The following is a 57,671-nucleotide window of genomic DNA, read 5'->3' on the forward strand; positions in this document are numbered from 1 at the left end:
GCGCTGATATGCCCCGCGTGGCCATGGCGGTAGCGTGGGGTGATGCCTGGACTAACCTGATTCAACCATTCTGGGCTTTACCGGTACTAGCTATCGCAGGTTTAAAAGCCAAAGACATTATGGGTTTTTGTTTAGTCCAGTTAATTATAACTGGCGTGTTTATATCGTTTATGCTGAGTTTTTATCCTTAAATAAAGTGGAATAAAGCGCAGCCTGTAGTTGCGCTTTGCAAGTTAAATTGCCCTAAATTAACTTGATAAAATCTTCATCGGTAAGCTTAATATTGGATTTTCTGAATCTGCAAAGTGCATCATTACTGCAACATGGCCGGCTACAACCAATGCATACATAGCTGCAGAGAAACCTTGGCCGTATTTATCCAGCGGCACAAGATGTGAGTAGTGGCGTCCACGCCATTCAAACATTATTTCCAACGCACCAATAAATAAGAAAAATACTAAAAGCATGAGACCAAACGTGTAACTTACCCACAATCCAAATAACACACCTAAAATACAAATACTTAAGCCAACCCATGAACGCATTGAAAAGCTGATGCTTTTTAGTACATGCCCGCCATCAAGCGGTAAAATAGGCAGTAAGTTAAATAAGTTAAGTAAAGCACTGAGTACTGCAACACCTGCAAATATTTCCATCTCTGTGGCGTAATAAAGCACCACGCCAAGTACGGAAGTGATTAGACCAAACGCAGGCCCCATTAAAGAGATCACCACATCTTGCCAGCGGGTGGTAATCTTTTCATCTGATACTGCAAGACCACCCACAAAAGGAATTAAGTAAATCCCTTTGGTTTTTATACCAAAGTACTGCATGGCACGAACATGTCCGTATTCGTGAATGACTAAACACGCAATGAGCATCAAGGCAAATTCAAAGGTAAATAACCATGCATAACCAGCTACTGAGGCCCCAGCTAGTGCAACTTTGACTACTTTAGCACTTTTAAATACTTTAAAGCCTAAGGCAAATAAACCTAACAGTCCTTGCTTAGGCTTGGTTTTTTGTACCTCAGGGATCGGGAGCTTTTGTACCAGGTGGTCATTAATATACAGTAGTAGCATTTGCTCATGCACTTCGCTGGTATCTATACCAACTCGATTCCCCTCTAACTCAAATTCGACGTAGTGCGTTCGTGGGTTATCAAAACTAATTGCTTGATCAGATTGAAAAATTTGTACAATTTTTTGCTCTGCAAGCATTAACCTAAATGCCTGCTCTGCAAGGGTTAATTGTATTTGAATCATATTACTTAAAGCCTAAAAAAGAGTGGCGTTAGTATACCTATTTTTCGGTTTTAATTTGTGAAATTATTTTATCCTTAATGCTGACTTTTTCTTGGTTTGCAACTACTTTTATACTATTAGATGCTTTTAATTCAGGGAGTGAAGATGACCAAATTAGCCAAAAATATTCTCGTAGTTGATGATTCCAAAGCTATTTTAGTTGTGATGGAAGCTATTTTAAACGAACTTGAAATCCCCAATATTACAACATGCTTAAGCGCGCAAGAGGCATTGTATAAAGTAAAAAACGCCTCATTAAAATATGACGCAGTTTTTACTGATCTTAATATGCCTGATATGGATGGAATGGAGCTTATTAGGCACTTAGGCGATATGAATTATCCAGGTGCAATTGTTATTATTTCTGAAATGGACCATAAAGTCATTGATTTAGCCGCTGACTTAGCTAAGAGAAGTAATGCCCACTTAATTGGTAACATAGTAAAACCCGTGCAGCTCACTCAAGTGCACACGTTACTTAAAAAACTAGACCATTTAGCTTCGCACATCGAAAAGCCTATTGAATCTATTGATGAATCACAGTTATTACATGCCATTAGCCACAATGAAATAACCCCCTTTTATCAACCAAAGGTCAACCGCTACAAAAATAAAATCACCAGTGTCGAAGTGCTCGCGCGTATTGTCACTGCAAAAGGGCAGCAGTTATTACCCGATCACTTTATTAGTGTTGCTGAAGATCTTGATTTAATTAATTTGATCACGTTCCAGCTGTTTGAAAAAGCCACAACAGATTTTATCGCGTTAAAAGAATGCTTGGGTTATAAGTTTAAGTTAGCTTTCAATTTGTCGCCTTGCCAGTTGGAAGATTTAAGCTGCCCCGATAAGCTAGCACTCATCCTAAAGCTTAATGATTTAACTCCTAGCGAAATAATTTTAGAAATAACAGAACAACACGCGCTCTGTAGCAGCGTCCAATTAGAAACCTTAAATCGATTAAGAATTCGCGGTTTTGATATTTCTTTAGATGACTACGGCATCGGTTTCACTAATGTAAATCAACTTAAAACCCTGCCCTTTAGTGAAGTAAAAATTGATCGGACATTAATTAGCCATATTGAAACCGATCAATTCTCTCAAGTCATTACCAGTAGCTTAGTTAATATTGCCATACAAGAAGGGATTACGATTGTTGCTGAAGGCATCGAGCGCATAGAAGAGCTCGAATACTTAGACCGCTTCAAAGAGTTTATCTTGATGCAGGGCTTTTTAATTTGCAAGCCTAAATCAAGATCCGAATTCACTGTATGGGCAAAATCATGGTTACAAATGGTTAAGGACGCTAATTAACACTGACTTTATTGTTTATCGTCATTTTCGTCTTCACTAAGTAATTTGTCAGTACTGGCTAAACGCTGTCGCCAGCGTTGCTTAGCGACCATTTGCATATCCGCAGATTGATCACGTTCATCCATAATATTAAGCCCCATTAATGACTCAATCATGTCTTCGAGGGTTACAATCCCCTGCACATCACCATATTCGTCGATCACCAAACAAATATGCGTTCGTTGTGCCAGTAAAGTGTGCAGTAATGTAGGCACATAAAGCGTCTCTGGGACGGTATATAAAGGTTTAACTAACTTACTTATTTTGTAGTCTTCACCCAGTCGGTGATATGCCAGCATAATGTCGTTTTTATGCACAAAACCAATAATATCATCGCCATCTTTATCGTAAACCAACACACGTGAAAACGACGAAGACCCATGTTCAGCCAAGTATTGATGCACTGTAATATCTTTATGTACTTTAAATAATACAGTGCGCGGCGTCATTATTGAATCAAGCGTTGCATGCCTAAAGTGCAGCAAACTGCGAATAATTTCAGACTCTTCCTGATGTAGCGCGCCCGACTCAGTGCCAATATCAGCCATTGCTTCAATTTCTTGTCGGATATAAAACGCTTCATCATAGTTACGTCCCATCAGATTCGTTAGCTTTTCAGCAAACCATACAAAAGGTTTTAATAGAATGACTAAATACACCAGCCCTCGTGCTACCACTGGGGTCAACGCACGCCAATAATTAGCACCGAGTGTTTTGGGAATTATTTCTGATAATACCAATACAAGTAGTGTCATTATGGCTGATGCAATACCTACTGCGGCATCAGAGAAAACAACAGCAGCTTGCGCTCCCACACCAGCAGCACCTGCGGTATGTGCAACTGTGTTTAAAGTTAAGATAGCTGCTAATGGTTGATCTACATTCTTCTTTAGTTTTTCAACACATTTAGCTAGCTTTGGATTTTGTTTACGCAGCAGAGCAACATAGCTTGGGGTGATGCTTAATAACACAGCTTCCATAATTGAACATAGGAATGAAATTAGAATAGCAACACACATGTAAACAATTAATAACGTCATTGAATCACTCTCATCGTTGGACTAATGAGCATCCTACCAATACATGATATATTTATCCAAATTATCGTTCTAAGGCTTAGCAATGACTTTAAATTTGTCTGCAAAAATATCAAATAAACGTGTGTTAAACGCACTCAGTGCACTGGCTTTATATTCTGTTGCGAGCTCTGTTGGAGCTGCTGTGTTGGATAAGGATAACATCGCTTTTGTTGGCCCTTTGGCTGAACAAATGCAAGTAAAGCCTTACCAAACTCCCCATCATGATGCGGCTATTAAAAACCTGCTCCCGAGTTTACAAGCTAATAGCTCTCACATTTCAGTCTTTGGTGAGCAACATAAATGGCAAGCATTGAGTAGTGTTAATGCGCTTACCCTCGGTGGAATACAAGCATTAAAATTTACCATGCACACAAAACGTTTTAGTGAAGGTGCACTTAAACTTAGTGGAATTGAAAAAGCCACGTTATTTATCGATGGCGTAGAGCTATCTGCCACAGATGATACTTACCAACTGGCATTAAGTAATGGCGAGCATCAGGTTCTTATCATTGCAGAGCAAGTCGCAAATTGGAATGAAGTGTCACTGGATTTTGAGCCTAAGGCAGAACATGACAAAATCACCATAAGTCAGCACGCGAGTAAAACTCTCTCTGCGAAGCAATTGTTTGATGCGCCGACGATAAGTATGTTGTCAATGTCACCAGATGCAGAACACTATATAGCCAGCACTCGTTCTTACAATGATGCCGCAGGCAATCAAGCACAAATAACAACTGTGCTTAAAGATCAAGACAACACAGTGCTTTATCGCTTTGAATCAGGCCAACCAAGTAATGTAATTTGGAGCCCTGATAACAAGTATGTTGTGTACTTAATTGACGGTAAACTAAAGCAATTAAATCGCAAAAACTTAGCGCTTAATGTTATAGCTGAGAACTTAGAGGGCGCGAGTGGCTTTGCGTTTTATAACAACGATAGTTTAATTTTTACTTGGTCTAAGTACCCTGAAACCGACACCAGTTTAACCAAGCACTATAGAGGCCTGCAAGATCGTTGGTCATATGCTCGTACTACTTCACAAGCTTACCTTCTTGATATCAATTCAGGTTTGAGTAAAGCAATCACTGAAGGTCCTTTAAGCCACAGCATAGAAGACTTCAACAGCGAACAAGGCACAGTTTTGCTAAGCCGAAGTGCTCACGCTATGGAAGCGTCGACTCACCCTATCACAGAGCTAGTTGAAACAACCCTTTCAACAGCAAAGCAAAGTGTTTTAGGTCAATTTAAAACCTTTAATCAAGCTAAATACACCGATGAAGGTATCTATGTTATTGCAGGGCCTGACTTTAAAAATGGTTTAGGCCGTAACATTCCAAAAGATATGCTTGCCAATAACTATGATGGACAGCTGTACTTACTTGACTCTAATGGTAAAAAAGCAAAAGCATTGAGCAAAAACTTTGACCCAGCTATAGGTCAAATAAATGTACTTAACAACGGTGATGCGGTTGTAAAAGTCACAGAGCAAGATACCCAACAACTGTATTTATTTGATTTAAGTAAAAACCGATTTAACAAACTAAACACTAAATTAGACGTTGTAGAGCAATTTAGTGTTTCTAAAAACCGCTCACCAGCGATTTTATTAAGTGGTACAACAGCCTCTTCACCACAGCAATTAAAATATTTAAGGATCAGCAAAAATAGAGCAAGCACACTGTGGGATTCTAAACCTTTAGCCTATGCAAATACGCAAATTCCAACGCTTGAAGAGTTTAACTTCACCAATAAACAGGGCGTTGAAATAAAAGGCCGCGTTTATTTACCAACCAATCTGGATAAATCTAAAAAGCATCCAGCTTTGATCTATTATTATGGTGGTACATCTCCGGTTTCGCGTGGCTTTACTGGTCGATACCCATTTAACTTTTGGGCAGCTAATGGCTACGTTGTTTATGTTGTTCAACCAACTGGAGCAACAGGGTTTGGTCAAGAATTCTCAGCTAAACACGTCAATGCATGGGGTGAGCATACAGCTGAGGACATTATGCAGGGCACTCAGGCATTACTTGAACAGTACTCATTTATTGATAAAAATCGTTTAGGTAATTTAGGCGCATCCTACGGTGGCTTTATGACCATGTTATTAGCGACTAAAACCGATATGTTTAGCGCGTCTATTGCCCATGCAGGTATTTCTAATATTACCTCGTATTGGGGTCAAGGTTGGTGGGGCTATTTATATTCTGGTGAAGCATCTAAAGGTAGCTTCCCATGGAATAACAGTGAACTTTATAGCCAACGAAGCCCTGTTTTTCATGCCGATAAAGTAACAACACCATTACTTTTACTGCATGGAGACTCCGACACCAACGTGCCAGTTGGCGAAAGTCATAACATGTATACTGCACTAAAACTTCTTGGTAAAGATGTTGATCTAATTGAATATAAAGGTGCTGATCATCAAATTTTTGCTCGCGATAAACGCTTTGACTGGTGGAGCACAATGCTTGCCTATTTTGATAAGCATTTAAAAGATGAACCACAATGGTGGCAATACTTATACCCTGAAAAATAATAAGATATGGAAGAAAGGAAACAAACCTTTGCTTTCTTCCTATTATTTGAGTTTATGCAAAGAAACTATCATAAACAGTACTTCAGTTGTTCTCTCCTTGCGCTAATGAGTGCTAATATGGAGATATCAATACAGGTAATTAAGATACTATGACTATTAATGTTTTACTGGTTGAAGATGATGAGCTATTGGTTAAACGCATCATAAAACACTTTGCCCAGACTGAATTTCACATTGAAAATGATGCAACAGGTGCTCAAGCGCTTGAAATTGTTAGATCACGTGAACATAACAATAGTGCCATTTCACTTGCCATTGTTGATATTGTTTTACCTATGCGTGATGGACTTCATCTGGCTAAGGAGCTTAATACCTTAACTGATATCGGTGTTATTATGCTCTCAAGCCGCGATTCACAAGCCGATAGAATTGCAGGCCTTGCCCAAGGCGCTGATGATTATATTTGCAAGCCAGTTGATCTGTTAGAACTAGAGTTACGCATGCGTGCCCTACACAAAAGATTAAAAGGCAATAATGATAATGACGAAAGTGAAGAGTTTATTGAATACGCAGACTTTAAACTTCACCCAGATAATCGCACACTCATTACAGTAAATGGCATTGAATCGCGTTTAACTGAGGCAGAACATAAAGTCCTTATATGCTTAATTTCGAATGCAGGTAAAGCGACCCCTAGAGAAAAAATATCAGAAGAAATCGGCCAGCCTGATTGGAGCCCCAACGATCGTACTGTAGATGTTCTCGTTGGCCGTTTACGCAAAAAACTGAGTGATGAGAAAGACCAAAAACGCATCGTAACTGTGCGCGGTAAAGGGTATATGCTATCAATTTAAGCAGGATAGCCAGTCGCTAATATTGAGTTAAATGCGAGATCAAACGCTCAAAGGCGCGATAATTAAGCGCCTCCTTCAGTTCTGCCAATCCTATATTTTCATTGCCTTTTAAATCACTAATTGTACGCGCCACCTTAATTACACGATGATAAGAGCGTGGTGACAGTGACAGTTTTTCACTGGCTTTTGCTAAAAACTGTAACTCCGCAGGTGCTAATTCGCAGAATTTACTCATTTCTTTGTTATTAAGCCGTGCATTTACTTTACCTTGTCTATTCAACTGGATGTCATAAGCGACTTCAACCCGCGCCCTTACCTGTGCACTACTTTCTTCGGGCTCAGTACTTTGTAACTGATTGCTACTCAACCGAGGTAGTTCTATTTGTAAATCAATCCGATCGATAAAAGGGCCTGACACTCGTGATAAGTAGCGCATAACTTGATCTGGGGTTGCCCGCTTATCATTATGGCACCCTGTGGGACTTGGGTTTAAAGCAGCAATAAGCTGAAACTGTGCCGGAAACTCCATTTGCCGTGCAGCCCTTGAAATAGTCACCGTGCCGGTTTCCATTGGCTCACGCAGAGAGTCCAATACTTTTCGTTCAAATTCAGGTAGCTCATCTAAAAATAGTACACCATTATGAGCCAGAGATATCTCACCCGGTTTAGGATTTGAAGAACCCCCAACTAAGGCTACAGCTGAACAGGTATGATGAGGACTACGAAACGGCCTTTTCCGCCAATTAGTTAAGTCGATTGATTGACCAATGATTGAATACAACGCGGCACTAGAGAGGGCCTCTTCATCAGACATACTTGGCATAATTGTGGGCATACGCTGTGCAAGCATTGACTTACCCGTACCAGGGGGTCCTAAAAAAAGTAAATTATGGCCACCAGCAGCAGCTATCTCTAGTACTCTTTTAGCCCCCGGCTGACCTTTAACATCACTTAAATCATGAATAAAGTGAGCACTGTGAACACGCTCTTCATACTCAATGTTCAATGGCAATGGTTGCTGATTCAACAAATCATTCCACACATCTTGTATTGAGTTGACCGCTTTACGTGACACACCACTCACTAAGCTGGCTAAACTGTCATTTACAGCAGGCAGAAAACAACAACGCCCTTGCTCCTTAGCAGCCAATACCGACGGTAAAATAGCGTTAACACCTCTTACTTCGCCATTTAACGCAAGCTCACCATAAAACTCATAGCGCTCTAATTCATTACAAACCACTTGTCCTGAGGCTACCAAAATACCCACAGCTATAGCTAAATCAAAGCGACCTCCATCTTTTGGTAAATCTGCAGGCGCAAGGTTAACGGTAATTCTTTGATCTGGAAAACCAAATTGGGAGTTTTCGAGCGCACTTCTTACTCTGTCTTTTGATTCTTTAACTGAAGCTTCTGGCAAACCGACAATATGAAATGCCGGCAAACCATTACCTAAGTGAACTTCAACCATCACCTCTGGCGCTTGAATTCCCACCTGCGCACGAGAATAAATACGAGCTAACGACACATCCATTGTCCCTGTAATGTACTTTTTATTACAGTCTAGTCAGGATATTTAAAAATATGTAGTGTAAGTTGCCATTTCATTGCTGCAAGACGTAATAATAAGGTTGTTAGCATTGCCAAAACCATCGCAATTTCAGTCATCGCATTCAATGAAATACTTTGAGTGTAAACTAACCCACCAGCAATACACGTAATGGCGTAAAGCTCACCTTTTAACAACATCGGGATATTGCCTGCTAATACATCCCGTATCATGCCGCCAAAACAACCTGTAATAATTCCCATAATAATCGCAGTGGTCGCAGGCATGCCAGCTAACAACGCTTTTTGCGTCCCCATCACAGCGAAAAATGCTAACCCAAATGCATCTGCAATTTGCAGATGGTAAAGCGGAATCGATTTTTGCTTGTTGATCAATCTAGCAGTAATAAATACCGCGGCAAAAATAGCAATAAAATAACTTTGATCGTGCAGCCAAAATACAGGCACATCCAAGATCAAATCACGCACTGTTCCCCCACCAATAGCCGTTACCGTGGCGAGTACAAAAACACCAAAGCCATCCATTTTCTTATCATACGCAATCAACGTGCCTGATACTGCAAATACGGCAACGCCAATTAAATCAAACCAGTGGTAAAGTTCAGTCATAGTTGTCGCTAAAAAGTAAACTAGGCGATTGTTTTAACACAATCACCTGCCACTTTTAAGCAATCTTAATAATTAATCTGCTTTTGCCGTCAATTCGATAAACTCAAGGCTTTGCGTCATGATATTTTCAGCCAATGTGCCATCAGAAAAAATTGATTCTTTATCAACTGCTGAGTCAGGGTTTGCAACCAGTTTTTGATAATCACTTTCAAGCTCAGCCCACAAGCTTCGTTGTTGTGCATTTAGTGAGGAAGTTTGCTTTCTTACCTTATTTGCCTCTGAATAAGCTTCCTGTGCTTTTTCATATGCATTGACGATATCCTCTTCACTGCCCGAACTGGAAAAAATATTATCGCTAAACGCGCTGACATCCTGCTGTACAGATTCAACCGTTTCACAGCCTGTCAGTACGACCAAAAACATAACTAATAAGATTTTATACATTTTCTTGATCCTTAAAATAAAACGGAGCCGCTTGGCCCCGTTAAATGTTATTGCTTTATCAAACTACCCATTACACTAGTATGCAGGCTTGGATCCTCCTTATCAGGATGATTACCCGGCACTGTGACGCTAAAGGCTGCGACACTATACCCACTTTCTAATAATGATTTAGGAGTAATTATCATACCAAAGGTCGTATCTTGCGTTGCCGACTCAGGGCTGATTAACTTTAAACTCCCTAATTCAAGTGACCACTCTCCCTCTCGAACTGTACCATCTAAATCAAAGCTAGCGGTTCCATCGCTGCGAACTTCAATCGCACGTTCAGTAGGTGTTCCTTGACTCATAAAACTAAATATATAATCACCAATAATATCTGCTTCGCTAAATTCGATTGACTCTACAACGTTCGTTACTCGCTGGTCCACACCAAAACCATTACCATCAAGCCATATTAAGCGATTGCCTTCTCCTTTTAAAACAACATAAGGGTCAACTTCATCGTTACCCATCTGATTAAGGTAGTAATCCAATGTAACACTCAACAATTCAGGGTCGCCAGATGGATCTGGTGTGGTAGTGTAGGTACCCGCGCTGATTGCTGGCGACATTCCTGTCTCATGCTCCATCCCAATAAAATAACCATCACCTTTAAATACCGCAAAGTAAAAGTCATTATCCGCAATTGAACCATTAAAGTAGGCACCTACTAATGGATTATTTGAATCATAAACACGTTGTAATAAGAAATCTCCTTCACCGTTAAATGTAAGAGTGAGGGTATCGTCTACAACATTTGCCGCAACTGCCTCCTCTTCGTCAAAGCCAAATGTTCCATTGGTGTCTTCGGTCAAGGTAACTGCAAACTCGCCAGTTTCTTCATTCCAAGTAAAGTCACCAATCTCATAGCCAGCAAACGCATCATCTACACCGGCATCAGCTTCGCTTTGAACATGCAGCCACTTACCATCACGAAGGATAACGACTACATCTGGTTCATCTGCTATCTGCCAAGCGCCATCAAGTGGATGAGCTGGTTGAGGGCGAGCAGCCTGCATATTATCTGCAGCCATAGCCTCATCAAAGTACCAAGCTTGTGTACTTGCTTCATTACAGACTCCGCCCTGAGCATAAATACACACAGTGAGGAAGTTGCGATCAAAGTCCTTTATTTCGATTTGCTGATCACTAAATAAAAGTTTCCCAGAAGCTAAACTATAATCATACGACTCTGAAACACCTGCGTTAGTAAAGCTAATTGTGTAACTTGGCTCGCTCTCCTCGTTATAACTTGTCGCAATAGTTATTGTTTCTACCCCTTTACTATTGGGCGTATACAGTTCGATATAATTTACATTTGTTGGATATCCGTTTTCGTCAAAGCCTGGGTTCTCTTGAATCCAATAAGGCGCAAAACGTGTAACACCATACTCACCACCTGCAACTGAGAAATTACGAAGGTGTGAAGAATAATCTTGCGTTCTCTCTGAACCATCAAAATTAAAGAACCGGTATTTACGATAGGTAAAGTTTTGGCCATTGGCTGTTGCCAATAAACGCTGCGAAAACTCGCTATATACTTGGCAAGTTTGGCTTTCAGGGCACACTGGTTGAACACCGTTATCAGTGAAGTAGTTATAACGTAAAAATTCCCCCTCACTGCTAACTTGCCACGAACGATAATTTTGATTCAAATTAAAGTTCATTAAGCCATCAGCATAAACATCATAATGTAAATCAGTTTGCTCTGAGTTGTAGCCAAGGTATATTGTCCATTTACCCAGCAACTCATTTTGAGTAAATGCTAATTGGTTATCTTTAACCATCAAGCCAGATGATGTACGTGTTGATTCATCTGCTTTGGCATTTAATGATGAGATAAATTGATAACCAATTTGTACATCCTTAATGAACCAAAATTCATAATCAAACATCGCGTCGTCATTGGTGTTGGTAATCACTAAGCGATTATCAATTATCTGCCAAGTGACACTGGCAGGTTCTTTGTCGTTATCTCTGAGCGTTCCTACACCGTCAGCAAGTAAATCAAATGATACGGCATTTCTTAGGCCTTGAAATTCACTTACGCTATCGACAACCCACGTACCTATTAGTTCATCAGCCGTAACGGCTAACGCTTGTTGTTTCTCGATTAAACTAAAGTTACTAGTAACTTCATATGAATCACGAACATTACCTGTATTACTCCAACGACTTTCAAACTGCCTTTGCAGTTCAACTGATTTATTCGCTTCATTCTCAAGGAGTATGGTCAGACTTAAATCAACAAGGTAATTGCACGTCTCTTGTTGCTCATTGTTTTCATTCATCATAAATGAACAGCTCACTGAAGCGGGCTCGTCCAAAGTCATATCCACATTTGGCCCCGTTTGTTGCCAGGTAAAGGTTGCATCTAAATCTGAGAAGCTAATAGACCCCTTGCTTTCACTTGAAAAATGCAACTGTGCCGATACTGAGCGGTAGTATTGTGGCATTGTTAAAATGAATTCACCTGTTATATCACCAATGGTTTTGTCAATCAGGTCATCATCGTCTTTAATCGCTTTTTTAGTGGCCTCGATTAAGTCAGGGTCTTGACTCTCAACAGTGTTCACGAAGTTGTCAATATCGTTTGCGTTAGATACTAACGCCAATGTTGAATCCACTCCTTCAGGGAGGGTATAGTTTTCGTCATCAACAATGATTTTTATAAGCGATGCTAGTAATAGCTTTTCATCGGCATCAACAGCTAACAACGCATCTGAAAGTGAAGCTTCGTCTTGTACATCGCCATTATCGCGTTTAACCAAAGCATATTCAGCTGTACTCACATTGGTGATGTTCACGCCGAAGTTTTCATTTTTTGTCAAGGTTGCATCATCACCCGCTTGTGTAATTAAGGTTGCAACTGACTTTAACTGCGATACAAATTCAACTTCTGGGTTAATTGCGTTATTCCCCAGTGCCACTAACCTTACAAGCTTATTAGCAAACGAGTCGTCTACTTCAATTTCAACACTGTATTTACCATCGTTACCAGCAGTGACTTCAAAAAGGTCATCGCCTACCTGCACAGCAACATTTGGAGAATCAATAGGCTTATCGGTCACAATACCTGTAATAGTTACGCTGAGTACTTCACGTTTTATGTTAATCGTGATTTGAGCACTTTTAGTCGCGCCTTCATTATCTGTCACTGTCACTTCAAGTACTAATTCAGCATCTTCTTCAATATCAGGTGCTGTAAAGCTAACATTTTCACTATCACTACCTGCTAACGTGACTGTAGGCCCTGAAATAGCTTGCCATGAGTAACTTGCGATACTGCCATCACTGTCGCTGCCAACAGCGGTTAAAGAGAGTTCTTTTCCCTCGCTAACTTCTGCGTCACCCGAAATACTGACAGTTGGGCTGTTATTGCTTGTTGGTGGGGGTGTGGAATCGCTACTATCGCTGCCTCCACCGCCACAACCTGTGACAATGAGAGCACTCGTCAATAGTGCCAAAACACCTGTTCGATGAAGCCTATTTGATAAACTCATTTTGTTTCCTTATTTCCTTGTTAATGGCCTTATAAAAAGCAATAAACTGATTACACGGCACAGATAAGCCATATAAATAAATCAATAAAAGAGAATAGAAAAAACGTGATACGCACTTAGCAAAATCAATTTGCAAGGCTACTGATTACATTAAGCCGTAACTCCATTTCTCAGGTATCAATTTTTGAAGCATATTTTTATACAAACTTTACTGATTTGAGCGTAGTTTAATTTATTTACACACGGGGGATGTATATCCGACCAAATTGTACTCATTCCCGACAAGTTTATAATTTTCAATATGATAGAAGGTGTAAAGTGATTATAATAAGCAATCTTACAATCAGGTTTTAGCAAAGCAATAAAAGAAAAATAGCAGAGGCTAGCCTACTCTCCAGCCTCCACCTAAGGAGAGAAAATCGATGATTTTTACATATTTACTATATGTAAACGCCTGACCCATTAAAGCGAAGGGAGTTGCATGCTAAAAAGGATAAACAAAGCATACCGCAAGGCGCAAAAAAAACAGCGTCCATATCCGACCAATTTGTCTCCTCACACGACAAAAACATACATTTCAACTAATTAGATAACTGAAATTCCTTTGCTGTCACTCCATATTTAGCTTTAAAGGCTTTAGAAAAATAAGAACGCGAGGTAAAACCTACATCTTCTATTACTAAATTTATCTGCCGACCTTGCATTAATAACTCTGCAGCCTTAGTAAGGCGAAAATCTCGGATGAATTCAGTCGGGGAAAGGTTAATAAGAACTTTTAATTTTCGCTGAAACTGGCGCTCACTGAGAGCTAACTCTTTTGCACAACGCGGCACCGTCAGCTGCATATCCGAATAATGTACATCTAGAAATGCATTTAAATTGGCTAATAATTGTGTGTCTTTTGGATCTCGGTTCAACACACCACGCTTTGCTGGTTCAGCTTGATTCTCTTGTGGGGTATATTGATGGTATGTATTTATCCATGCAATCCAGTTATCTACCTTAAGCAATAACTCGTCACGATCAAAAGGCTTAGTTATGACATCGAGCGCAAAATGGTTAAGCCCTTTTAACCGGCTTTCATGATCGCCTTTCGCGGTTAAAATAATAGTTGGAATATGGCAAGTAATACGGCAGTTATGTGCTTCTTTTAATAGAGCAAACCCGTCCATTTTTGGCATCATTAAATCTGTAATTAATAAATCAGGCACATGCTTTTGCATTAATTCCATCGCAACTTTGCCATTATCGGCCATCAGCACCTGGTATTTAGCCGCTAACTCATTGTGAAGATAATGCCTTAATTCATCATTGTCTTCAGCAATTAACACGGTTGCCAAATCTTCCTCATTAATATGTCGCTCAGTCTTGATTTGATTATTGTGTTGAGTTTGCAATTGCTTGGGGCTACTTACCAGTGCAAATTTGACACTAAATTGAGTGCCTTTAAGTAGCGTACTTTGTAGCTCTATTTGTCCGGCGTATTTATCTACAAGCTTTTTAACAATGGATAAGCCAACACCGCTGCCTTCTACATTTGTATTGCCTGCTGTACGGTAGAACAAATCATATACTTTACTTGCTTCTACCTCAGCAATACCACGTCCAGTATCTTTAAATTCTATTACTGCCTGTTGCTGCGAAGCATAAACGTTTAACTCAACCCTACCTTGTGTAGTAAATTTAAATGCATTACTGAGCAGGTTATTAAATATTGTGATTAACCCTTCTCTGCTAGCGTGGATGTAAAGAGCTTCTTCAATATCATATTCGAATGAAGTATCTTGCTCACCTAACACACTAAACTGCTCAGCAACCTCTCTAGCTATTGCCGACAAGGAGATAGTTTTTAGTTCTTCATCATTGCTTTGATCGAAGCGCGTTAACGTGAGCAATTTATCTACTAGCCCCTCTAAGCGTCTTGAATTACGCAAAATCAAATCTAAATTAGCTCTTTTATTAGGGTTACTCTCACCGGTTAATAATGCCTGTGTTGGTGCAACAAGTAAGCTAAGTGGGGTTCGTAGTTCATGGGATGCATGAGTAAAAAAGCGAACTTTGCTTTCTAATGTGTGCCCAAGCGCAACAGCTTGCTTTTCAATCACGGACTTTTGCGATTCAATCTCTTGGGTCCTCAACGCCACACAACGCTCTAGCTCACTCTTTTGATTACGTAACCGCTGTGTCCATAAACTAATACATAGCCAAATAAATACTGCAAACAAGAGGCTATAAATAAAATAGGCCAGTAGGCTTTGCCACCAAGGAGTAACTACATGGAAGTTTAACATTAACGGAGCTAATGCTTTTCCCCCTAAGCGTGAATTTGCTTCAACGACAAGCTGGTAATTGCCTGCTGGTAAATTCGTATAATCAACCGAAAGACTTGCCCCTTTTGCTGAACGCCATTGTTGTTCAAAACCAATTAATCTATAGCGATACACATTGGTTTTCGGTTCTGAGAAGTGCAAAAGGTTAACTGCAAGCGAAATACGCTTTACTGAGTGGGGGATCTCCAACTGACGGTTTTTCTCAACCTCGTAATGCATTCCTAACTGACTACCCACACTGTTACGTAAAGGCTGGTCATCAAACTTTAGCTTGGTCAATGCTAGTTTGCCAGGTAGTTGAGCTTGATATTCATCGGACGAAAAAACGGTTAGGCCTTGTGTACCACCAAAAATAATTTTCCCTTCCCGCGTTTTAAAATATGCCCCCGCATTAAACTCATTTCCTTGAATGCCATCTTTTGCTTTAAAGTGCCTAATAAAGCCAGTCGAGCTATTAACTTTAGCAAGGCCATTGTTAGTACTAAGCCACACAGATTCCTCACCTTGTGCAACCAAACCATATACAACTTGGTTAGGTAAGCCATCATCCAGTCCGATGTGTGTGATTTGCTCCGTGCCTGCTTTTATAATATTGACCCCATTAGAGGTTGCCAGCCACATATCTCCATTAGCACGTAATAAGAATGCTCGCACTGTATTGTGGCTTAACCCTTCACCTTTAGGGCGCTTTGTAAAATGGGTGAGAGAATCTAACTCGGTATTATACTTATAAGCACCAAAGCCATCTGTCGCTATCCAAAGCTCATTATTTTGCCCATGATAAAGACTGGTCACTCTTGGGGCATCAATGAGCAGAGTTGTATTGGGTTGCGGCTTACTGTAGCTAATAAATTTTTGCAATTGAACGTCAAATTTGAATAAGCCACCACCATTCGTTCCCACCCAAACATTATTATTACTATCGGCTAATAAGCTATAAATGCTATTTTCATGCAGCCCATGCCCGCCCTCCTCTGCATGGTATGCGATCAATTCACCTTGTTTTGTGATAACATTAATGCCGCGCTCCCACGTTCCAATCCACGTATTACCCAGCTCATCTTGAGTAATGATTTTTATTGCATTGCTTGATAGCGCTAAAGGGGATGAATTTTTATCTAGGTGGTCAACACGGTTAAAGTTTTTATCAAGGATATCAATACCAGCTCCCCAATTCCCATACCACAGCCGCTGTTTAGAGTCTTCGTAAAGCGCCCATGCATCATTGCTTGATAAAGGGGCTGGTTTGCGTAATTTAGTAAAGCTCAATGAAGCTGGATCTAACTTGCTAATACCGTTGGCTGTACCAAACCACATAATACCTGATTGATCTTTAAATACGCTGTACACGCGATTATGCGCCAAGCTGTAGCGATCAAAAGGGTCATGTTTTAAATGAGTAAAGCGCTGTGTTTGCTGGTTATAAATACTGACACCACCCCCACGCGTTGCAAACCAAATTCGGCCTTGTTCATCGAATTCAATATCACGAATTTGGTTACTTGAAATGGTTTCAAAATCTTGTTCATCATGACGCCAATTGGTATATACCCGTCGTGTTAAATCGATTTTATAAGCGCCACCACCCTGGGTTGCAATCCATACATGCGCATCTGTATCTTGCTTAATAGCATAAACGCTTGGATAAATGGATTCACTCTCAAAGATGTCTTCTAACATAGTTGGCACTAATGTGTTGGTTTGTAAGTCATAGTGGGTTAAACCGCTACCATTACTACCAATCCATAGAATATTATCTATTTTTTCAAGTGCATAAACTGGTTTTTTTAGATTATCAACGAGCGTATCAATTTTTGATGAGCCACGGTTTATACGATACACAACACCGTCAAACGTACCAACAAAAAGCCAATGTTTAAAAGGAAGGAGTGAGGTAATGCGCTTTTTATTTAATAGAGGAGTAGAAAAACCGTAATTAAATAAGTTTAGCTGATTAACTCCTCCATATCGCGTACCAATAAATAATTGATTTTGATTATCTAAAGATAAAGGGTAAATATAATTGTTTGCCAACGAATTACTATTCTTATCCGAAGCCTTAAACACTTCGAAGCGTTCACCATCAAAACGATTTAAACCATCTTGTGTTGCAAACCACATAAAACCAAGTTCGTCTTGCTCTATGCTAAACACCACACTTTGAGACAAGCCATCTTCTATTGTGTAATGCTCAAATGCGGCTAAGGCATTATTAAATTTAAGTAAAATTAATAGACCTAGCAAAAACCCTAGCTTCAACCGCATCAAAAACCTTTTACACTACCCATTCCATATGAGTAAAGCTTAGCTGAAACCTTTTGTTTACACACGTAATTTAACGTAATTATAGCAAAGTTACCCGTATTGAGTACTTAATGGAGTAAGCGCCCTGCTTTTTGTAGCTGCCTATAACGTATAATTAATGTAATACCTCTTAAGAGCATAAAGCAGGTCATTGCTAGCCATAAACCATGGTTTTGCCAAGAGTGAAAAACAAAAAACACGCCCGCAAAGCCCACACTTGCTGACAGTAACATACTGTTGCGCATGTCTTTTGCCCGAGTTAACCCAACAAATATGCCATCAAATAAAAAACAACTCATTGCTGCTACGGGCAACACAATAAGCCAAGGCAAGTACAGTGTGGCCGTAGCTATAACCTCAGGTACATCAGTTAGTAAGGCGATAATCTGCTTCCCTAATAAGGCAAAAAATACACTATAGGCCAAAGCAAAAATTGCTCCCCAAAATAAACTGACTCGAACCCACAAATGTATTTTACGCTCACTATTTTGACCCTTAGCCTGACCGACCTTTGCTTCGCTTGCATAAGCAACTCCGTCAAGAGCAAAACTAACCAGCATTAAAAAGTTAAGCAATACAGCATTTGCAGCCAAGGTTATATCGCCTATACGTGCCGCATAAAAGGTCATAAAGCTAAAACACAACTGTAAAATAAGAGAGCGAATAAAAATATCACGGTTCAAGCTCAGCAAGTCCAGCATTTTGGCAACACTAAACCAATCGCCAAGAAATAATGGTACAGATTTTTTAGCTGCTATTTTTAAAACCAAAAAAGTAGCAAATATAAACGCGGTATAATCTGCAATTACAGAAGCCCATGCCGCGCCAGCTACTTGCCAATCTAAGTAAACAACAAAATATATATCGAGCACAATATTGGTAATATTAGTTGCTAACAATAAATAAAAAGGACCTCGACCATAATGCACGCCTAACATCCATGCCAATAAAACCAAATTACATAACGCCGCAGGCGCGCTAAAAATACGAATATCAAAATAAATATACGCCTGCTCTAGTACGACATCACTGGACCCAGATAAATACGCTATTAAATCTTTTATCCATGGTGATAAAGCAAGTAAAGTAAACGCAACAACAAGGGCTAACAATAGGCTGCGCTTTAACAAGCTGGCCAGCAGTGCTTTATCTTCTTTACCATACGCTTGAGCAACCAAGCCTGTGGTACTCATCCTTAAAAAACCTGCCAGCCAAAACAATAATGAAATTACCGTCGCACCCAGTGCTATACCAGCAAGATAATGCGCACTCCCTAAGTGCCCAATGACAGCCGTATCAACTATTCCTAACAGTGGCACGGTTATATTTGATAAGATCATCGGACCCGCTAATAACAACAAGCTTTTATGGTGTGCTTTATGAACTTTAAGAAATTGTTTCACTGTGTTTTATCTATCCTTTTTTACCTATCGTTTTCTGTAAAAAGCGCGATTATTTTACAGTATCATCATGTTAGCGAAACGCTGCCCGCAGTTACTAGCATCAGTGCTAAAAACTTTGAAGCGCATTTAAGCTACCTTAAACAAAATGACTTTAATGTGATCCCATTAAATGAATTAGTAAACTCTTTACAACAAGGCCAAAGTTTACCTGATAAAACGGTCGCAATTACTTTTGATGATGGTTACAACAACAATTATGACCAAGCCGCCCCTATACTTGAAGCATTTAATTACCCTTATACCATTTTTGTAAACCCGAGATTAATTGATGAAGGCAAAGGGTATGTTATGGGCTGGGACAAACTTAGAGAACTTGCCAAAAAAGGGGCGCTGATCAGCAACCACAGCTCACAACACGATTACCTTCACCAACGCCAAAATGGTGAAAGCGACGCACAATGGAAAACCCGAATAAAAGACGATATTTTATTTTCGCAAAAGCGCATTAAAGAGGAAATTGGCCATGATTTTAAATATTTAGCTTATCCTTATGGTGAGTTCAATAACCAGCTTCAAGAATTGGTAAAAAGCCTTGGTTTCATTGGCATTGGCCAACACTCAGGTGCCATTGGCATAAACTCTGATTTTACCCGTCTACCACGCTTTCCAGCATCGGGGTTTTATAGCAAATTGGATACTCTCAAAACCAAGCTTAACTCTCGCCCATTTACAATTAAAACCCTTACATACTCTGATAGCGTGACTAACGAAAACCCACCTATCATCAGTGTTCAATTTGAAATGGGTGACTTTCATAAAAGCCAATTAGCCTGTTACGTTTCTGGTGTCGGACAAGCTAAGCTAGATTGGGTTACAGAAGATACGGTAACAGTAAACTCTCCTAAAAAGTTAAATTTAGGTCGCTCTCGGTTTAACTGCACAGCTCCTTCAAAGACTCACAAAGGGAGTTATTACTGGTTTTCTCAACCATGGGTGCTCACACAGTAACAAATATGATTTAACTTGAGCTTAGAGCATAAAGCTCAAGTTACTTATTTAACCTGAACTCTGGTTAAGAGATGTAATAATATATTGATATTAAATAACAAATTCCCCCTTAGTCTCCAGCCGGAGACTTTTAGCGATAACAAGGCGAATTTACGCGTCAATAGCTGGCCTATTGCAAGTAAATTCAACGCAGTTAGCGTTAAAAGTACCCGTGGGAGATAGATTTATTATCCAGAGTTTAGGTTATTTAATCTGTTTTTGCGCTTTTTTCAATAGATGCTCTGCCACCTTTTCTAGTGGCAGGACATCATTAGCAGCCCCTAATTCAATAGCCGCTTTTGGCATACCCCACACCACCGATGTAAGCTCATCTTGTGCTATTGTATAGGCCCCACTCTCCTTAAGTGCTAACAAGCCTTTAGCGCCATCATTGCCCATGCCAGTAAGTAATGCCGCCATCGTATTTTTAGGATGTATGTTAACAAGCGAGTTAAACAACACATCGACAGCAGGACGATGGCGATTAATTGCGGCCGACTCATCTAGATGACAGATTAAGTGGCTGCCTCGCTTAATAACACTGAGATGCTTATCACCTGGGGCTATGAATGCCCAACCTGGTGCCAACTTATCTCCATGTTCAGCTTCTTTAACATTAATTGTGCATGTTCTGTCCATTCTTAGTGCAAACGAGCTGCTAAATACCGGCGGAATATGTTGTGTGATTACAATTGGAGGGCAATTTTTAGGCATTCTGATCAACACCTCTTTAATCGCTTCCGTTCCCCCTGTAGATGCACCAATGGCCAAAATAGCAGAAACATTAAAGTTTGCCATTAAGCTTGGCTCTATAACCTTATTGGTTGAAGCCTTACAGGGACGCACTCTTGCACTTGCCGCCGTACGCACTTTTTGTTGCAGCACCGCCGCATATTGGTTAAATTGCTCCGATAAATTGACAGTGGGTTTAGCAATAAAATCAACAGCACCAACCTCTAATGCCTCTAAAGTAACTGGGGAGCCTTTTTGAGTTAGTGTTGAGATCATGACTACAGGCATTGGACGTAATCGCATTAAGTTCTTTAAAAAGCTGATGCCGTCCATCTTAGGCATCTCAACATCCAGCGTTAATACATCAGGCTGTAACTGCTTAATCATTTCTCGCGCTTGATAGGGATCTGCTGCGCACCCAACGACTTCCATATCGTCTGGCTCACATAAAATATCTGTTAATATTCTCCTTATCAAAGGTGAATCATCAACCACTAAAACTTTGATCATGACGAACTCCTAAAACAGCTCGATATCTGTATTCGAGTCTTGTTTTTCAATATCATGCAAGTAGCGCACTTCACGCTTTTCTAATGCATCGCTGTGCATTTCTCGTAATTTTTTAACCTGCGCCTTGCCAGTCTGGGGGTTAAAGTTGACCTTTCTAGGCCAAGGCCCTCCCACATCATGCGAAACAAGGTCAAGACCCTCTTCCTGCACATAAGAATAGGCAAAACGAATATTACCTAAGCCTATATCTGTCATAGAGCGTATAATCTTTCCACCACCAAACAATTTAATTTTTAAGTTACTGCGAGATGCTCCATTTTTAAGCACTTCATTAATTAAAAATTCCATAGCCCAATTACCATAACGGCAGTTTAAACTGTGCGCATTTGCTTGCTCAACGCCCTTCTCTGCAGGTAGCATAAAATGATTCATACCACCAATACCCAACTTTTCATCGTAGACACATGCAGCAATACATGAACCTAATACAGTGCTAATTAATTCGTCATTTTTGGATACATAAAACTCACCCGGTAAGACCTTAGCAACTACACGTTGTTGTCCAGCATCCCAGAACCGCTTTACGTGCTCAAAACCAGGCAGCACAGCTTTAAATTGATTACTCATTAGCCACCTTTTGATACATTGTTTTACCTAGGTTTCTAAATTCACTGTGCTCTTTGCCCATACTTTCTGAGTGACCTAAAAATAAATGACCTCGAGGGGCTAAAATGTCACAGTAGCGTTTAAACAGCTGATCTTTCGTTTCTTTATCAAAATAAATAACCACATTGCGACAAAAAATCACATCAAATGAGCCTTTCATAGGCCACTGTTGCAATAAATTAAGCCGCTTAAAATGCACTTTTTGTTGTAACTCAGGCTTCACTTTAAACGTTTCGCCATCTTTACTTTTCAAAAACCAACGCTTTAAGTGGTGTGACTCAAGGCCATTTACATTCGCCGCGGTATAGCTACCCAATTGTGCCTTATTCAATACATTTGAGTCTAAATCGGTCGCTAAAATTTTAACATCCCAATCGCGAGGAAATACGCCATCTAAGGTCATTGCTAATGTGTAAGGCTCCTCTCCAGTTGAACAGCCAGCAGACCAAACTCTTACTCGTTTTGTTGACCTATTAGATAGTAATAACTTAGGGATAATATCTGACTTTAAATAGTCGAAATGATGTGATTCGCGAAAAAATGAAGTGAGGTTAGTCGTTATCGCATTAATAAAATCGCTGAATTCTTGCTCTTCATGTGCCTCTAAATAGGCTAAATACTGCTTAAAATTATTTAGCTTTAAAGTGCGAATACGTCGTGCTAAGCGTGAATAAACCATTTCTCGCTTATGATCACCGAGCACAATACCGCATGCATCATAGACTAGTTTGGCAATAGTCTTAAAATCATTATCTGTCAGCAAAAACTCTTTCATTGAACATTCCCGCACTTTAGAAAACTAAATTAGTGTCAAAATCCATTTATACCAATTCGCTTAATTAAGTGATCTCTTTTGAGGGTAGAAAAACGTGTTGATAGCAAGACAAAAAATTCGCTATTTAGTTGTTCTAAATGAGAATTTTTTAACGCAGGTAGCGACACGTTTTGCCCCGCAAAATGATTAAGTATTATTGCGGATTGGTATTATATACAAGGTAGCTGCAAATTAACGAGGCAGAACCACCTAAGCACGGCATAAATAAGCCTCGCCCTAAATAGTTAACATGCTTAAGCAGGGCACAAAGCTTCATAAAAGGAATGAGGGTCACAATATATGAAACCCTCTTTAAATTAATACTCGCGCAGCTTTACTAAGTAACTAGCGCATAACCTATTTAAAACTCCTCCCACTCATCAGATGAATCAGCAAAGTCATTACCTCTAGGGGCACTTCGTACTTTACTGGTATGCGATGTTGGTATTGATTCAACTACAGGTGGCTCTATTTTACGTGGTGCCTCTTGCTGACCCAGAGAAAAGAACGTGAGTAAACGGCGCATATCGTTTGCCTGTTCTGACATCGACTCTCCCGCTGCTGATGCTTCTTCAACTAATGCCGCATTTTGCTGCGTCATTTCATCCATCTGCGAAATCGCTTTATTAACTTGCTCTATGCCGGAACTCTGTTCAACTGACGCCTCTGCAATATCAGAAATCATTTCCGTTACTTTTTGCACTGAGCTGACGATATCTTGCAGCGTTGCACCTGACTCATTCACTAACAATGTACCGTCTTCTACTTTACCGACACTGTCTCTAATTAGCTCTTTGATCTCTTTCGCTGCACCCGCTGAGCGTTGCGCTAGATTTCGCACCTCACCAGCTACAACCGCAAAGCCACGCCCTTGTTCACCCGCTCGAGCCGCTTCTACCGCCGCATTCAGTGCGAGTAAGTTAGTTTGAAAGGCTATTTCGTCGATAACACTAATAATATCTGCAATCTTTTTACTCGATTCATTGATTGCGGACATACTCGCTACAGCTCGGTTGACAACCTCACCGCCTTCTATTGCTTTGTCGCGGGTTTCTTCGGCCAATCCATTAGCAATTTTTGCATTGTCAGCGTTTTGGCGCACAGTACTTGTCATCTCTTCCATACTTGAAGCGGTTTCTTCTAGTGAAGATGCTTGCTCTTCTGTGCGCTGACTTAAATCAGTGTTGCCCTGTGAAATTTCCTCGGCACCACTTGCAACCAAGGTCGCCGATGAGTTTATCCGATGCATAACCTCTGTGAGCTTATCAGCAGTTGCATTTGCATCTTTTTTCAGCTTATCAAAAGAACCTTGATAATCCTGCTCAATACGTTTTGATAAATCCCCAGTAGCCATTGCACTGAGCATCAGAGCCGTATCTGAAACTGCATCGTCTACGATACTAACTAAGCTATTTAAACCAACGGCTAAACGCTTAAAGAAACCATCTTTATCTTGCTCACTAATACGTTGGTCTAAATCACCCCGTCCTGCTGCCTTTACAAGATCATTAATTTCTTTCTCTATGGCAACCTCACCGGTTCTATCCTCCCATTCAACAACAGTGCCTATTCTTTCATTTTCTGGTGTGAATATAGGATTTGCAACCAAACCAAATGTTCTTCCCCCCACCAAAATTTCCGCGCTATAAGTATCCGCTAAGGTATTTAATAACCCCCTCTGATGCGATGGATTTTTATGGAATACATCTATATTTTGGCCTAATAAATCATTACAGTTAAAGTTCGGTAAATCTTTACGTAAATCTGATTCTGCAATACGCATCATATTCTTAACAGCTTCGTTGAGGTATATAATATTATTGCCCGTATCAGCAATCATTGTATTTGTAGCTACTCGATCTAAAGCGCGACGAACACGTAAATTCTCTTGCGCATTCTTTTTCTCTTCTTGCGCTTTTTGCTCGCTCTGCGTTATATCTTGCCACTCAACAATTGTACCTAACCGTTTTCCATCATCATTTATCCATGGCGTCGCAATCAGCTCAAAAATAAGTCCTGCTAATGTTAAACGAGCATGATGAGGTTGCTTTAAATCTTTTAAAAGCTGACGCTGATGGGATGCTTGCTTGTGAAAGTCATCAACACAAGTACCAATTAAATCACCTACAGAGAAACTAGGTAGCACAGTCTTTAATTGTGCTTCTCTAGCACTGAGCATTTTTTTAACTTCTTCATTCACAAAAATAATTTTAAGGTCATTATCTGCAATCATTACATTGGCTTGGCACACTTTTAATGCGCTTGCTAAATCAGCACTAATACGCGCTTTTTCAGATATTTCTTTTTGCTCAGAAATGTCGCTCGCATACTTAATCACTTTAACTGGGTTGCCATTTTGGTCAAAAATTGGATTGTATGACGCTTGGATCCAGACTTTTTTCCCTCCTTTGCCTAAACGCAAATACTCACCTGAATCAAAATGCCCATTACCCAGTTTCTGCCAAAATTTCTGATACTCTTCTGTTTTAGCGTAATTAGGATCAACAAACAGACTGTGATGCTTGCCTTGTATTTCAGATAAGCTATAGCCGACGGTTGCTAAAAAATTATCATTAGCCGTAATAATGATGCCATCTAAGTTGAATTCGATAACCGCTTGAGACCTATTAATGGCTTGTACTTTACTTGTGGCGTCCACAGCCTCTTTTTTAAGAGCAGTAATATTTGATGCGAGTTGAATTATTTTAATAATATTTCCCTGCTCATCTATAACAGGGCTATAATTTGCCTGAAGCCAAACTATCTTTTCATCATTGGCTAAAAAGCTAAATTCACCGTTAATTGGCTCACCGCTTTTCACTCGCTGCCAAATCGCTTCACTTTGATTTTCTTGTGTTTCATTAGCAATAAATACACTGTGATTTCGGCCTTGTAGCTCTTCTAGGCGATAACCCATCATATCTAAAAAGTTATTATTTGCTGTTATCACTGTGCCGTTTGGCTCGAACTCAATAACAGCCAATGATTTTTTTAATGCAGCTATTACTAAATCATTTTCTGATTTTGGCTGCTTTGAATTACTAAACCACCCCATGCCCATCACCTTTTATTACTTCATTAACTAAAATGAACAGTTAAATATCCATCGTTTTTTTCAGATCTAATAACGCAACCATCTTTTCTCCAACATTAACCAGTCCTGCAACAAATTCTGAATTATCTGAATCTGTAAATGTTGGAACCATTTTGGCGTTCTTTTCAATAATGCTATAAACATCAGATACCGCATCAACAACCATACCCATTATTTTTGTTTTCTGTCCTAAATCGACCTTTATCACGATCACCACTGTGAGTGCGCCATAATCGATTCTTGGCAAACCAAATCGCAATCGCAAATCTAAAATTGGTACTATGGTGCCTCGAATATTAATGACACCTTGGACATAATCTGGAGCATTAGGAATAACGGTTATCTCTTCCCAACTCCGGATTTCTTTTACCGTTAAAATATCAACCCCATACTCTTCTTCAGCCATAATGAAGGTTAAAAACTGCCTAACCCCTTGCTCTTCTTCAAGGGTCAAATTACTGTTTAACTCATTCATTAAAGCGCTCATGACGCCTCCAAGTTAGCTTGCGATTCAATAATTAACTCTTGGCTACCAGGCTTTCTAAGCCCTGACATTTTAATTAATCCACTGATATCAACGATCAGTGACACTCTGCCATCGCCTAAAATTGTAGCGCCTGATACACCATCAACTTTCTGATAATTGGCTTCTAAGCTTTTGATGACCACTTGCTGCTGTGATAATAAATCATCTACCAACAGTCCAATTTTTTGATTGTCACTCTCCACTACGACTAATAGCGTTTTATCTAATGTTTCAATCGCCCCTTGATGTTTAAAAATGTTGTACAACCGTAAAATAGGTATGTACTCATCACGCAGTCTTAATACATCAAGGTCTTTGCCTACTCGGCTTACTTTTGTTACATCAATCTGTAACGACTCTACAATCGAAATAAGCGGAATAATATAAGTATGCTTTGCAACTTTAACGAGTTGTCCATCCAAAATGGCAAGTGTTAATGGCAAGCGAATGGTAAACGTTGAGCCAACACCAGGCGCTGATGCCACTTCTACAGACCCGTTAAGAGACTCTATATTGCGCCTCACAACATCCATACCTACTCCTCGGCCTGATAAATCACTCACCGCGTCGGCAGTAGAAAACCCTGCTACAAAAATAAGCTCGTTTATTTCTTTATCTGATAATTCATCAGCCTCAGAGATCACACCATTAGAAATCGCTTTTTCTTTTATTTTTTGCGTATTAAGCCCTTGTCCGTCATCCATAATTTCAATAACAATGTTGCCACCTTGGTGAAATGCATTTAGTGTTACAACACCAACAGGGTCTTTTCCTGCGGCTATTCTTTGATCAACAGTTTCTAAACCATGGTCTAGGGAGTTTCTAACTAAGTGCACCATTGGATCTGATATTTTTTCCATTACAGTTTTATCAAGCTCAGTCTGCTCACCCAGTAATTTCAATTCAACTTGCTTATTTAATTTTTGCGAGATGTCTCTAACCAACCGAGGAAATCGACTGAATACAAAACTGATTGGCAACATTCGAATGCCCATTACACTCTCTTGGAGATCTCGTGTGTTGTGAGCTAATTGCGCTAACCCTTCTTGTAAGGAGGCAAACGTTGCTTCTGTAACTTCTTGTTCCCCCAGCTGACTTAACATTGCTTGTGTGATGACAAGCTCCCCTACCATATTGATTAACGAATCAACTTTATCGATACCCACACGAATAGAGGTAGACTCTGAAGATGATGCCCCTGAACTTTGAACTTTTGCAGAAGTACTCGTTTTAGCTTTAGTTACCGCTTTAGGTGGAGTATCAGCTGGTTGAGCTTCTTTTTTATCTTCACTTTCAACAGGGTTATCGTCTAAATCTTCAAATAAACCTCCGCATAGACTTATCGTAATGTCTGCATCATCCTCCACCCACTCAAATACTTCTTTTATTGCAGCTTCAGGTTTTTCAGTATTTAGGAAAAAGCGCCAAGATAAGTAGCAGTCATCCGGTGCAAGTTCTTTAATGTCAGGTACTTCGTTATGAAAAACGACTACATCTAAATCACCGATCTCAGCTAATTCACTCACCATATAAAGTGGTTCATTGCCTGTTTTAAATAAGTGGTGATGTGGCTTAAAGTCAATTTGAAATGTATTTAACTCTGCGTGCGATTCAGAACTATTTGTTGATTCATCATTTGAACTTTCATCCAATTCAAGAATGTGTTCAAACTTTTTACGCAGTTCTATAGATTCACTAAGGTCAGGTTCCTGCTCTGCTTGCAAGGCACTCAATAAAGCTCGCAAACAATCGATAGACTTAAGTAATAAATTAACATGCTCGGCGGTAAGAGGGCGAGATCCATCACGAATTTGATCCAGCAACGTTTCTAATACATGTGTAAAATCTGCTACCGAGTTAAAACCAAATGTACCACTGCCTCCTTTAATTGAATGCGCAGCACGAAATATTGTGTTTATTGCTTCTGAATCTTCTTCGCCGGGAACTAAATTTAGTAATTCTGCTTCCATGGCATCCAAGCCTTCGAAGCTTTCTTCAAAAAAAACTTCAAAAAATTGACTTAAATCTATACTCATGCCCCGCTCCCTAGATTAGCGAATCACTTTTTTTAATACTGCTAATAATTGCTCTGGGTTAAAAGGTTTGACTATCCAACCCGTTGCTCCTGCAGCTTTGCCTTCTACTTTTTTATCCATTCCAGACTCTGTAGTAAGCATCAATAATGGGGTAAATTTATAATTCGGGAGAGTACGTAATTCTCGTATTAAAGTAATACCGTCCATTACGGGCATATTTACATCCGAAATAACGGCATCAAAACCTTGCTGCTTGGCAATACTTAAAGCTTCGCTTCCATCTTTCGCTTCCGTCACATCAAACCCTGCTTTTTTTAATGTAAAGCCAACCATTTGACGCATCGACGCAGAGTCATCCACAGCTAAAATTCTTTTCATATAAACCTCTTAATCTGCATTATCGAGTACTAAATATTCACTTAAACCCAACTGGGTAATAACACCTTTTAGTGCATCACTTTGGCCAACCCAAATAATTTTATGCTGCACTGATAGTAAATGTTTTTGTAAAGAACAAAGTAATTGAACTGACGCTGTATCAGCACGAGTAACATCGCTTATATCTAAACAAACATCATCATTGCCGCTTAATTCATTTAATAAATCTTGATGTAAGATTTCAACTTGGTTAATCGCTAATTCCGCTGGAAGTTTAATCATATACTTTGTGCTTTGCGTGTTTTACCAATTCATTACAAAAGCTTAGACGGACTTACCGAAAATGCCATAAATGCATCAAAAAAAGAGTAAATTTGTTTTTCTAATAGCGTAAATGCAAAAAAGGAGCTGTTCGCTCCTTTTATATTTTTTATTAAACGTTATGGAATGTTTACTCGTAATAATCCGCAATTATTTTAAATTCACTGATCATTTTTTTGGTGTTTATCAGTGGCACACTTCCTTGCTTAAACTCAGGTTTAAATATTGCCCTTACAGCCCCTGTTGAATCAACCAATGCAACTGATGCGCTATGATCTACTGCGTATTCTTGCTCTGTACTATCGCTAATGGCATAAATAAGGCCAAGCTCTCGTACAAACGGAAATAACGCTTTATGCTGCCCTGATACGGCTAAAAAGTCAGGATTAAAATAGTCTATATAGGCTTTTCTCTTCTTGGCAGTATCACGTTTTGGGTCAACCGATAAAAACCATATTTGCAATGCGTATTTATCACTCAGTGATTTATGGACTGCGTTTAACTTTGCTAACGTGAGTGGGCATATATCTGGGCAGCTAGTATATCCCAAAAATACAAGGTTCCATTGCCCCTCAAAATTAGCTTTTGTCACTTCACTATTGTGTTGATCATTTAATGCAAATTCACTCAGCGGTTTTGCATTTTCATACACTAATGCGTCTACATCTGGCTTGGTCTTATCACTACAACCTGCTAATAAAAAAATACTTAAAACCATTGTTATTGGTAGACCAAATCTCAATACCCATACTTTCATATAACTAGCCATTTATCAGCAAATAAGGCTATGAAGAGTAACATTAAATGGATAATTGAAAAACGAAATAGATCCATCGCAGTTCCCTCTTCAGGCGCTACTTTTAATTTAATTGCTTTATAAATGAAGGCTGCGTTTAATAAACTCGAAGCGATTAAGTAAATTTCACCAGACATGCCTATTAAATAGGGTAATACACACACTAAAGCTAATAAAATAGAATAAGCGATAACACATGTTTTACTAAATTCAATGCCATGTGTAACAGGAAGCATAGGGATTTTAGCACGTTCATAATCACTTTTTCGTGCAATGGCTAATGCCCAAAAATGAGGCGGCGTCCACGTAAATATAATCATCACTAATAACCAAGGTGCTGCTGCCATTTGACCCGTTTCAGACACCCAACCTAATAAAGGCGGCATTGCACCAGCAAGCCCGCCAATAACTATATTTTGTGGTGTAGCTCGCTTTAAAAACGACGTATAAATAAAGGCATAACCCACCAGCGCAAAAAGTGTTAACACAGCTGTAAGCGTATTTGCCCATATAACCAGCATGACAAAACCGCTCACCCCAATGACTGCTGCAAAAGTAAGTGCGTGTCGCTTCGATAAACGACCTTTCGCCACTGGTCGATGACGCGTACGAGCCATTTTACTATCAATTTCACTATCAACTACATGGTTTATTACCGCAGCGGCAGCTGATAAAAGGCCTATAGCCAATAAGCTAATAAACTGTACAACAACCCCTCGGCCCACATCAGGGGCAAGCGCCAGGCCCACCCAAGCAGTTAAAACCAGCATTGCCACTACTTTGAATTTACTAATTGCCAAATAATCTTTTAATAAATCGGACAGTCGATGAGGTGTGACTTTTGTTATTGTTAATGATTGTGCCATAACAGCCTCCTAGCTACGTGATTTTAAATAGAAACATAAACGAATAAGCGTAATTAACAGTATGGCAGCCATTAAATTATGTGCCAGCGCTACCCCCAATGGAAAATGCCAATGCACCACAGCCAGCCCTAAACTTATTTGACACACTAGTGCAATAAGCACAGTGACCGTGCAATGTTTAATTTTTGCTGATAAGGCATGGCTATAAATTCGCCACATTATTAGCGCAAGCACAACACAGGTAACTAAAGCCCAAATTCGGTGTAACAAATGAATCGACATCCTTGCTTGTTGTGACAGCACACCATATTCATACGTGCTGTGCTCTAACGGAAGTTGAAACACACTACTCAAAGAAAAGGGTTGCCCATAACTACATAGTGGTAATCCGTTGCAGTGTGGTGCAGCATAATTTGCTGCCAGCCAGCCTCCCAATGCAATTTGAATAATCAATACAACCAATGCAACTAGGCTCAAATTAAAATGACGCCGTGCAGGGGCGTCGCCCCCTTCTATCGGCTTTGCAGTTAGCCTTAAATACAACAAAGCGACTAACGACAAAATACTAAAGCCGCCTAATAAATGGCCCATTACAATAAGGGGCTGCAGATTCATCGTGACAGTCCACATGCCTAACGCTGCTTGAAATACAACTAACACTAATAAAAAAAACGGTAATTTAACGGGGAATTGTGAATGCTTACGTTGAATGAACGCGAAAATAAACAGCGCTAAAATTAATAACCCCAAACTACCAGCAAAGTAGCGATGGATCATTTCTTTCCAAGCTTTTGCTGTTTCGAACATCATATCGGGGTAAGTTTGTTCAACATGCGCTAAATCGGCTTCATGTTTTGGCACTGTTAAAAAGCCATAACAGCCTGGCCAATCAGGGCACCCCAATCCTGCATCACTTAAGCGCGTATAAGCGCCTAATCCTACAACCACGATAGATAAAAAGAAGGTTGCTAGCACTAAGTTTTTATAATTTTTATACATCATCAGCCCCTTTTAATGGCATTAGCTTGAGCGCGAATAATTGAGTAACTTTTTTAAGTCTTTTAATAGCCCCTTTTGGGTTAAACGGTTTTGTTGTGGTTCTTGTTTATATGGGTAGTGCAAAACAACTAACCCCATGTGATCAATTAGGTATAAACTTGCAGGCTCCAGCTGATCCGTTTCAGCCAGTTGTCGCCATGGTGTTGCAGTTTCTTTTGGTTCTCCTAAAATCACCATGTCTACTTTGCCTTGGTTTTTACCCAGTGCGACATATAAGTTATCCAGTGCATTTAATTGCTCAGTGCATGCTTGCGAGCACTGCTGTGGGTGATTAAGTGCAATTGTCCATTGCTTATGCTCTGATTCTTGCCACTCTTTTAGCTTTATTTCAGTTGTTAAAAACTCACCATTGTTACTGATAGCGGGAGTGATCCACTCAAACTTCAGTGATAAATACGCCATGATTAAAGGCACCAAACAGCACCCTAAAAATATGATCATCGGTTTATTTTTCATTTTAAATCCTTCTTTTTACTTGCAAATATAGCAACCCCAATACAGGCTAAACCAATTAACAGCCATTGCACCGCATAGCCATAATGTTTTTGCGGGCTCATTACAACAGCTTGGTAATGCGGTATACCTAGCTCATCTCCTGCGCCTTGCCGATAGCCAATAAAATCGGTCATTAATGTTCCTGCTTGTTTAGAAAAAACTTCTAAATCAATATTTTGAATTCGCTTAGGCCAATCATCTGACTGAACCGCATCACTATTTTCTAAGGTAAAACCTGAGAGTTGTCCTTGTTTTAATTGTACTGTCATTTCTATAGGCTGCTTTGGCAGATTAACAGACGGGAGCTGTTGACGTGTGAGAGGCGCTTTTACCCACCCTAAGTTAACAACAATGGGGATTTTACTGCCTGTTGGTGTAAATAAAGTAAGCACATCGTAGCCTACTTGCCCTTGGTATATTTGATTATCCAACAACCAATAATACTGACTTGCGAGTCGACCAGTAAAAGTGACTTTTATGCCAGTTTTATTCCAAGTAACTGGTAATGCCTGTATTTGAGACCATTGCATAACACCCTGATCTTGAACACTCTCAATATGTGCAAGCTGCAACGCTTTTGCCTCTGCTCGCTGTATTTGCCAATAACTCAAACGCAAACAAACGAATACCACAACTAACACCACGCAAACGATGAAAATTGAGCTAAGCTTTTGTTTACGCCATAAAACTAACTGCATAAAGGTGAACCCAGTGATTATAAAAATTATTATTGTACTGTTGTTATTGTTTATACTTTTTAACTTATTTCGTGCGCTATTTATAATGGTCTCTGGTCGTGATAAAGGACGGCCTATGTCTCATTATTTAGGCCGTCGCGTGCTATTTTCTGTCGTTGTACTTGTTGTTGTCATTGCCGCGTTTAAACTTGGCTATATCAACCCGAATGTAAATCCTACAACACATATACAAACACAAATAAACACAACCAAACCACATCAACAAAATGCCAGTACCAAGCAGCAGCTTGAAAAGCAAAATGCTTTTTGGGGCTAAAATGGCCTTTTAATATTCTAAAGAATACAACGAGTAAAATAATTGTACCCAATGTCACATGCATGCCATGAAAACCGGTCAACAAGAAGAATGTATTGCCATAAACACCCGAGTCTAAGGTTAACCCTAGATCTTGATAAGCATGGATATACTCTTCAACCTGTAAGCCTAAAAACACAACCCCAAGTAAAATAGTGGCACCCAAAAAAACTTTTAACGGACCTCGTTTATTGTTTTCTATTGCCACATGGGCAAAATGCAGCGTCACAGATGAGATGAGCAGTATTACTGTATTTATTAAAGGTAGTCCAAGCCACCCCATTGCTTGTGTTGTATCACCGGCTGGCGTAGTCACTAATGGCCATACAGCTTCAAATGTTGGCCATAGCACTTCATTTGTCATCGCATTGTTACCTGCGCCCCCTAACCAAGGAACAGATATCATTCGGGCATAAAATAATGCACCAAAAAAAGCCATGAAAAACATTACCTCAGAGAAAATAAACCAGCTCATGCCTTGGCGAAATGATCGGTCCATCTGGGCGGAATACAAACCTTGATGCGATTCTTCAATCACATTTTTAAACCAGCTAAATAACATATAGAGTAAAATAGCAATGCCGCCATACAATATGTAATGTCCATTACCGCCCTCTTCACTTGCTTGCATGACAGTTAGCGCAGCACCTACAGCGATTAAGAACATCGCAACAGCACCCACAATTGGCCAAGGGCTTTGATCAGGTACATAGTATTTTTCGTAATTTTGATTCATCTTACTTGCTCCTAATTACTAGCCAAAAATTGACTACTAATATCAAATACGGTGTACGACAGAGTTAACTCTTCAACATCACTTGGTAGCTCAGTATCAACATAAAAAAGGAGTTTAAACTCAACTTCTTCTCCCGCTTTTAGCGGCTGTTGGTCAAAACAAAAACACGCCATTTTATGAAGATACTTAGCAGCTTTACCCGGTGACACTGAGGGAACTGCCTGCATAACTTTGTCTTGGTTGCTAAGGTTTTTTGCCTTAAACAATACTTCTCGCATTGCACCAGGTTTTACCACCACACTATATTCATGTGATTTCACTTCAAATGGCGCGCCACTTTGAGCATGTGTTGTAAAGCTCACATCGACTTCGCGATTATCAGTAATGGCGTTACTTTGCTGCGCTTGCTCTAGAGATGGCTTCCCGTTTAAGCCTGTGATATCGCAAAAAACATCGTATAAAGGCACCAAAGCAAAAGCGAAAGCAAACATGCCTATGCATATTAATACCAGTCGTTTAAGCAAAGGCGCATGCGTCATTATTTAATCTCCGGTGGTGTATCGAAGGTATGATATGGAGCTGGCGATGCGACTTCCCACTCTAATCCCTCTGCGCCATCCCACACTTTTGCTGGCACCTTGTCACCGCCTTTCGCGCACTTATAAACCACAACAACAAATAGTAACTGCGATAACCCAAAGGCAAAGCCACCAATACTAATAATCGCGTTAAAGTCAGCAAATTGCAGCGCGTAATCTGGGATCCGTCTTGGCATACCAGCCAGTCCAACAAAATGCATTGGGAAGAACAGCACGTTTACACTCACCAAAGATAGCCAAAAGTGCCACTTAGCTAAGGTGATATTAAACATATTGCCCGTCCATTTGGGCAGCCAATAGTATGCCCCTGCCATAATCGAGAATACGGCACCGGTCACTAACACATAATGAAAATGTGCCACCACAAAGTACGTGTCATGATACTGAAAATCGGCAGGTGTAATAGCTAACATCAAGCCTGAGAATCCACCTAGAGTAAACAGCACAATAAACGCAATACTGAACAACATGGGTACTTCAAAGCTAATAGACCCTCGCCACATAGTGGCTACCCAGTTAAACACTTTTACCCCAGTCGGCACCGATATCAGCATCGTTGCATACATAAAGAATAGCTCAGCTGCAACAGGCATTCCTGTCGTGAACATATGATGCGCCCAAACAATAAAGCTTAGCAGCGCAATTGAGGAGGTTGCGTACACCATAGAGGCGTAGCCAAAGAGCTTTTTACGAGAAAAGGTCGGCACTATCGTCGAAATAATGCCAAATGCAGGGAGTATCATAATGTACACTTCAGGGTGACCGAAGAACCAGAAAATATGCTGGAACATAACCGGATCTCCCCCTCCAGCAGCATCAAAAAAGCTGGTTGCGAAGTATTTATCAGTTAATACCATGGTGACCGCACCGGCTAACACGGGCATTACTGCTATCAATAAAAACGCTGTGATCAACCACGTCCAAACAAATAACGGGAGTTTCATCCACGTCATGCCAGGCGCACGCATATTAACGATAGTTACAACCACGTTGATGGCGCCCATAATGGAGCTAATACCCATGATATGCACCGCAAACACAAATAAAGCGGTATTATCATTACTATACGTTGTTGAAAGCGGCGCATAGAACGTCCACCCAAATGCAGGGCCACCACCTGGCATAAACAGCGATGCTAACAAAATCAAAAACGCGAAGGGTAAAATCCAAAAGCTCCAGTTATTCATTCTGGGTAGAGCCATGTCCGGCGCACCAATCATTAAGGGCACCATCCAGTTTGCCAACCCAGTAAATGCTGGCATTACCGCACCAAACACCATAATTAAACCGTGAACCGTGGTCATTTGATTAAAAAAGTGAGGATCGACTAACTGTAAACCAGGCTGAAATAATTCAGCACGGATCACCATAGCCATCGCACCACCAATTAAAAACATGGTAAGTGAAAATATTAAATATAAACTACCAATGTCTTTATGATTAGTAGTAAACAACCAACGTTTAAAACCCTTTGCTGGGTGGTGATGCCCCGCATCATGATGCGCAGCGTCGTTATTATGCTCGTCTGTTATGCTACTCATGGCTTAGCCTCCGCAGTTTCATCAATCCATGCCTGAATATCACTTGGCTGAACTACTTCACCTGTATTGTTACCCCACGCATTACGTTTATAGGTAATAACAGCGGCAAGCTGTTTAATTGATAGTTGTTTTACAAATGCCTGCATAGCAGTACCCGGGCTACCATGTACAACAATATCTATGTGATCTTTAATATCTCCTAACACGATAGGGCTTCCCTTAAGAGCTGGGAAAACACCGGGTAATCCCATGCCTGTGGGTTGATGGCAAGCAGCGCAACTAGCCATGTATACTTGCTCTCCCAGTACCATAAGCTCTTCTTTTGGTAGAGTTTGATCTAATAGCGCTGCATCAGCAGCTGCAGCTTGTTGCTTGGCTTGCTTTGCATTGGCTAACCAAGTTTCAAAGTCTGCCTCGGACTTGGCCTCTACTACAACAGGCATAAAACCGTGATCTTTACCGCATAGTTCGGCGCATTGGCCTCGGTAAATGCCTTCTTCATTAATTCGGGTCCAAGTCTCATTAATAAAGCCAGGATTGGCATCCTTCTTAACAGCAAAGTCAGGCACCCACCATGAATGAATTACGTCATCTGAGGTCATTAAAAAACGGATTTTTTTATTAATTGGAAGCACTAAAGGTTTATCGACCTCGAGTAAATAGGTATCCGTTTTTTCAGCTTGATTCGCTATTTGGTCACTAGGTGTTGATAGAATGGAATAGAAATCAACATCTTCTCCCATGTATTCATAATGCCACTTCCACTGCGACCCAGTGACTTTGATAGTGATGTCAGCTTTACTAGCATCTTCCATCGCGATTAAAGTTTTAGTGGCTGGGACTGCCATAGCTATTAGAATGACAAAGGGAATTGCCGTCCAAAGTATTTCTACTTTTGTACTTTCATGAAATTGGGCAGGTACTGCCCCTTTCGATTTACGATGATGTATTAATGCCCAAAACATAACGGCAAATACAATCACCCCAATCACACAACATATAATAAAAATAGTCATGTGCAGTTGATAAACATTATTACTTATATCAGTGACACCTTCTCGCATATTATATTGACTGTTTGCCAATAATTGCTGCGGAAGCATTAATAATATAAGCCACAAGGTAGAGCTCAATTTACCCATGTGACAGCTCCTTTTGATGCTATTGCAAGACGCAAAGCGAAGAGGCGGCACTGCTTTATACTCGCCAATTCGTTATTTTTTTATTGTTACTGGTTATGTTTATGTCTTCAGACGCTATAACGCAAAAAGATCACTAATTAACACAGCGTATTAACCAATTAGTTAAAAAATAAACAATTAGCAAGTTTTAAGGTAAATAAAATTCTATTTTGGTGCAAAAATAACAATGTTAAATCAGAGCGTTATTTTGTTTTGCGGGAATATTCTAAGCGCCTGAAACTGGCGGATAATGAGGTGTGATAAGGCTTAAGAAGCTATATAGAAGTGTGTAATACTGCAGCTAACGTGGCTATAAAAAATATAAGCACCAAATATCACTCATTTGGTGCACCGAGGTGGCAGTAAATAAACTATTAGGAATAAATACATGGCCCAACCTACATCGTTATAAACTTATAACAACCAATCTTACATCCAGTCTGCGTTTCGAATAACGCCTACAGCTAATCCTTCAATATTAAATGACTCATGCTCAAGGTCGACCTCAATTGCAGTAAATTCATCATTTTCAGCATGTAAGAGAACTTTTTTCCCTGCTTTTTCAATGCGTTTAACTGTTACATCATCATCAACACGCGCAACAACCACTTGACCATTTTCAGCAACCTGCGTTCGATGTACAGCAAGTAAATCACCATCCATAATACCAATGTCTTTCATACTCATACCTTGTACACGCAATAAAAAATCAGCGGCTGGCTTGAACATTAAAGGGTCAATCTGACAATAGCTTTCAACATGTTGTTGTGCAAGTATTGGTTCACCAGCTGCGACTCGGCCAATTAGTGGTAATCCAAGTTGCTCGGGTTCATCCTCTTCTACCAGCTGAATACCACGGCTTGCACCTGGCTTCATTTTAATAACACCTTTTTTAGCCAGTGCTTTTAAATGCTCTTCAGCAGCGTTTGCACTTTTGAAACCTAAAGTTTGTGCAATTTCAGCACGCGTAGGCGGCATACCAGTATCTTTGATAAACACTTTGATTAATTCAAGAATTTGAGCTTGACGATTCGTTAATGGGCGCATACAACTGGTTTTCCATACAGTACATTTAACTGTGAGTATATACAGTTATTTGAAAATCGCAAATTTTAAATTAGTTACCTTTAGCCCTACTTTTTTACCATCTAGTACTTAGCAATAAAGTGGCGCTATTTAAACCATCATCAGATTTAAAAGATGCGCCTAAACCAAACTTTAGCGCTATATGCTCATTAAACCAGTACTGTGTTTGCAACTCATAGTTATCAGTATTATTGCCATGGTCACGAACATTAGCGACCAAAGCAACTGACCAATCTTGATTTATATAATACGCTACCCGCCCTTGAACATACCGATAGCGCCCAACTAACTGCTTAGCTTGTAGATCCCAGCCTTTATTATTGGTTAAGCTGGTCCAGCGCACATACGGCGCATAACTCCATTCAACCGACGTTACATTGTCTTTTAAATAATAGCCTTTCCCTTGAAAATAGTTGTAAAAAGCAGTTAAGCCTATTTGTAGCTGATCATTTACCTGGTTTCCAATTGAGGCCGTCACTAAAGAGCTGTCTGATTGCCAATGGCCGCCATCATCATCAACATGCCGCAAGCCAGCCGCTAAAATTAAGCCATGTTGCCAATAATAAGTCGCATCACTGGTAATATAGTAAAGGTTGTCATTCGCAAAGCCACCTAACGCAATATTGTTCACTCGGTGCAAGTGACTTTTTAGCTCTTGAGGACCAGATAAGGCGGTTAAGTCATCACTAAAATAACGGTATCTCGCACCTAAAAATGCTTTATCCAAGCCACTTAAATCAGTTAACCCGAGATCAACCTGATGATTGATATCTGCATAGCTGGATAACGATAAACAGCTAATTAACAGCATTATTCCTTTTTTCATCATGCGTTCCTAAAATGTAACATTAGGTATATTTTAGCTATTTAGATGATCTTAACTGTAGAAAAGTGTACAAAAGTGTAGGCTGGTTTTAAATTTTTAATCGAGGACATTCCATGGCTATTTGGTATCACCCAATCACTCTAGCGCAGTGTAAACAACTTGATGAAGGCATTAATGGCCAAGGCACGTTAATGAAAACAATGGGTATAGAAATCACTGAGATTGGCGATGACTATTTAGTGGCAACGATGCCTGCAATACCTGCACACCACAACCCTATTGGAATGGTTCATGGCGGAGCAAATGTTGTGCTTGCAGAAACAGTTGCCAGTTATGCTGCTAATTTTGTTATAGATTTCACAAAATTTTACTGTGTTGGCCAAGAAATAAATGCAAACCATTTAAAAGCATCTCGAAATGGCGTGCTCACGGCAGTAGCAAAACCTATACACATAGGAAAACGGACATCGGTATGGGAAATTAAGATAACAAACAGTCGAGGTGAACTGTGCTGCGTATCAAGAATGACCGCAGCAGTGGTTGAGCGTAAAAATTAACTTTCTATTGGATAAATCGTTATCTCAACGCCTGCACCAATAGCAGATATTCGCAACAGCGTATCTGCTTGCAGCGCTTGATTAAAACATTTTGGTGAAGTGCCTGACTCAAAGCCTATATCAAACGTGCGCCGAGAGCACGCTAACCATTGTTTTAATGCATTGCGTGAACAGGATTCAATTAATTCACACATATGGTTAATGGCTTTATCTGGTGTAGACACTTCAAGATTCGCCTCAATACGCGCTAATTGACGATATTCATCTTTGTCATAGTGTAAAACTGTGGCAATTTTTTTTAAGTCTGCCACTAGTGCACTAATATCTTGTTTAGACTCAAGCTCTAGATCTACATTTAAAAATTGAATTTCCGACATGCTATTGTTTTACCCCGCGTTAATTACAACGCAAACTTTAACCTAAATTTGCATTTATACCAAACTCTATCCCTTGCAAATTCGACCACTACTCACTTTCACTTCTCTATTATGCAGAACAACTCTAAAGCCCTACTGCGACAATTTGCCACATGGTCAAACTCGGTATACTTTGTAAAATACTGCGCAAAAAATAATAACAAATGAGTTTTTTAATGAATAAACGTATTTTCAAGCACGCTCGTAAATGTCATAAATGGCTTGGATACATTCTTGCTTTGCAAATTTTTGCATGGCTGTTAGGTGGTTTAGTCATGAGCGCTATTCCGCTTGAAAAAGTTCATGGTAAGCATTTGGCAGCTCGAGCAATCGACAATCCATTTACTCAAAAAAATTACCCTGCGTCACTCGATAAAATAGTAGCTCAAATCAAACAGCCTAAACAGATTACCTATTCTCATTTTTTAAACACCCCGATCATTACGCTAAAAACTGACACAAAAGAGCATCATTTTGATGGAGTAACAGGGCAACCATTTAGTAATCCCAATAAAATACAAATTGCCGAAAATGCAAAAGCTCACCTGATAATTGACGCTAAGATTAATACGATAAATCTACTTGAAGCAGGGCCTCGAGAAGTTGGCTACAAAGAAAATATATGGCAAGTGAGTTTTAACGACACTTTTAATACAACACTCTATTTATGGGCAGATAGTGGTAAAGTAATCACAGTTCGCAGCACTATATGGCGAATTTTCGACTTTTTTTGGATGTTGCACATAATGGACTACGATGAGCGCGAAGACTTTAATAACCCATTACTGATTAGTTTTTCAGCGACTAGCGTACTGTTTTGTATCACTGGCATGCTACTTTTACTACAAAATGTACGCCTACGCCGCCGAAAACTTTAAATTGCAGTAAGGCATTATGAGTGCCTTATGAATACCTTATAAGTGCCTTGCCTGTTGTATCATTGCATTTCTCTGAACATACTCCATTCAACTGATTTACCCGTTTGAATAATCACTCTAAAATAGCGTTTCCTGTTGTTCACTAAAGTGATTGGATATGCCGCATTTTCTTCTTGCGCTCGCTTTTTTTTGCCTGAGTTTTAACCTTTACGCAGAGCAATTTACGAGTTTCTCAAGCGCCAAAAAACACCTGATAAAAACCTTACCCAACGATGCTAAAAGTATTTACTGTGGTTGTGATATAAAACGCCAAGGTAAAAAGCTAATACCCGATCCAAATGCGTGCGGTTATATACCACGCAATGCCGTAACACGCTCAGGTAAACCCAATGCTCGTGCCGTTCGGATTGAATGGGAACACATAGTTCCAGCTTGGGAGTTTGGCCACCAGTTACAATGTTGGCAAAATGGTGGGCGAAAAAACTGCGTGAAAACCAGCGAGCAGTTTAGAAAAATGGAAGCCGATATTAATAATCTAGCCCCTGCGATTGGTGAAATTAATGCGGATAGATCGAATTATCGCTTTGGTATGATTGCAGGTAGCGCCACACAATATGGCAACTGCCAGGTAAAAGTGAACTTTAAACAACGAGTTGTTGAACCACCCGGTTATTCGCGAAAGCGTATTGCAGATGCATACTTTTACATGCAAAAAACCTACGGATTAAAAATATCCAATAAACAACAGCAGTTATTTAAAGCATGGCAAAACCAGAACTTGGCACAAACCCAAAACTCTCAGCATCTTTAACTCTACAAATGTTTACATTATAAACGTATTTTTTGTTGCCTATCTTGAGCTGTATTGATATTTTCGAAACAAGTATTTACAAGAACGTAACCAAATATGTTTAATAAAAAAAGAATCTCTACTGCTATTCTCATTGCTTTTTCTGGTCTTGCAATTACAGCATGTGGAGGCGGCGGTAGCCTAAATAAAGATTCAAATAATACAGACTCTACCAATGTGGTAACACCGCCACCACAGTCTAATGAGGTTGAATGGGTTGCAGGTGAATTTGACGCATCAAGTACATTTAAAAACCAATGTGATGTGCCACGCACAGGTAACGACCCATACAATAATAACCAGCCATACCCTGATAAAGCAGGCTCCACCCTAACAGAAAAAATGTGGCTACGTTCTTGGAGTGATGAAACATACCTGTGGTATGACGAAATAACAGATAAAAACCCAGAAAGCTTTGATACTGTTGCGGCTTATTTTGCGCAATTAAAAACTGAGCAAACGACTGATTCTGGCGCTAAGAAAGATAATTTTCATTACAGCGAACCCACTGAAGACTTTTATAAAGAAGCACAATCAGGCGTAGTCTCCGGTTACGGCATTAACTGGTCATTTATTTCAAACACGCCACCAAGAGTGTTAAGAGTTGCCTATCTTGAAGATAATTCACCAGCACAAAATGCAGGAATACAACGTGGCGATACCGTTCTTTCTGTTGATGATGTAAGCATAGATACCAACACTCAAGCTGGAATTGACTCGCTCAATAGTATTTTGTTTGGCCCAACAGCTGGCGAAGCACATAACTTTAGAGTGCGCAGTAATGACGGGACTGAAAAATCAATCACCATTACAGCGGGTAACATTGCAAAAACCCCGGTTCAGAACGTAAATACATTTACTACACAAAACAATACACGTGTAGGTTACATGCAGTTCAATAGCCATATAGGTGTTGCGCAAGAAGGTTTAATCGATGCAGTTAATAAGTTTAAGGCTGATCAAGTCGACGAATTAGTCATCGACTTTAGATACAACGGCGGTGGTTTATTAGCTATGTCATCACAATTAGCTTACATGGTCGCTGGCCCTGCTAACACTGACGATTTTTACTATTATCAAACGATTCAGAATGACAAGCTACCAAAGGAAGTACCTTTATCATTCATTAACCAAGAAATTGATTACTCAACGTTTGAAGGTAAACAAATTCTTTTACCTGATTTAAACCTATCAAAAGTTTATGTCCTTAGCACATCAGGTACCTGCTCTGCATCTGAAGCCTTTATTAATGGTTTAAAAGGTATTGATGTTGAGGTGGTATTAATTGGCGACACAACGTGCGGTAAACCTTATGGTTTTACACCTACCCACAACTGTGCAACTACTTACTATACTATTCAGTTCAGTGGTGCTAATTATAAAGGATTTGGTGAATATTCAGATGGTTTAACACCCACGCCTTCACCACAGTTTTCAGCTGATGTTAAAGGCTGCCCTGTTACTGATGACTTTGATCATCAACTAGGTGATACAAACGAAGCACTGCTATCGACGGCGTTATACCATATTACAAATAATGGCTGCCCTGAAGTGGCACAAAACGCTAAACAACAACCTGCCAGCTATGCACAAAGTAACGAAACGGGTTTATCGCTTGAGATACCTCAGTCGCTTTACAACACAAATATGGATTTAACATGGCCTAGTACAGGGGATGCAAATGATTAAATACATACTAAGCGCTGTTAGCGCAATCATAATAACAGGTTGCAATAGCACACAAGCTGTAGAGCCTCAAGATGCAACCCTATCGCGCGTAAACCCGGGAATTGTGACGCAGCTGCAACAAGCAATTCAAACCGCGAAAGGTGGCCCTTTAGTGACCCTTGCAGATGATGTATTTACTAAAAGCGCACAGCTTTTGATAGATCATGGCACAACTAAAGGCCCTGATGGCATGCCTATTATGGGCGCACATAATATACCTTCAGAAAAGTTTGTCTTGAAAAAGTCAGGGGAGCAATGCTTTCTATTTTACCCTAAAAAGCAGTTGAGTATTCCGCTAAGCAATGTCGAATGTGAAGTTATCTAAAACCAAAAAGGCGCATTAAGCGCCTTTTTGTTATGAGCGGATTAAAGCGCTTGATGTGGACCAAACACTTCGTAATGTATACGTTCAGCATCAACATTCAAAGCAAGCAATTGTTGCTTAATTGCTGCCATAAAACTTGTTGGGCCACATAAGTAAAAGTCACATTTAGCCAATGGAAGCTGATTTGCAACAGTACTTATATCCATTAAACCACTGAACACTCCACTCTTACTTTCTTGATTATACCAAGTGTAATGCTTTAAAGAGGTGTGTACGGCTGCAAGATCATTTAAATAACTGGCAAATGCATGCTGCTGCTCATTCTCACAGGCATGTAAATAAACGATTTCAGAGTTGGATTCATTCTGCAATATTGTTTGCAGCATTGCTAGCATTGGAGTTTGACCAACACCAGCCGAAATTAGTACTGTAGGTTTTTTGCTGTCTCTTAAAAAGAAATCGCCAGCTGGCGGGTATAATTGCACAACACCCCCCTCATCAAGCGAGTGTAAGTAATTGGAAACAATACCAGGACCCGGTACCAACTCTTTTTTCACACTGATTCGGTAGTTTTCTCCATTACTTTGTTGAGAAATGGAGTATTGCCTAATTTCATTGTATTGCGTGTCATCAGGTTTTACCTTTATCCCTAGATATTGCCCAGGTTTGTGAGTTATTACAGCCTTTGCATCAACAGGCTCTAGGGTAAAACTGGTCACCAACTCGGATTCGATACACTTGTTAGCTATCACAAATTTACGAGTTCCTGTCCAGCCGCCGTGTTTGGTTTTACTGTGTTCGTAAAGCGCCGCCTCTTCGGTTATACAAATATCAGCAAGTAAAGCGTACGCTTCGCGCCAAGCGTACTCCACTTCAGCGGTGAACTGCTCAGGTAATAGCTCTTTTAAGGTGCCAATCAAATGCCCACCTACAATTGGGTAATGTTCTGGCAGAATATGCATACTTGTATGTTTATGATTAATTCGTGCAAGCGCTTCCTTTAACACACCCAAATTATCAATATGTTGTGCATACGCTGCTAACGCATTAAATAATGCAAATTGCTGACGCCCGCTGCGCTGATTGGCCATATTAAAAATATCTTGCAGTTCAGGGTTATGGCTAAACATACGATTATAAAAATGCTCTGTCACAACGGTCCCTGCTTGCGCTAATAAAGGGGCTGTACTTTTTACAATCGAAATGGTTTTCTCAGATAACATACTACGTTTCCTAATAACTTAAAAAATTAACCCCGACGCCCATCAACACGACGCTGTGTCAAAATAGGTGCGTAATGGAGTAAGAACAGTAAAAATGCCACTAGCCAACATAGTGCGCTAAGCTGCCACGCAATTGATGAACCAATAACAATGGGAAGTAATGAGCGAGTTATCGCCGCAATAACCATTAAACCGAATGCAGCAGATATAGCGTGTGGCACACGAAGTGGACGGCCTGTATGACCCAGAGATACACGGCTCATCATGGCTAAAATCATCATACTAATCGTGCCTATGGTGATCATATGCAGTGCGTCGCTAAATAAAATAATTGAACTGAAAAAGCTCAGCGCAACCAAGGTTAAACCCACACCCAAAGCAAAATAAGACACATGCAATGACCACAAAAGTGGCACTGTTAATACCTTACTATTCCACCATATAAATGAACGAGTTAAGTGCAAAGCAGCCACCACACTCATTATCCAGCCGGGATTTAAACTGCGCACAAATACCTGACTAATGAAAAAGGCAGAAACACCCAGCACCGCGCAATACAGCAATATTTTATCTAATCGGGGCGAGCGCACTTGCTCGCTAAGCTCTAAGCCTCGCGCTGTAAAAAAAGGCACAACACGCCCAGCAATGACCCCTACTAATATCGTCATTACCAGTATGGCGGTGTCTGCAATTGAAAGTGCTAACGCATTCTTTTGCTGTATGACTAACCATAGATAGGAGATATTTAGTGTAGCTAATGCACTGAGCATAAATAAAAAAATATAGTTATTCTTACTTTTAGCCACAATAAGCATGTTTGCTAAAGCGGCTATAGCCCCAAGCCACCATAGCAACTGCAATCCAATAACTAGAAATAGGTTGATGCCGTGAACACTTGGCATAGAGATGAAAAATGCTCCCTGCGCTGCTAACCAAACAAAAGTTAATCCCATCAAAGCACTACCGCTAATACTTGGTACGCCAGTCCAGGTCTGAGCGGCGGTTAATAAAAAACCTACAGCAACAAAACCTGCAAAACCAAACATCATTTCATGAGCGTGCCAGAGTGTTGCAGGCATGCTTAACTGCCAATTTGCATATCCCGTTAAAATGAGTAACCAATAGCCAATAGAAAAAACAGCAAGCAAGCCCGCACCTAAAAAAGCAGGGCGAAAAGCGAGGTTCCAGATTGGCCATTGACTAAGTTGATAAAAACGCACGTTTTCAGCCGCCGGCTCGGTTAAATTTATTGGCCGCATTAGCGCACCTCTCTACCTAAGCTATTTAGTGCAATACAGCGCAATACATAACTAATTTTTAAAATCGTCGCTGCAATAATGGTAGAAATATGCGCCACTATTTGCAGTTTAGTTGAAAGTAAATCAGCCAACGGGTAACTAAATAAAACGGTCACTCCAAGCGACAAGCAACTCAGCAAAAGCGCCCAATTAGCGCCTATTAATAAACGTAGGTAAAAATCAGTATCTGTGGCTAAGTTGCTGCAAACAGTGTTGTAGTAAGACATAAATCCCCCTGTACATTATAGATATACACCTTGTATTGCACAGAGTGAGCCAACAATTTAAACCATTAATTATCAGTGATTTATAACTTTAAGTGTTGACATAAAGGTCATAATGACACACCATCACAAATGAAATAAAACACATTAGAGTCAAATTGACATGATTAATACCTTAACCCTTTTGAACACCGCTTTGCAGTTGGGTACTATTAAGGTGCAAGCCAATCACTATCAACACATTATTGAATGCGTAAAAAACGTGCTGCCCAGCGATGCAACCGCGTTGCTTATTTGCCAAGATAATGTATTAAAGCCTGTGGCTATTGATGGCTTAATGCCAGACACATTAGGCCGGCGGTTTGTGATCAACAATCACCCACGCTTACACGCTATCTGTGACTCCAGTCAGCCTTTAAAATTTGCTCAAGATTGCTCGTTACCAGATCCTTATGATGGGTTACTTAACCATCAAGAAGGAGATATTCCCGTACATGCCTGCCTGGGTATGCCATTATTAGAAGGCGACACTTTATTGGGTGTGATTACATTAGATAGCCTAAATGCCCACGCCTTTGATGACTTTGATATGCAACTGCTCGCCATACTTAGTCAGCTGTGTGCAGCACAGTTAAAAACCGCCCTTTTGTTACAGCAGTACCAACATCATGCCCAACATAGTCATGCATTAGTACAAGAGTTAAATCGTGAAGCACTCACTCGAGATGGGGTTGAAATTATTGGCCACAGCCCAGCGATGCAAACCTTAAGAAATGACATAAAACTGGTTGCAGGTTCTGAATTTAGCGTACTTATTCAGGGTGATACCGGGGTTGGAAAAGAACTTGTTGCCCGCAATATACACTTACACTCGAAGCGCAGTCAGCAGCCTTTGATCCATTTAAACTGTGCCTCATTACCTGAAAACCTCGCCGAAAGTGAATTTTTTGGCCATGCCAAAGGGGCTTTTACAGGCGCTGAAAATGCACGCCAAGGAAAATTTCAACTTGCTGATAGCGGTACATTATTTTTAGATGAAATTGGCGAATTACCACTCGCTATGCAAAGTAAATTACTACGAGTTTTGCAAAGCGGTGAAATCCAAACGCTCGGCGAAGATAAGGTAAAATATGTTGATGTAAGAGTGATCGCCGCAACAAACCGCAATCTAAAAGATGAAGTGGCGCAAGGTCGTTTTCGAGCCGATTTATATCACCGATTGAGTGTTTATCCACTGAATGTTCCACCACTAAATCAGCGCGAAAACGATGTAGTATTGCTAGCTGGTTTCTTTATTGAAAAAACAGCCAGAAAATTGGCCATTAAGCAGCTAAAATTAAGTGTCGAAGCCCAGTTCACATTAACCCAATACACTTGGCCTGGAAATGTTCGAGAGTTGGAGCATGTTATTAGCCGCGCTGCATTAAAAGCCAAACAAAGCCAATGGCAACAAGCCATCATTACCATTGAGGCTGAACATTGCGAGCTCAACCTTAATACACAAACTCCAGCTCTGATCCCGACGCCTACGACCATGCAGGAAAATAGCCCGCAACTTTCATTAAAACAAGCAACAGATACCTTTACGCATAATCTCGTTAGTCAGCAGCTTGAGCAGCATAATTTTAACTGGGCTGCGACCGCACGCACCTTAAATGTCGACCGCGCTAATTTGATCAGGCTAGCTAAAAGGCTCGGTATAAAAGTAAAAAAGTCACTATAAGGTAATCTCTTTAAAATATGCTTTTAACAGTTGGCTAAACGCCTGCACCTTCGCCGTTCTGTGAACTAGGTGATGTGTTACTAACCATAAATCGGTAGGCCAACTTAACTCATTCGCTAATACCGGCACTAAATCGGGGTATTGCGCAGCTACATCGTGTTGTAAGCCGCCGATACCTAGTCCTTTGACAATCGCACGGGTAGCTTCAGAGGTCTCAGACACGCGTAATTTAACTTGTGACGCGGGAATATTTTCATCTACCCAAGCAAAGTAAGGCACCTTGCCATTGTAACCAGCAACGCCCGAAACAAAATTATGCAGCTCTAGCTGCTTTAATGATTTAGGCTGCCCGTGTTTCTCTATATATCGTTTTGAAGCATAAAAGCCCGATGATAAATGCGCTAAGTGTTGTGCAATATAGTCACCTTCATCAGGCCGCGGACCAGCACGCACTGCGATATGAGCTTGGCCATGATCTAAACGCAAACGCTTTTGGTCAAGAATAACTTCTAACTGCACTTGTGGGTGCAAACTCTGAAATTGCTCACACACATCACTAAGTACATCAATAAACCCACTTACAGTTGTAAGCAATAAACTGCCTCTTAAGGTGCTATCTGCAGCAATAATGTCATTGTGTAAGCGCTCAAGTTCGCTATTGATGGATTGAGCCGCAGTGAATAACTTCGCGCCAATCTCTGTTACTTTATAGCCACGAGCATGACGGTGAAATAATCGTGCATTTAAATTCTTTTCTAAGTTATTTATTCGCCTAAGCACCGTGCTGTGGTGTACGTTTAACTTTTCAGCAGCAGCAGTTAATGTTCCTAACCGCGCGACTTCATAGGCAACTTTTACATCTTGCCAATCATCAAAGTGTATCGCCATATTTGCTCTTAATCTTAACTGTGCATATATGCACATAAGTTTTGCGTTTATTTGGCTTTTCTGCAAGTAAATATTTGCTAAAGTAAGTAACAAGATAATTAAACGAACAACATTAAGGCGAACACCATGACTGCACCTAAAATTATTGCCTTAGCAGGCAGCTTACGTAAAGACAGCTTTAACCAAAAATTGATTAATGAAGCAGCCCGCTTTGCTTTAGAAAGCGGCGCAGAAGTAGAAGTGATTAAGCTTGGCGATTTGAATTTACCAATGTTTGATGAAGACATTGAAGCACAAGGTACACCTCAGGGCGCACAGCTTTTAAAAGACAAACTACGTGCTGCAGATGGTATCTTACTTGCTAGTCCTGAGTATAACGGCTCGATCACCGCGGTCCTTAAAAATGCGATTGACTGGGCTTCACGTACAGAGCAAGGCGCAGTTCCAGCGTTTCGTAATAAAGTGACTGCACTTTACGCATCTTCACCCGGTGGTTTAGGTGGCCTGCGTGGACTAAACCATGTTCGTGATATCCTATCAGGTATCGGTAGTTTAGTGCTTGCCGACCAACTAGCTGTGCCGGCTATTCATACTGTACTTGATGAAAATGGCCGCATTAACGACCCTGCTACAGCAGAAAAAGTAGCAGGCCTTGCACAGCAACTTGTTAGCGTTGCCAGCAAACTAAATAAGTAATCGCTAAATTTTTGTCGCTGCTAACTTAGCAGCGATAAAGTCTTCATGAGTAACATACAATAAGTTTGCTACCCTTCGAATAACATACTCTTCTTGTGGGTCTAACTCACCGTCGGCATACGCTAAGCGCCACAATAACTCCACGATATCTATGCGCTGCTGCGCGCTGCACTGATTATTAATTTGTTTAGAAAACTGAAAGTAGTCAATCGCTTCATCTAAACTTTTACCCGCACTTTGCATAAGTTCATCAACTTCTGCATCCGATAACTCGAAATACTTTTTAAGTGTGAAAGTTAACGTTTTAAGCTCATCATCTTGCTGCTGGGTATCTGCACGCATGACTTCAATAAGTAAGGCTGCAACGGCCGTCTTCAGATCATGCTCTTGCATCTGAGCTGGCTGCTCATTAAAAGTTGAAAATAGCTGTTTTATTTGTTTGAACATCACATTTTCCCTTTTTGGGTGTTAGACTTAAGTTATAGCTAGTTGCATCACTGTAGTTAAATCGCCAATGCAATACAATAAAGGAGTGTGAGGTTTATGAGAGGAAAGATAGCACAGAGCTTAAAGTTAAGCGGTAGTTTAATGCTATTGGTAAGTTGCGCCGTGACACGCGCAGAAATGGGAAAAACCGAAAAACTCTTTGATTTTGATGATAAAGTGCATTATCACCAAACTCAAATTGACGATAATAACTACCGCCTTGAAATACAATCAGACAACTATCAACACTTTCAAAACCAATCTGTGTTTTTACTACGCCATGCTCAGCGCTTATGCAAGGGCAACTCTTTTATGTTAAAAGTGACTGATGGCGTACAAGAATATGAGCGTTTCCCTAGCAAACCTCGCCCCTATCAGCCACCTTTAACGGTGTTGCTACAGTGTGAAACCGAGCCTAATGAAGACTAAACCTAGTCTTTATAACCCCAAGGTGCAGCAGGCGGTGTAATTGGTTTAGTTAAATCAAAATCAACGCGAAACTCACGGCCTTGGCGAATCAAACGATAGGTAAACTGCTTCGGATAAATATACATCTGCCAAGTGTTGCCCATAGATTGCGGTATTCCTTGGTTAACAAATAATTCTTTTGAATACTGATCCGCAGGGAAAGACTGCACACTCTCAAAGCCCGCATCAACCGTATGACCACCATACATAGTTGATACATCATCAGTACCGTCTTTATGGCGATGATCGTGCTTTAAGCTCAAGCCACTGCCTGTTTTTGTGATGATCCACGTACGTGATGCATCATCGCCAACATGAAACGGTACTTGAAGCTCTCGCTCGTTACAACGGCGAACATGCATAACTAATTTTTTACCCGCAAACGAGCTAGGACCAGCAGCATTATCAACCGTTACAGTTCCTTCATACGCTTTACCACAATGGGCAGCAATATTATCAAAAAAGCCATCATGGCTTGGAATAGACACCAAAGGCGCAGGGCGCGCAAACACAGCACTAGATGCCAATAATAAAGTCGCAGCAGTTAATAATTTCATAGCATGTTCCTAAAAATATAAAGGCCCAGCTTAGCGTGATTGTACATACAAAGAAAATATTCTCGTTAAATGGTTATCGCTCAATTTTATACCGCCTTTTCAGATCTTTTTTTAAGTAACGTTAGCAAAGAGTGATGAAAGTCCTGGAAAATAACCTCTCCCCAAAACCGCGAATAAATGCCAAAGCTTGTATTGTCTTGAACCGTAGTTTTTAAAGTTAAGCGTGTGTGACCATCAGATGTAGATGTTAAGTAGTAGCCACCATAAAGCGGGGAAAAATACTCACCACCTAGCTTTACATGTTTATCGAGCGCATTATCTGGTATTAAATCAGGGTCTATATCAAACCGATAAAGCATGTGCTGATTAGGCTGCCAATCTGTAATCACCTCTTTAAATACAACCCCTTTTTGCCATTTACTCGTCCTTATAGCGCCGACCCCATTTGCATCCATGTCCGCTTGCAAAGGTCGGGGAATACCAATGAACTGAGAAAATGACAGTGGAAACTCCCCTTCTTCTATGTAGCTTACATCAGCTAATTGGCGCCAAACAACCTCAATCGGGGCGTGTATTACTATATCGTTTTTCACTTCATAGGTTTGCGAAAGGGCTAAAAGATTAACCTCAAGTGGCGATAACACCAAGGGTAGAAAGGCTACAGACATTAATACTTTTTTATCTTTTTGTACCCACGTACGGTGGACAAAACCAGCTAGCATCCCGCCAATACTTGCAAACAGCATAAAAGCGGGCAATGCCATAGCCACACAAATACTACCTTCGAGCAACGTAGCTACACTCACCAGTAAAAACACAAAAATAGGCTGCCAAGCCTTAACAGCCATTTGTTTGTAAGACATTGATTGGTTGGCTTTGCACTCATAATAAATACGAATATAACCAATGGCCACAGGAACTAAAAACATAAAAGAAATAGTAACAAGACTACTAAAGTTCATTGTATTACCAAACTCTATGAATACCCGCATTGCAATGCCATAAAGTGCACCTAAGATAATGCCGATATGTTTTGGAGAAAGCATTTTCATTATTTTTTATTATTGCTGCTAGTTAATTTTTTTCGACGTTAGCAACTATTTTTACCCGCAGCAATAAAAAACGCGGCCAGAGCCGCGTTCATTGTTTAATAACTTTTAAACCACTACTGCCAAGGGCGCTCGGCGTTAAGCTTTGCTTCAAAGGCGTCGATTTGTGGATTTAGGGTTTCGGTCACGCCGATAAAATCTAAGCCACTTAATAAGCGCTCTTTTACATCTTTACGGATATCAAAGCTAATTGGTGCAAACTTGTTACTGGTCAGCGTTTGATTTTCAAGATCGATGTCGATATGAATATCGTCATGCTGTTCACTCAGTACAAATAAGTCTTCTAATGTTTGTGCTGGAAGTGCAATCGCCAGCATTTGGTTATTACCGCAGTTGTTAAAGAAAATATCAGCAAAGCTTTCTGCCAAAATCACTTCAAAACCGTATTGCTTAAGCGCCCACGGTGCATGCTCTCGTGATGAGCCACAGCCAAAGTTATCGCGAGTTAGCAGTATTTGCGCACCTTGGTAACAAGGGCGATTTAAAATAAACTCAGGATTTGGCTCGCCGTTATCTAAATAGCGCCAATCGTAAAACAAGGCTGCATCAAAGCCGTCACGACTGGTTGATGTTAAGAACTGCTTAGGAATAATTTGGTCTGTATCAACGTTGTTTTTATCTAGTGGGGCCATTAAGCCGCTAAAATAAGTGCTCATTAAGCTTCTCCTCTAATATCAACAAAACGACCATGTATTGCTGCCGCTGCGGCCATTGCAGGGCTCACTAAATGAGTGCGTCCACCACGGCCTTGGCGACCTTCAAAGTTTCGGTTTGAGGTAGATGCACAGCGCTTGCCTGCACCTAAACGGTCATCATTCATTGCTAAGCACATTGAACAGCCTGGCTCGCGCCATTCAAAGCCTGCCGCTTTAAAAATATCAGCTAAGCCTTCGTCTTCCGCTTGTTTTTTCACCAAGCCTGAGCCTGGTACAATTAACGCTTCAACGCCTGCGGCAACTTGCTTACCTTGCACAATATGAGCAGCAGCGCGTAAATCTTCAATACGGCTGTTAGTACATGAACCAATAAATACCGTATCAACACTTGCTGATGACAGTTTTTCTCCCGCTTTTAAGTCCATGTATTTAAGTGCGCTACGAATGGCATCGGCTTTAATTAAATCAGGCTCTTTATCTGGATCAGGAATAAATTCATCCACGCCAATTACTTGCTCAGGGCTCGTGCCCCACGTAATTTGCGGTTGAATGCTGCTAGCTTCAAGTTCAACTTCTAAATCAAATTGCGCGCCTTCGTCAGTTTTTAGCGTTTCCCAATAAGCAACGGCGGCATCAAAATCAGCGCCTTTTGGTGCAAATGGGCGACCTTTTAAGTAATCATACGTAATTTGATCTGAGGCTATTAAACCGGCTTTCGCGCCCATTTCAATACTCATATTACACAGCGTCATACGCGCTTCCATTGATAGCGCTTCAATGCCCTCACCACAAAACTCTGCTACATAGCCTGTACCACCGGCTGTGCCAAGCTTACCAATCACCGCCATTATTAAATCTTTGGCTGTCACTGTTGGCCGTAAAACGCCATTAATTTGAATTTTTAATGACTTGGCTTTTTTCTGCTGTAGTGTTTGCGTAGCTAGTACGTGTTCAACCTCAGAGGTGCCAATACCGTGAGCAAGCGCACCAAATGCACCGTGAGTTGAGGTATGGCTATCGCCACACACTATGGTGGTGCCTGGTAAGGTAATACCTTGCTCAGGCCCCATTACATGCACAATACCTTGATTAATTGAGTTTAAATCGTAAAGCGTAATACCAAACTCTTTACAGTTTGCATCAAGCGCCATTAATTGGTTCTTTGACACTTCACTGGCGGCATCAAGTGATCGGCTTTTAGTCGATACATTATGATCCATAGTCGCGATGGTTTTTTCTGGGCAGCGTACTTTACGATTTTTTTCACGCAGGCCTGCAAACGCTTGCGGCGAGGTGACTTCGTGCACTAAATGACGGTCAATATAAAGTAAGTCTGTTTGCTCATTAATGCTGGCAACGACATGCGCTTGCCAGATTTTGTCATATAAAGTTTGGGCCACTTGCTAATTCCCTAATACTGTTTTGAGCCGGAGCATAACGGTGCTTCGGCTATAAAGTTATTTAGATGCGTGAAACAATCGCTGCTGCAACATCGCTAGTAGTGTATCCGCCATTTGGATAAATATCTGGCGTGCCAACGCCCGCTTCAACGGCTTCGGCGACTGCTTTTTCAATGCTGCGCGCCGCTTCATCTTGGCCTAGCGAATAACGTAACATCAATGCCGCACTTAAAATTTGTGCGATTGGGTTAGCAATGCCTTTTCCTGCGATATCTGGCGCAGAGCCACCAGCAGGTTCATACATACCAAAACCCGATTGATTCAAACTCGCTGAAGGTAATAACCCCATAGAGCCGGTGATCATCGCGCACTCATCAGACAAAATATCACCGAATAAGTTATCGCACAGTAATACGTCAAACTGACTTGGTTGCTTCACTAATTGCATTGCCGCATTATCAACGTAGATGTAATCTAGGCTGACTTCTGGGTAGTCTTTGCTTATTTCTGTCACCACTTCACGCCATAAAACGCTTGATGCGAGTACGTTCGCTTTATCAACCGACGTAACATGGTTACTGCGTAATTTTGCTGCTTCAAAGGCAAAACGAGCAATGCGTTCTATTTCTTTACGCGAGTAAGTTTGTGTGTCAAATGCCGCTTCGTCAGCACCTTCACCTGTTCGGCCTTTATCACCAAAGTAGATACCACCTGTTAACTCACGCACACACAGAATATCAAAGCCACGTTCACTAATATCTGCACGCAGCGGCGAAGCTGCACTTAAAGCCGGTAGTAACTGAGCTGGGCGTAAATTACAAAACAGTCCAAAGTGCTTACGTAGTGGCAATAAAGAGGCGCGCTCTGGTTGTTCATCGGCAGGTAAGTGCTCCCACTTTGGGCCGCCGACTGAGCCAAATAAAATCGCATCAGCTTGTTCGCACGCTGCAAGTGTTGTATCTGGTAATGCTTTGCCAAATTCATCAATAGCCGCACCACCAATAGCATGAGGGTGGCGAGTCATGGTAAAGCCAAACTTGTTACTTACTGCATCAAGCACACTTTCTGCTGCTGCCATTACTTCTGGGCCGATACCGTCGCCTGCTAATACTGCAACGCTGTAATTTGTTTGACTCATCCTGCTTTCCTTTGTTGTTTTAAATCAGACACTTTTTGTGCACGATAAATTAAGTTATAAACACGGATCATGGCGCGTACTGACGCTTCAACCACATCCGCTGCAATGCCCGCACCGTGATAAGGGCGACCATCGTATTTAGCTATAATATTTACTTGGCCAAGAGAACTTGCCCCTTCCCCCGTGGCTTCTAAATTAAACTCAATCATCTCAACTGCCATACCCGTTAAGCGCTCAATCGCTAAGAATGACGCTTCAACAGGGCCATTGCCGGTTGCGGCTTCTTGCTTAGATGCTCCATCTATGGTCATGCCAATAGTTGAGCTCGCCACCGACTGTGAATTAGACGTTGAGTTAACAAACTCTAATTGGTATTTTTCATCTTTATCATTGATTTGATTAAAATAGATCATCGCTTCAAGGTCATAGTCGTAGACCGTGCCTTTTTGGTCAGCCAACGCTAAAAAGCTTTCATATAAGCTATCCATATCGTAATCAGATTTTTGATAACCTAACTCTTCTAAGCGGTGTTCAATAACATGACGACCCGAACGTGAGGTCATATTCAATTGGTTATTTGGCACGCCCACACTTTCTGGCGACATGATTTCATAAGTGTTTTGCGCTTTTAAGACACCGTCTTGGTGAATACCTGAACTGTGAGCAAATGCGTTTTCGCCAACAATGGCTTTATTTGGTTGCACTGGCATATTACAAATTTTTGCCACTTGACGAGACGCGCGGTAAATCTCTTCACTACGAATATCGGTGTGCACTTTTAAGTGGTCTTGGCGCATTTTCATTATCATCGCCACTTCTTCAAGCGAGCAGTTACCCGCACGCTCGCCAATACCATTGATAGTACACTCGATTTGGCGTGCGCCCGCTTGAACAGCCGCAACTGAGTTTGCAACTGCCAACCCTAAGTCGTTATGGCAATGCACACTCAAGCGTGCTTTATCTATATTTGGCACGTTATTCATTAAATGATGGATCATCGCCGCGTATTCGTCTGGTGTTACAAAACCAACGGTGTCGGGTAAGTTGATCGTTGATGCACCCGCGTTGATGGCTTGTTCAACAATTTTGCATAAATCCCAATGCGGAGTACGCCCGGCATCTTCACATGAAAATTCCACATCATCGGTATAGTTGCGAGCAAGTTTGATTGATTTAACAGCCATGGCTGTGGCGTCATCCAAGCTCATACGTAATTTGTGCTCTAAGTGCAGTGGGCTGGTAGCGATAAAAGTATGGATACGGCTTTGCTGTGCGCTGCGAAGTGCTTCGCCGCAAGCTTCAATGTCTTTAGCAACAGAGCGTGCTAAACCACAGATAATAGGTCCTTTTACTTCCGTAGCA

The 57,671-nt window shown here is 40.6% G+C and carries 53 protein-coding genes (2 of these 53 cut by a window edge); 14 read left to right on the top strand and 39 right to left on the bottom strand.

The window, feature by feature from the left end:
• Nucleotides 1-191, top strand: the 3' portion of a protein-coding gene (locus ACHUE3_RS16415; protein WP_394193419.1) for a short-chain fatty acid transporter. Its footprint begins 1,123 nt before the window's first position; 191 of the gene's 1,314 nt are visible here — the last part of the coding sequence; its start codon lies beyond the left edge, outside the window; it ends in the stop codon at nucleotides 189-191.
• A gap of 57 nt (nucleotides 192-248) precedes the next feature.
• On the opposite strand, the gene ACHUE3_RS16420 is transcribed toward ACHUE3_RS16415, so the two are convergent.
• A complete protein-coding gene (locus tag ACHUE3_RS16420; protein WP_394193420.1) occupies nucleotides 249-1,265 on the bottom strand; it encodes a metalloprotease in 1,017 nt (338 codons plus the stop codon).
• A 144-nt stretch (nucleotides 1,266-1,409) separates the two neighbouring features.
• Here ACHUE3_RS16420 and ACHUE3_RS16425 point away from each other — a divergent pair, with 144 nt between their 5' ends.
• Nucleotides 1,410-2,615, top strand: coding sequence for an EAL domain-containing response regulator (locus tag ACHUE3_RS16425; RefSeq protein WP_394193421.1), 1,206 nt, complete (start codon nucleotides 1,410-1,412; stop codon nucleotides 2,613-2,615).
• Between the two features lie 8 nt (nucleotides 2,616-2,623).
• Here ACHUE3_RS16425 and ACHUE3_RS16430 read toward each other — a convergent pair whose 3' ends face one another.
• Entirely contained in the window at nucleotides 2,624-3,694 is a 1,071-nt protein-coding gene (locus ACHUE3_RS16430; RefSeq protein ID WP_394193422.1) for a hemolysin family protein, read from the bottom strand.
• 82 nt (nucleotides 3,695-3,776) lie between these two features.
• On the opposite strand from ACHUE3_RS16430, the gene ACHUE3_RS16435 reads away from it, so the two are divergent.
• Nucleotides 3,777-6,272, top strand: a complete 2,496-nt coding sequence (locus ACHUE3_RS16435) for an alpha/beta hydrolase family protein (RefSeq protein WP_394193423.1) — start codon at nucleotides 3,777-3,779, stop codon at nucleotides 6,270-6,272.
• 149 nt (nucleotides 6,273-6,421) lie between these two features.
• Nucleotides 6,422-7,126 (top strand): response regulator transcription factor, encoded by a 705-nt coding sequence (locus ACHUE3_RS16440; protein ID WP_394193424.1) that lies wholly within the window; start codon nucleotides 6,422-6,424, stop codon nucleotides 7,124-7,126.
• Nucleotides 7,127-7,142: 16 nt separating this feature from the next.
• On the opposite strand, the gene ACHUE3_RS16445 is transcribed toward ACHUE3_RS16440, so the two are convergent.
• The 6 genes from ACHUE3_RS16445 to dinF form a co-directional block, all read right to left on the bottom strand.
• Nucleotides 7,143-8,654: a YifB family Mg chelatase-like AAA ATPase gene (locus ACHUE3_RS16445; protein ID WP_394193425.1), complete on the bottom strand. Its 1,512-nt coding sequence runs from the start codon at nucleotides 8,652-8,654 to the stop codon at nucleotides 7,143-7,145.
• Between the two features lie 35 nt (nucleotides 8,655-8,689).
• Nucleotides 8,690-9,304, bottom strand: coding sequence for a trimeric intracellular cation channel family protein (locus tag ACHUE3_RS16450; RefSeq protein WP_394193426.1), 615 nt, complete (start codon nucleotides 9,302-9,304; stop codon nucleotides 8,690-8,692).
• A gap of 72 nt (nucleotides 9,305-9,376) precedes the next feature.
• Nucleotides 9,377-9,748, bottom strand: coding sequence for a hypothetical protein (locus ACHUE3_RS16455; RefSeq protein WP_394193427.1), 372 nt, complete (start codon nucleotides 9,746-9,748; stop codon nucleotides 9,377-9,379).
• Between the two features lie 47 nt (nucleotides 9,749-9,795).
• The gene (locus ACHUE3_RS16460) at nucleotides 9,796-13,290 is read right to left on the bottom strand and encodes a PKD domain-containing protein (RefSeq protein ID WP_394193428.1); all 3,495 of its coding nucleotides are present in this window, start codon (nucleotides 13,288-13,290) and stop codon (nucleotides 9,796-9,798) included.
• 581 nt (nucleotides 13,291-13,871) lie between these two features.
• Entirely contained in the window at nucleotides 13,872-17,885 is a 4,014-nt protein-coding gene (locus ACHUE3_RS16465; protein ID WP_394193429.1) for a hybrid sensor histidine kinase/response regulator transcription factor, read from the bottom strand.
• A gap of 107 nt (nucleotides 17,886-17,992) precedes the next feature.
• Nucleotides 17,993-19,327: an MATE family efflux transporter DinF gene (dinF, locus tag ACHUE3_RS16470; protein ID WP_394193430.1), complete on the bottom strand. Its 1,335-nt coding sequence runs from the start codon at nucleotides 19,325-19,327 to the stop codon at nucleotides 17,993-17,995.
• Here dinF and ACHUE3_RS16475 point away from each other — a divergent pair.
• On the top strand, nucleotides 19,304-20,335 hold the full coding sequence (locus ACHUE3_RS16475) for a polysaccharide deacetylase family protein (protein WP_394193431.1): 1,032 nt from the start codon (nucleotides 19,304-19,306) through the stop codon (nucleotides 20,333-20,335). The genes dinF and ACHUE3_RS16475 overlap by 24 nt on opposite strands.
• A gap of 243 nt (nucleotides 20,336-20,578) precedes the next feature.
• Here ACHUE3_RS16475 and ACHUE3_RS16480 read toward each other — a convergent pair whose 3' ends face one another.
• From ACHUE3_RS16480 to ACHUE3_RS16540, 13 genes are all read right to left on the bottom strand, one after another.
• Nucleotides 20,579-21,616, bottom strand: a complete 1,038-nt coding sequence (locus ACHUE3_RS16480; RefSeq protein WP_394193432.1) for a protein-glutamate methylesterase/protein-glutamine glutaminase — start codon at nucleotides 21,614-21,616, stop codon at nucleotides 20,579-20,581.
• A gap of 9 nt (nucleotides 21,617-21,625) precedes the next feature.
• Nucleotides 21,626-22,243: a chemoreceptor glutamine deamidase CheD gene (gene cheD / locus ACHUE3_RS16485; RefSeq protein ID WP_394193433.1), complete on the bottom strand. Its 618-nt coding sequence runs from the start codon at nucleotides 22,241-22,243 to the stop codon at nucleotides 21,626-21,628.
• Entirely contained in the window at nucleotides 22,236-23,057 is an 822-nt protein-coding gene (locus ACHUE3_RS16490) for a CheR family methyltransferase (RefSeq protein ID WP_394193434.1), read from the bottom strand. Before ACHUE3_RS16490 ends, cheD begins: the two co-directional genes overlap by 8 nt.
• A gap of 400 nt (nucleotides 23,058-23,457) precedes the next feature.
• Nucleotides 23,458-26,151 carry a methyl-accepting chemotaxis protein gene (locus ACHUE3_RS16495; protein ID WP_394193435.1) on the bottom strand — a complete coding sequence of 898 codons (2,694 nt, stop codon included), beginning with the start codon at nucleotides 26,149-26,151 and terminating at the stop codon, nucleotides 23,458-23,460.
• A 40-nt stretch (nucleotides 26,152-26,191) separates the two neighbouring features.
• Complete coding sequence (locus ACHUE3_RS16500) at nucleotides 26,192-26,677, bottom strand: chemotaxis protein CheW (protein WP_394193436.1); 486 nt, start codon at nucleotides 26,675-26,677, stop codon at nucleotides 26,192-26,194.
• A complete protein-coding gene (locus ACHUE3_RS16505; protein ID WP_394193437.1) occupies nucleotides 26,674-28,752 on the bottom strand; it encodes a chemotaxis protein CheA in 2,079 nt (692 codons plus the stop codon). Before ACHUE3_RS16505 ends, ACHUE3_RS16500 begins: the two co-directional genes overlap by 4 nt.
• Before the next feature lie 15 nt (nucleotides 28,753-28,767).
• On the bottom strand, nucleotides 28,768-29,130 hold the full coding sequence (locus ACHUE3_RS16510; RefSeq protein ID WP_058561442.1) for a response regulator: 363 nt from the start codon (nucleotides 29,128-29,130) through the stop codon (nucleotides 28,768-28,770).
• A 9-nt stretch (nucleotides 29,131-29,139) separates the two neighbouring features.
• On the bottom strand, nucleotides 29,140-29,412 hold the full coding sequence (locus ACHUE3_RS16515; RefSeq protein ID WP_394193438.1) for an STAS domain-containing protein: 273 nt from the start codon (nucleotides 29,410-29,412) through the stop codon (nucleotides 29,140-29,142).
• Between the two features lie 169 nt (nucleotides 29,413-29,581).
• Nucleotides 29,582-30,169 (bottom strand): SCO family protein, encoded by a 588-nt coding sequence (locus tag ACHUE3_RS16520; RefSeq protein ID WP_394193489.1) that lies wholly within the window; start codon nucleotides 30,167-30,169, stop codon nucleotides 29,582-29,584.
• Nucleotides 30,170-30,204: 35 nt separating this feature from the next.
• Nucleotides 30,205-31,113, bottom strand: a complete 909-nt coding sequence (gene cyoE, locus ACHUE3_RS16525) for a heme o synthase (RefSeq protein ID WP_394193439.1) — start codon at nucleotides 31,111-31,113, stop codon at nucleotides 30,205-30,207.
• A 9-nt stretch (nucleotides 31,114-31,122) separates the two neighbouring features.
• A complete protein-coding gene (locus ACHUE3_RS16530) occupies nucleotides 31,123-32,112 on the bottom strand; it encodes a COX15/CtaA family protein (protein ID WP_394193490.1) in 990 nt (329 codons plus the stop codon).
• Between the two features lie 21 nt (nucleotides 32,113-32,133).
• Entirely contained in the window at nucleotides 32,134-32,628 is a 495-nt protein-coding gene (locus tag ACHUE3_RS16535; protein WP_394193440.1) for a transmembrane cytochrome oxidase associated protein, read from the bottom strand.
• Nucleotides 32,625-33,365, bottom strand: coding sequence for an SURF1 family protein (locus tag ACHUE3_RS16540; protein WP_394193441.1), 741 nt, complete (start codon nucleotides 33,363-33,365; stop codon nucleotides 32,625-32,627). Before ACHUE3_RS16540 ends, ACHUE3_RS16535 begins: the two co-directional genes overlap by 4 nt.
• Between ACHUE3_RS16540 and ACHUE3_RS16545 the strand changes: the two genes are divergently transcribed.
• Complete coding sequence (locus tag ACHUE3_RS16545) at nucleotides 33,319-33,681, top strand: DUF2909 family protein (protein WP_394193442.1); 363 nt, start codon at nucleotides 33,319-33,321, stop codon at nucleotides 33,679-33,681. The two genes, ACHUE3_RS16540 and ACHUE3_RS16545, sit on opposite strands and share 47 nt — an antisense overlap.
• Here ACHUE3_RS16545 and ACHUE3_RS16550 read toward each other — a convergent pair.
• From ACHUE3_RS16550 to ACHUE3_RS16575, 6 genes are all read right to left on the bottom strand, one after another.
• A complete protein-coding gene (locus ACHUE3_RS16550) occupies nucleotides 33,581-34,456 on the bottom strand; it encodes a cytochrome c oxidase subunit 3 (protein ID WP_394193443.1) in 876 nt (291 codons plus the stop codon). The two genes, ACHUE3_RS16545 and ACHUE3_RS16550, sit on opposite strands and share 101 nt — an antisense overlap.
• An 11-nt stretch (nucleotides 34,457-34,467) precedes the next feature.
• Nucleotides 34,468-34,995, bottom strand: a complete 528-nt coding sequence (locus tag ACHUE3_RS16555) for a cytochrome c oxidase assembly protein (protein WP_394193444.1) — start codon at nucleotides 34,993-34,995, stop codon at nucleotides 34,468-34,470.
• On the bottom strand, nucleotides 34,995-36,596 hold the full coding sequence (ctaD, locus tag ACHUE3_RS16560) for a cytochrome c oxidase subunit I (RefSeq protein WP_394193445.1): 1,602 nt from the start codon (nucleotides 36,594-36,596) through the stop codon (nucleotides 34,995-34,997). Before ctaD ends, ACHUE3_RS16555 begins: the two co-directional genes overlap by 1 nt.
• On the bottom strand, nucleotides 36,593-37,738 hold the full coding sequence (gene coxB, locus ACHUE3_RS16565) for a cytochrome c oxidase subunit II (RefSeq protein ID WP_394193446.1): 1,146 nt from the start codon (nucleotides 37,736-37,738) through the stop codon (nucleotides 36,593-36,595). The genes ctaD and coxB overlap by 4 nt, the downstream gene beginning before the upstream one ends.
• Nucleotides 37,739-38,206: 468 nt before the next feature.
• Nucleotides 38,207-38,824 (bottom strand): transcriptional repressor LexA, encoded by a 618-nt coding sequence (gene lexA, locus ACHUE3_RS16570; RefSeq protein ID WP_394193447.1) that lies wholly within the window; start codon nucleotides 38,822-38,824, stop codon nucleotides 38,207-38,209.
• A gap of 94 nt (nucleotides 38,825-38,918) precedes the next feature.
• Nucleotides 38,919-39,689, bottom strand: a complete 771-nt coding sequence (locus ACHUE3_RS16575) for a hypothetical protein (protein WP_394193448.1) — start codon at nucleotides 39,687-39,689, stop codon at nucleotides 38,919-38,921.
• A 113-nt stretch (nucleotides 39,690-39,802) separates the two neighbouring features.
• Between ACHUE3_RS16575 and ACHUE3_RS16580 the strand changes: the two genes are divergently transcribed.
• Complete coding sequence (locus tag ACHUE3_RS16580; protein WP_394193449.1) at nucleotides 39,803-40,246, top strand: PaaI family thioesterase; 444 nt, start codon at nucleotides 39,803-39,805, stop codon at nucleotides 40,244-40,246.
• Here ACHUE3_RS16580 and ACHUE3_RS16585 read toward each other — a convergent pair.
• Nucleotides 40,243-40,623, bottom strand: a complete 381-nt coding sequence (locus tag ACHUE3_RS16585) for a hypothetical protein (protein ID WP_394193450.1) — start codon at nucleotides 40,621-40,623, stop codon at nucleotides 40,243-40,245. The genes ACHUE3_RS16580 and ACHUE3_RS16585 overlap by 4 nt on opposite strands.
• 215 nt (nucleotides 40,624-40,838) lie before the next feature.
• On the opposite strand from ACHUE3_RS16585, the gene ACHUE3_RS16590 reads away from it, so the two are divergent.
• The 4 genes from ACHUE3_RS16590 (at nucleotide 40,839) to ACHUE3_RS16605 (ending at nucleotide 44,443) form a co-directional block, all read left to right on the top strand.
• Complete coding sequence (locus tag ACHUE3_RS16590) at nucleotides 40,839-41,540, top strand: hypothetical protein (RefSeq protein ID WP_394193451.1); 702 nt, start codon at nucleotides 40,839-40,841, stop codon at nucleotides 41,538-41,540.
• 157 nt (nucleotides 41,541-41,697) lie between these two features.
• Complete coding sequence (locus tag ACHUE3_RS16595; protein ID WP_394193452.1) at nucleotides 41,698-42,351, top strand: endonuclease; 654 nt, start codon at nucleotides 41,698-41,700, stop codon at nucleotides 42,349-42,351.
• Between the two features lie 96 nt (nucleotides 42,352-42,447).
• Nucleotides 42,448-44,079 (top strand): S41 family peptidase, encoded by a 1,632-nt coding sequence (locus ACHUE3_RS16600; protein ID WP_394193453.1) that lies wholly within the window; start codon nucleotides 42,448-42,450, stop codon nucleotides 44,077-44,079.
• Nucleotides 44,072-44,443: a hypothetical protein gene (locus ACHUE3_RS16605; RefSeq protein ID WP_394193454.1), complete on the top strand. Its 372-nt coding sequence runs from the start codon at nucleotides 44,072-44,074 to the stop codon at nucleotides 44,441-44,443. The genes ACHUE3_RS16600 and ACHUE3_RS16605 overlap by 8 nt, the downstream gene beginning before the upstream one ends.
• Nucleotides 44,444-44,484: 41 nt before the next feature.
• Here the strand turns inward: ACHUE3_RS16605 and hmpA are convergent, their stop codons facing one another.
• Genes hmpA through ACHUE3_RS16620 form a run of 3 tightly spaced genes read right to left on the bottom strand, consistent with a single transcriptional unit; the run spans nucleotide 44,485 to nucleotide 47,191 of the window.
• A complete protein-coding gene (gene hmpA, locus ACHUE3_RS16610) occupies nucleotides 44,485-45,666 on the bottom strand; it encodes an NO-inducible flavohemoprotein (protein ID WP_394193455.1) in 1,182 nt (393 codons plus the stop codon).
• Nucleotides 45,667-45,692: 26 nt separating this feature from the next.
• Nucleotides 45,693-46,925, bottom strand: a complete 1,233-nt coding sequence (locus tag ACHUE3_RS16615) for an NnrS family protein (RefSeq protein ID WP_394193456.1) — start codon at nucleotides 46,923-46,925, stop codon at nucleotides 45,693-45,695.
• Complete coding sequence (locus ACHUE3_RS16620) at nucleotides 46,925-47,191, bottom strand: hypothetical protein (RefSeq protein ID WP_394193457.1); 267 nt, start codon at nucleotides 47,189-47,191, stop codon at nucleotides 46,925-46,927. Before ACHUE3_RS16620 ends, ACHUE3_RS16615 begins: the two co-directional genes overlap by 1 nt.
• Nucleotides 47,192-47,351: 160 nt before the next feature.
• Between ACHUE3_RS16620 and norR the strand changes: the two genes are divergently transcribed.
• The gene (norR, locus tag ACHUE3_RS16625) at nucleotides 47,352-48,911 is read left to right on the top strand and encodes a nitric oxide reductase transcriptional regulator NorR (protein ID WP_394193458.1); all 1,560 of its coding nucleotides are present in this window, start codon (nucleotides 47,352-47,354) and stop codon (nucleotides 48,909-48,911) included.
• Here norR and ACHUE3_RS16630 read toward each other — a convergent pair.
• The gene (locus ACHUE3_RS16630; RefSeq protein WP_394193459.1) at nucleotides 48,906-49,799 is read right to left on the bottom strand and encodes a LysR family transcriptional regulator; all 894 of its coding nucleotides are present in this window, start codon (nucleotides 49,797-49,799) and stop codon (nucleotides 48,906-48,908) included. The genes norR and ACHUE3_RS16630 overlap by 6 nt on opposite strands.
• Before the next feature lie 126 nt (nucleotides 49,800-49,925).
• Here ACHUE3_RS16630 and ACHUE3_RS16635 point away from each other — a divergent pair, with 126 nt between their 5' ends.
• Nucleotides 49,926-50,495 (top strand): NADPH-dependent FMN reductase, encoded by a 570-nt coding sequence (locus ACHUE3_RS16635; protein WP_058561464.1) that lies wholly within the window; start codon nucleotides 49,926-49,928, stop codon nucleotides 50,493-50,495.
• 3 nt (nucleotides 50,496-50,498) lie between these two features.
• Here ACHUE3_RS16635 and ACHUE3_RS16640 read toward each other — a convergent pair whose 3' ends face one another.
• Entirely contained in the window at nucleotides 50,499-50,942 is a 444-nt protein-coding gene (locus ACHUE3_RS16640; protein WP_394193460.1) for a tellurite resistance TerB family protein, read from the bottom strand.
• A gap of 141 nt (nucleotides 50,943-51,083) precedes the next feature.
• On the opposite strand from ACHUE3_RS16640, the gene ACHUE3_RS16645 reads away from it, so the two are divergent.
• Complete coding sequence (locus tag ACHUE3_RS16645) at nucleotides 51,084-51,410, top strand: hypothetical protein (RefSeq protein WP_394193491.1); 327 nt, start codon at nucleotides 51,084-51,086, stop codon at nucleotides 51,408-51,410.
• Nucleotides 51,411-51,412: 2 nt separating this feature from the next.
• On the opposite strand, the gene ACHUE3_RS16650 is transcribed toward ACHUE3_RS16645, so the two are convergent.
• From ACHUE3_RS16650 to leuA, 6 genes are all read right to left on the bottom strand, one after another.
• Nucleotides 51,413-52,006, bottom strand: coding sequence for a hypothetical protein (locus tag ACHUE3_RS16650; protein ID WP_394193461.1), 594 nt, complete (start codon nucleotides 52,004-52,006; stop codon nucleotides 51,413-51,415).
• 86 nt (nucleotides 52,007-52,092) lie between these two features.
• Complete coding sequence (locus ACHUE3_RS16655) at nucleotides 52,093-53,058, bottom strand: SRPBCC family protein (RefSeq protein ID WP_394193462.1); 966 nt, start codon at nucleotides 53,056-53,058, stop codon at nucleotides 52,093-52,095.
• 113 nt (nucleotides 53,059-53,171) lie between these two features.
• Nucleotides 53,172-53,771: a 3-isopropylmalate dehydratase small subunit gene (leuD, locus tag ACHUE3_RS16660; RefSeq protein ID WP_394193463.1), complete on the bottom strand. Its 600-nt coding sequence runs from the start codon at nucleotides 53,769-53,771 to the stop codon at nucleotides 53,172-53,174.
• Nucleotides 53,771-55,171 (bottom strand): 3-isopropylmalate dehydratase large subunit, encoded by a 1,401-nt coding sequence (gene leuC, locus ACHUE3_RS16665; protein WP_394193464.1) that lies wholly within the window; start codon nucleotides 55,169-55,171, stop codon nucleotides 53,771-53,773. The genes leuD and leuC overlap by 1 nt, the downstream gene beginning before the upstream one ends.
• A 61-nt stretch (nucleotides 55,172-55,232) precedes the next feature.
• A complete protein-coding gene (gene leuB, locus ACHUE3_RS16670; protein WP_394193465.1) occupies nucleotides 55,233-56,309 on the bottom strand; it encodes a 3-isopropylmalate dehydrogenase in 1,077 nt (358 codons plus the stop codon).
• A protein-coding gene (leuA, locus tag ACHUE3_RS16675; RefSeq protein WP_394193466.1) for a 2-isopropylmalate synthase crosses the window boundary here: on the bottom strand, nucleotides 56,306-57,671 show its 3' portion. Its footprint extends 188 nt past the window's final position; 1,366 of the gene's 1,554 nt are visible here — the last part of the coding sequence; its start codon lies beyond the right edge, outside the window; its stop codon occupies nucleotides 56,306-56,308. Before leuA ends, leuB begins: the two co-directional genes overlap by 4 nt.

This window comes from Pseudoalteromonas atlantica, assembly GCF_043641955.1.
GTDB classification, from domain to species: domain Bacteria; phylum Pseudomonadota; class Gammaproteobacteria; order Enterobacterales; family Alteromonadaceae; genus Pseudoalteromonas; species Pseudoalteromonas atlantica_A.

Excerpts from the sequence above, each read along its gene's own strand:
- ACHUE3_RS16420 (WP_394193420.1), bottom strand. The coding sequence starts at position 1,265 with ATGATTCAAATACAATTAACCCTTGCAGAGCAGGCATTTAGGTTAATG.
- ACHUE3_RS16425 (WP_394193421.1), top strand. The coding sequence starts at position 1,410 with ATGACCAAATTAGCCAAAAATATTCTCGTAGTTGATGATTCCAAAGCT.
- ACHUE3_RS16430 (WP_394193422.1), bottom strand. The coding sequence starts at position 3,694 with ATGACGTTATTAATTGTTTACATGTGTGTTGCTATTCTAATTTCATTC.
- ACHUE3_RS16435 (WP_394193423.1), top strand. The coding sequence starts at position 3,777 with ATGACTTTAAATTTGTCTGCAAAAATATCAAATAAACGTGTGTTAAAC.
- ACHUE3_RS16440 (WP_394193424.1), top strand. The coding sequence starts at position 6,422 with ATGACTATTAATGTTTTACTGGTTGAAGATGATGAGCTATTGGTTAAA.
- ACHUE3_RS16450 (WP_394193426.1), bottom strand. The coding sequence starts at position 9,304 with ATGACTGAACTTTACCACTGGTTTGATTTAATTGGCGTTGCCGTATTT.
- ACHUE3_RS16455 (WP_394193427.1), bottom strand. The coding sequence starts at position 9,748 with ATGTATAAAATCTTATTAGTTATGTTTTTGGTCGTACTGACAGGCTGT.
- ACHUE3_RS16460 (WP_394193428.1), bottom strand. The coding sequence starts at position 13,290 with ATGAGTTTATCAAATAGGCTTCATCGAACAGGTGTTTTGGCACTATTG.
- ACHUE3_RS16465 (WP_394193429.1), bottom strand. The coding sequence starts at position 17,885 with ATGCGGTTGAAGCTAGGGTTTTTGCTAGGTCTATTAATTTTACTTAAA.
- ACHUE3_RS16475 (WP_394193431.1), top strand. The coding sequence starts at position 19,304 with ATGAACTTTAAGAAATTGTTTCACTGTGTTTTATCTATCCTTTTTTAC.
- ACHUE3_RS16480 (WP_394193432.1), bottom strand. The coding sequence starts at position 21,616 with ATGATCAAAGTTTTAGTGGTTGATGATTCACCTTTGATAAGGAGAATA.
- cheD (WP_394193433.1), bottom strand. The coding sequence starts at position 22,243 with ATGAGTAATCAATTTAAAGCTGTGCTGCCTGGTTTTGAGCACGTAAAG.
- ACHUE3_RS16490 (WP_394193434.1), bottom strand. The coding sequence starts at position 23,057 with ATGAAAGAGTTTTTGCTGACAGATAATGATTTTAAGACTATTGCCAAA.
- ACHUE3_RS16495 (WP_394193435.1), bottom strand. The coding sequence starts at position 26,151 with ATGGGGTGGTTTAGTAATTCAAAGCAGCCAAAATCAGAAAATGATTTA.
- ACHUE3_RS16500 (WP_394193436.1), bottom strand. The coding sequence starts at position 26,677 with ATGAGCGCTTTAATGAATGAGTTAAACAGTAATTTGACCCTTGAAGAA.
- ACHUE3_RS16505 (WP_394193437.1), bottom strand. The coding sequence starts at position 28,752 with ATGAGTATAGATTTAAGTCAATTTTTTGAAGTTTTTTTTGAAGAAAGC.
- ACHUE3_RS16510 (WP_058561442.1), bottom strand. The coding sequence starts at position 29,130 with ATGAAAAGAATTTTAGCTGTGGATGACTCTGCGTCGATGCGTCAAATG.
- ACHUE3_RS16515 (WP_394193438.1), bottom strand. The coding sequence starts at position 29,412 with ATGATTAAACTTCCAGCGGAATTAGCGATTAACCAAGTTGAAATCTTA.
- ACHUE3_RS16520 (WP_394193489.1), bottom strand. The coding sequence starts at position 30,169 with ATGGTTTTAAGTATTTTTTTATTAGCAGGTTGTAGTGATAAGACCAAG.
- cyoE (WP_394193439.1), bottom strand. The coding sequence starts at position 31,113 with ATGGCACAATCATTAACAATAACAAAAGTCACACCTCATCGACTGTCC.
- ACHUE3_RS16530 (WP_394193490.1), bottom strand. The coding sequence starts at position 32,112 with ATGTATAAAAATTATAAAAACTTAGTGCTAGCAACCTTCTTTTTATCT.
- ACHUE3_RS16535 (WP_394193440.1), bottom strand. The coding sequence starts at position 32,628 with ATGAAAAATAAACCGATGATCATATTTTTAGGGTGCTGTTTGGTGCCT.
- ACHUE3_RS16545 (WP_394193442.1), top strand. The coding sequence starts at position 33,319 with ATGAAAATTGAGCTAAGCTTTTGTTTACGCCATAAAACTAACTGCATA.
- ACHUE3_RS16540 (WP_394193441.1), bottom strand. The coding sequence starts at position 33,365 with ATGCAGTTAGTTTTATGGCGTAAACAAAAGCTTAGCTCAATTTTCATC.
- ACHUE3_RS16550 (WP_394193443.1), bottom strand. The coding sequence starts at position 34,456 with ATGAATCAAAATTACGAAAAATACTATGTACCTGATCAAAGCCCTTGG.
- ACHUE3_RS16555 (WP_394193444.1), bottom strand. The coding sequence starts at position 34,995 with ATGACGCATGCGCCTTTGCTTAAACGACTGGTATTAATATGCATAGGC.
- ctaD (WP_394193445.1), bottom strand. The coding sequence starts at position 36,596 with ATGAGTAGCATAACAGACGAGCATAATAACGACGCTGCGCATCATGAT.
- coxB (WP_394193446.1), bottom strand. The coding sequence starts at position 37,738 with ATGGGTAAATTGAGCTCTACCTTGTGGCTTATATTATTAATGCTTCCG.
- lexA (WP_394193447.1), bottom strand. The coding sequence starts at position 38,824 with ATGCGCCCATTAACGAATCGTCAAGCTCAAATTCTTGAATTAATCAAA.
- ACHUE3_RS16575 (WP_394193448.1), bottom strand. The coding sequence starts at position 39,689 with ATGAAAAAAGGAATAATGCTGTTAATTAGCTGTTTATCGTTATCCAGC.
- ACHUE3_RS16580 (WP_394193449.1), top strand. The coding sequence starts at position 39,803 with ATGGCTATTTGGTATCACCCAATCACTCTAGCGCAGTGTAAACAACTT.
- ACHUE3_RS16585 (WP_394193450.1), bottom strand. The coding sequence starts at position 40,623 with ATGTCGGAAATTCAATTTTTAAATGTAGATCTAGAGCTTGAGTCTAAA.
- ACHUE3_RS16590 (WP_394193451.1), top strand. The coding sequence starts at position 40,839 with ATGAATAAACGTATTTTCAAGCACGCTCGTAAATGTCATAAATGGCTT.
- ACHUE3_RS16595 (WP_394193452.1), top strand. The coding sequence starts at position 41,698 with ATGCCGCATTTTCTTCTTGCGCTCGCTTTTTTTTGCCTGAGTTTTAAC.
- ACHUE3_RS16600 (WP_394193453.1), top strand. The coding sequence starts at position 42,448 with ATGTTTAATAAAAAAAGAATCTCTACTGCTATTCTCATTGCTTTTTCT.
- ACHUE3_RS16605 (WP_394193454.1), top strand. The coding sequence starts at position 44,072 with ATGATTAAATACATACTAAGCGCTGTTAGCGCAATCATAATAACAGGT.
- hmpA (WP_394193455.1), bottom strand. The coding sequence starts at position 45,666 with ATGTTATCTGAGAAAACCATTTCGATTGTAAAAAGTACAGCCCCTTTA.
- ACHUE3_RS16615 (WP_394193456.1), bottom strand. The coding sequence starts at position 46,925 with ATGCGGCCAATAAATTTAACCGAGCCGGCGGCTGAAAACGTGCGTTTT.
- ACHUE3_RS16620 (WP_394193457.1), bottom strand. The coding sequence starts at position 47,191 with ATGTCTTACTACAACACTGTTTGCAGCAACTTAGCCACAGATACTGAT.
- norR (WP_394193458.1), top strand. The coding sequence starts at position 47,352 with ATGATTAATACCTTAACCCTTTTGAACACCGCTTTGCAGTTGGGTACT.
- ACHUE3_RS16630 (WP_394193459.1), bottom strand. The coding sequence starts at position 49,799 with ATGGCGATACACTTTGATGATTGGCAAGATGTAAAAGTTGCCTATGAA.
- ACHUE3_RS16635 (WP_058561464.1), top strand. The coding sequence starts at position 49,926 with ATGACTGCACCTAAAATTATTGCCTTAGCAGGCAGCTTACGTAAAGAC.
- ACHUE3_RS16640 (WP_394193460.1), bottom strand. The coding sequence starts at position 50,942 with ATGTTCAAACAAATAAAACAGCTATTTTCAACTTTTAATGAGCAGCCA.
- ACHUE3_RS16645 (WP_394193491.1), top strand. The coding sequence starts at position 51,084 with ATGCTATTGGTAAGTTGCGCCGTGACACGCGCAGAAATGGGAAAAACC.
- ACHUE3_RS16650 (WP_394193461.1), bottom strand. The coding sequence starts at position 52,006 with ATGAAATTATTAACTGCTGCGACTTTATTATTGGCATCTAGTGCTGTG.
- ACHUE3_RS16655 (WP_394193462.1), bottom strand. The coding sequence starts at position 53,058 with ATGAAAATGCTTTCTCCAAAACATATCGGCATTATCTTAGGTGCACTT.
- leuD (WP_394193463.1), bottom strand. The coding sequence starts at position 53,771 with ATGAGCACTTATTTTAGCGGCTTAATGGCCCCACTAGATAAAAACAAC.
- leuB (WP_394193465.1), bottom strand. The coding sequence starts at position 56,309 with ATGAGTCAAACAAATTACAGCGTTGCAGTATTAGCAGGCGACGGTATC.